The sequence below is a fragment of the Bifidobacterium goeldii genome (assembly GCF_003951095.1).
Taxonomy (GTDB): domain Bacteria; phylum Actinomycetota; class Actinomycetes; order Actinomycetales; family Bifidobacteriaceae; genus Bifidobacterium; species Bifidobacterium goeldii.
This window is the reverse complement of the sequence record NZ_QXGL01000002.1, coordinates 1-57,671: the sequence shown is the minus strand read 5'-3', so window position 1 is coordinate 57,671 and position 57,671 is coordinate 1. Positions and strand designations below refer to the sequence as shown.

Sequence of the window (57,671 nt, the reverse complement as noted above, 5' to 3'; positions counted from 1 at the left end):
GCGCGGCGAGGATTATGTAACGCCAAACGTGCCGTGGGTAACCTACTACAACCAGGGCGAAGGCTTCCATGGCGCTCCCTGGAACTCAGAAGGCATTGCAAGCGGCACGCCAAAATCGCACGGCTGCACCAACATGTACGTAGCCGACGCGAAATGGGTGTATGACTTCATGCCCGTCGGCGCAATGGTGCAAGTAGTTGGCAGCACGCCTGACGCCGCAGTACGCCAGTAAATGCCAGTAAGTGTGCGCCAGTGCGCCAGTAAGTTACGGTGCGTTACGTTGCGCGTAAGCCGCTCTTAGGTCTCGTGCGCTACACTGGGGTGCATGAGTGACGAGAACGACAACGCGCTGAACCTTGACATTCCCGACCACCTCGAATACTCCGAGGAACACGTGTGGGTGGATACCTCCGTTTCGCCTGCGCTCGTAGGCATTACCGAGTTCGCTGAGAAAAAACTCGGCGAACTCGTGTTCGTTGACCTGCCTGAAGAAGGCACTCGCGTCGAGGCTGGCGATGAGGTTCTAGAATTGGAATCTGCCAAAGCTGTCGAACCGTTGGTGTGCCCGGTGGCTGGAACGATCCGCTACGTGAACCATGATGTTGCTGACGATCCCACCATTGTGAACAATGACCCATACGGTGAGGGCTGGCTGTTCAAAATCGAACTCGATGACGACGAGCCTGAACTGCTCGACGCGGAAGGCTACGCGAAAATCGCGCAGTAACAACTGACTATGAGGATGATAGACAACGACGGCAAGCGCAGCGAACACGAGCGCGAGGATGGTTCGCGCCACGGTCGTGGACTGTGGCATAGGCGTGATCATGAGCCTCGCCACGAGCGAGATCGCGCGCTTGAAGCTGATGACATGCCGACCGTGCCTATTCCTGCACGATCGGCCGTCACCACGTTCGATGCGGCGTCTAAACACGAGCGTATCGAAGTACAGCCGCCGCTCATCCGCCATATGCGCCGCACTATTACCGGCGTATTCGGCTTGTGGGTGCACGCGTCTACCGCAATCGCCAAACGGCTTGAATGGTTCCCGCGCGTAGAACCGTACGTTGGCTATGGCACGGAAGTCTATTCGCGCCTCATTTGCCGCACCGTGTATGCGCCCAAGCACAGCAAAGCTGGCGCGTTAACCCGTGGCATTGTTGGCATGCTGGCGATTCCCGCCGCCCACGTGCAAGTACGCATTGCCATTGATGGCACGCCGCTTGAAACCGTGCAAATTGGCGAATCTGAACAGTATGACCGGTTCGATCGCATGCGCGGTACCGGCAGTGAATATGCGATGTCTGATGAAAGCGGCTATCTTGATTTGGTGGCCGAACATCAGCTTGAACCGGGCATTCACCATGTCACGTATCAGGCACATGATCGCAAAGCGGTTTCCGCAGACTTGTTTACGATTCCTGCGAGCGCGAAAGTCGGCGTGATTTCTGACGTTGACGATACGGTGATGATCACGCAAGCGCCGGTGTTGTGGAAGGCTGCGTACAATCTGCTGCTGCTCAATCCGAAGAAGCGTAACGCGGTGCCGGGTATGAGCGTGCTGTTTACCAAACTGCAGGATATGTTCCCGGATGCGCCGTTCTTCTACCTGTCAACCTCGCCGTGGAATGTAGAAAGTTCGATCCGGCATTTCATTTCATATCATGGTTTTCCGGAAGGTCCGCTGCTGTTGCGCGATCTTGATCCGCGCCCGAAGACGTTTGTGCCTTCCGGCCCGCAGCACAAGCTTGAGTTTGCTGAACAGTTGATGGCTGATTTTCCCGATATGCGCTTTATTTTGATCGGTGATGATGGGCAGAAGGATCCGACCACGTATGCGACAATCGCCAGGCGTTACCCGGGGCGCGTGTTGGCGATTGGTATTCGCCAGTTGTCGCCGCGTGAGTCGACTGGTTTGCCATCGATGATGGGCGTTACCGCTACGCAGCCGACGCCAGTAACTGATGTGCCGGTGTTTACTGGTACGACGGGCGCAAATCTTGTTAAAACAATGCTGCCGTATTTGAAGCAAAAGCTCGCTCAATAGCGGTGCGGCTGGGGTATTGCGCGGCTGTTGACGTCGTGCTGGCGTTGCGTGTTGCCTTGTTGGCGTAAGCCTGTCGCAAGCCCGGCCGTATAATCGCCAGCATGACAGACGTACAGCACCTTGCCGAAACGGCGATGAAGCCGCCGATCGCTCAACGAATCATTACTCACCGCACCTTCCATGGCGACACGTTCGCCGACCCCTATGAGTGGATGCGTGATAAGGATTCTGATGCTGTGCGCGACTATGTTGCTGCACAAAACGCGTACTGCGAGCATCGTATGGCCGGGTTGAAAACCTTGCGTGACACGTTGTTTGACGAGTTGAAGTCGCACGTGCAGGAAACGGACATGTCGGTGCCGACACGCATGGACGGCTACTGGTATTTCACCCGTACGCAGGAAGGCCGGCAGTATGGTGTGCAATGCCGTATGCCGATTCGTAACGATGATGATTGGACTCCGCCGGCAGTAGATGCTGCTGACGCGCCGGGGACGATGCCGGGCGAGCAGATTGTGTTCGATGCGAATCATGAAGCTGAAGGACACGATTTCTTTGTGCTGGGCGGCATGGATATTAGCAAAGACGGCCGTTGGATGCTGTACGGCGTCGACGTGCACGGCAGTGAGCGCTACGATTTTCGCATTCGCGATCTGGAAACTGGCCGCGAACTCGATGAAACGCTGACGGGCATTGGCTCCGCGTGCTTTACTCCCGACGCGCAATGGGTGTTTTACGTGATTTTGGATGACGCGTGGCGCCCGTGTGAGATTCGCCGTCACCGCGTTGGTACACCGGTAGATAGTGATGTCACCGTGTTCCACGAGGATGATGAGCGTTTCTGGGTGAGCGTGGGCTTGAGCTTTGACGAGCGCAATATTGTGATCGGTACCGGTTCGAAAACATCTACTGAAGTGTGGATGTTGCCAGTCGACAATCCGGAAGGCGAGTTCTCCGTGTTCATTCCGCGCGAGCCGGATGTGGAATATGATGTGAGCTTCGCCTGTTTTGAAGGCGCTGGCGAGCAGGGCGAAGATATTCCGCTCGCAGTCGTATATCACAACGCGCATAATCCAAACTTCGAAATCGACGTGATCGATATGCGCGCGCACAAGCCGCCATTCCGCTTGGGAGAAGGCGTGTGCGTGGCTGCCGGCTCCCCTTACGGTTGCGAGCATGGCGATGAGGTTGAACCCGGTGCGAGCAAGCACGCGGTTGGTGCCGCATGGGTAAACCCTGATAATCCCATGATTCTGCGCGGCACTCATGGTTTAGCAATCGAAGGCATTGCTATTCACCGCTACTTTGTGGTGCTCTCATATCGTACGGACGGTTTGCCACATATCGCGGTAATGACGAAGGATCAGGCTGCCGCTGATTTTCTTGCCGGCCGGCCGTGGGCATTCCGCACGCTTACGCCACCAGCGCTTGACAATGATTGGGACACTGATCTTACTGAAGATGATGCGGAATCATTGCATGGCGATGATTTTGCTGGCCCGCACGGCCCTCATGGGCATGCTGCTGAGCCTGCGGCGCTATCAATGGTGTCTACGACCGACGGTGCTGCTGACGATCTGCTGCCGGGCGAAACTCGCCGCCTGTACTCTATCGGTTCTGGCGGTAATCCCTCGTACTTGGCGCCGCGTATGCGCTACTCGTTCTCCAGTTACACGCGCCCCGGCGAATTGCATGAATACGATCCCGCTACCGGCAACGACGTGCTGTTGAAGCGTGCGAACGTGCTGGGCGACTTCGACCCGCGCAATTACATGGAGCGTCGCGTGTGGATTACTGCGCGTGATGGCGAGCAGATTCCAGTTTCGCTGGCATGGCGGCGCGATTACCCGATGTCTGATTCTGCAATGTTCATCACCGGCTATGGCGCGTATGAGATCAGCTCAGATCCGTCGTTTTCTGTAGCACGGTTGAGCATGCTTGACCGTGGCGTACTGTACGCGGTGCCGCATATCCGCGGCGGTGGCGAAATGGGCCGCGCATGGTATGAGCAAGGGCGGAGGCTCCATAAGCGGCATTCGTTCGAAGATTTTGTTGATGCGACTATCGCATTGCAGGATGCAGGTCTTGCTGACGCTCGCCGCACGGTAGCGGACGGAGGTTCTGCTGGCGGCTTGCTGATGGGTGCCGTAGCCAACATGGCACCTGAGCGTTTCGCCGGTATTGAAGCTGACGTGCCGTTTGTGGATGCGCTGACGTCGATTCTTGACCCGTCACTGCCATTGACAGTGACCGAGTGGGATGAGTGGGGAGACCCGCTGCATGACGCTGACGTGTACCGCTATATGAAGTCGTATACGCCGTATGAGAATGCGCCGGACGTAGCGGATACGGCGGATGCTGGTACTGCTGGTAAGTCTGATGTAGTGCGGCACTTCCCGAAGATGTTTATCACCACGTCGATGAACGATACGCGCGTCCTGTATGTTGAACCGCTCAAATGGGTGGCTCGCTTGCAGGCTGCCGGTGTGGATGCAGTGATCAAAATCGAGGTGGAAGCCGGTCACGGCGGTACATCCGGCCGCTACAAGCAGTGGCGTGAAGTCTCCTATGAGAACGCATGGTGCTTAAGCCAAATGGCCATCACCCACTAAGCAGTATTCGGCACTATGGCACTATGTCTGCGGCGATGTGGTAAGCGCGCAGACATAGTGCCGTTGTAATCATGAATGTCCACAGGCTGAGAGGTTCGCGGCCGGTCTGTGGGCGCGCGTGTAGTCTCGCGTGCTATGAGCAAGACATATAAGATCGCCGTGATCGCTGGCGATGGTATTGGCAAAGAAGTCACCCCGTGGGCTCAGAAAGCGCTCGAAAAAGCTGCTCAAGGCGTAGCTGATTTCGAGTATGAGCCCTTCGATCTTGGTGCTGAGCGCTACCTGCGCGACGGTGCCATTCTGCCGGACGATGAGCTCGAGCGCATCAAGAAGACCGACGCAATCCTCCTGGGTGCTGTTGGCGACCCGCGCATTAAAGCTGGCATTTTGGAGCGTGGCCTGCTCTTGAAGCTGCGCTTCGCACTCGACCAGTACGTGAACCTGCGCCCCTCCAAGCTGTACAAGGGCGTTACTTCGCCGCTCGCCAACCCGGGCGACATCGACTTTGTTGTTGTGCGTGAGGGTACTGAAGGCCTCTACTGCGGTGCAGGCGGCGCTGTTCGCCGCGGCACCCCGCAGGAAGTCGCCACCGAGGTGTCCATCAACACTGCATACGGTGTCGAGCGCGTTGTGCGCTACGCGTTCGAACTGGCCATGAAGCGCCGCAAGCACATCACGCTCGTGCACAAGAAGAACGTGCTCGTCAACGCTGGTGACATGTGGCAGCGCATCGTCGACAAGGTCGGCGAAGAATACCCGGAGGTCACGCACGACTACTCGCACATCGACGCGGCCACCATCTTCCTCGTCTCCAACCCGAGCAAGTTCGACGTGATCTTGACCGACAACCTCTTCGGCGATATCCTCACCGACGAGGCGGGCGCGGTCGTCGGCGGCGTTGGCTATTCAGCATCCGGTTGCATTAACGCAAGCAACGAGTACCCGTCCATGTTCGAGCCGATCCACGGTTCCGCTCCGGACATCGCCGGCAAGGGTATCGCCAACCCGACCGCCGCGATCCTGTCCGCCGCGATGCTGCTCGAGCACCTCGGCTTCGACGATGCAGCCAAGAAGATCCACAAGGCTGTCGAAGCAGACATCGAAGAGCTCGGCTCCACCGAGCGCACTACCGCGCAGGTCGGCGAGGATATTCTCGCTCGCATCTGACGAATCGGCAGTTGACCGTACGAGCGGCCGTAACTCAAAACGCAATCGTGTTGTTGAGTTACGGCCGTTTTTGTAGCTCCAAGCGCCTTGTCTCAACGCTACGATGGAGTTCTTACTGCAGTAGTGCGCTGATAGGAGGGATGGCATGTGTAGTCGAGTGATGCGCGGCGAATACAAGACGCCAGGCGGCAAGCTTGTTGGCGTAAACGTAACAGTAGACGCTCAATCCGGTCGGGCAACAGCATGCCATGTAGACGGCGACTTCTTTGTTGAAGGCGATGATACTGCGGCGAATACACTCATTGCTGATATTGAACACGCGCTGATCGCCGGCAAGCCGATCGCGCCGGTAATCAATCAGCATCGCAGTGTACGCATAGTCGGTACTGATGCTACGGCGATCGAAACAGCATTCGCGCGCGCTGTTGGCAACAGTACTGCCAGCAAGTCCGCCGCGAATCGTCCACACTCCAGTACGCAACACTCCAGTACGCAACACTCCAATACGCAACACTCGATCGCGGATATTGCCTCCCCAACACAGCTCGCCGATTGGCGGAACCGCTGGAGGCAGCTCAGCCCAGTAATTGTGCGCGATACGCCGCGCTCGCCAGCTGATCAAATGATGATCGACGAACAATGGGCGCGCGAAGTCGCCGCCGGCAGGCGCCCCGCTACAATCCGCTTCTGGCAGTGGGCTGCACCAGCTGTAGTCGTCGGCCGATTCCAATCCATTCCAGACGAAGTACACGAGGATATCGCTGCGCGCGAAGGATTTGCCATCGTACGCCGTTGCACTGGCGGCGGCGCAATGTTCATCGAACCAGGCAACACCATCACCTACTCCCTGTACGCGCCGCGCGATTTTGCCACCGGAATCAGCATTGAGGAGTCATATCGTCTGTGCGACATGTGGCTTGTTGCAGCCTTACGCAATCTTGGGCTTACCGTGCATTTTGGCGGTTTGAACGACATTGCCTCACAGCACGGCAAAATTGGGGGAGCGGCGCAACGCCGATTTGCTCCCACCGGTGGCGGGCCGGGCGCAATCCTCCACCACGTCACACTCGCCTACGATATTGACGCGTCAACAATGGCTCGCGTACTTAACACATCGCCGGAAAAACTCTCTGATAAAGCCGTCAAATCAGCCGTTAAACGCGTCGACCCACTGCGCTCGCAAACCGGGCTGAGTCGCGAGGCAGTCATTGACCAGTTAGTCAACAGTCTTGAACGCGGTGACGTATTGGATGCGGGGGAATTGTGACATTTAGCTCAGCGCTCAACTCCGGTGTGATGGCTGCTGCCCGCTATATGGCGCTTTGCAATGGCTTGCAGAATCTAAGTTCTGCCCACGTTGTACTGCATATTAATGTCAATGCGTGGCGATGGTGATATCACTAGATGACTCGCCGGCTACCGGCTACAATATGACGAAGTCGGGCGATACCGCCGGGGTAGGAGTGCTACCCATGTGTATCATCCGAGAGTATTCATGCATCGCGGGTAGGGTGCAAACGGTTGCGGAGCAGAGCCGTGCAGACAGCGGCAGGAGGCGTTATGAGGTCGATGGTGCCGAATTCGATTCCCGAGGATGAGAACGAGCTACTGCACACGGCGTTATTTAAGCGGGTCTCGCCACAGCAAGCCAGCGAGTTGCTCCCATACCTTCAGCGAGCCACCTTCGACAAGGGCGATTATATTTTCCGCGAAGGTGACACTGATCACCGCATGTACTTGCTGGAACGCGGTCGAGTCAAGCTCATGCGCGAATCCAACGACCGCCGCGTGCAGCTGCTTTCTATCCACGCGCACGGCGAAGTCCTTGGTGAAATCCCTGTCTTTGACCCCAATGGTGGCCCGCGCACGGCGAGCGCCGTATCGATGACGCACGGCACGCATGTAGCGTGGCTTGAACATGACGCACTGTTTTCGTGGTTGAGCGAATACCCGAATGTGGCCATTGACATGCTGCAAGTGTTGGCTCGCCGTATGCGCGAAAACAATGAACGTATTTCTGACCTTGTGTTCATGGATGTGCCTGCGCGTTTGGCGAAAACGCTGTTGAACCTCGGTGCGCGCTTTGGCGAGCCGGTGGAAGCAGGGTTGAAAGTGCCGCATGATCTGACGCAGGAGGAGTTGGCGCAGTTGGTTGGCTCATCGCGCGAGACGGTCAATAAGGCGCTGATGGATTTTGCAAACCGGCATTGGATTGCGCGCGAAGGCCGTTCGATCATCATCTATCAGCCAGGTATGCTCATCCGCCGCTCGCGCCGCTAGTCACACCGAAAGTCACATCGATAGCCACACCGTGAATCGCCCCGCGTAACGCATACGAATCGCCGTCGCACACCGCACAAGGGGGTATTGCGTTCAGCTGGCGTACAGTGCAAATTCGGCAGGTTTGCGGCCAGTATTCGGCATAATACGCGCGTTTGTGAGACTTCTGCGAGAGGAATGGCGCTCGCCATCGCGTTTGATAGCTCCAGTAGAGGCGCCCCTTTAGAATGGCAACCATGCCCAAGAAGAAATCGTTGACCGTCAAACGTGTGTTTTCGCTGTTCCTCGCATACATGACGCTATGCCTCGCCGGCGGCGTCGTCACGAGCTTGTTCTTCCTGCCCGCTGTGCTCGGTGCGAATACGGTGGTAAAAGCCGTCGTACCGTCGCTGCAGGTGGAGGGTATTAACTTCAGTGTGACCGATCTGCCACAGCAGTCGCGACTCTATGCAGCTGATGGCACCACGCAGCTGACAACGTTCTATTCGCAGAACCGTATTGTTGTGCCGCTGAAGAAGATTTCTGAGCCGATGCGCAACGCGATGGTGGCTCGTGAAGATCGTCGTTTCTTCGAGCATTCTGGCGTTGACGTGCAGGGTGTGCTGCGCGCGTTTGTGCAAACGTATGTGAAGAAGGGCTCCCAGCAGGGTGGATCTTCGCTCACGCAGCAGTATGTCAAGAACGTACTGATTTTGCAGGCGGAAGAGAGCGACGATCCGATCGCTGAATACCATGCTTCCGAAGATACAATCGCACGTAAAATGCGCGAGATGCTGATCGCTGTGGAGATGGAAAAGCAGTATTCCAAGCTGGAAATCCTGCAAGGCTACCTCAATATCGCACAGTATGGTCGCGGTATTTACGGTGTGGAAATGGCTGCGCGCCGCTATTTCAACACGACTGCTGACAAGCTCACGATTGTGCAGGCGGCAACGATTGCAGCTATTACGAAGAACCCGAATAATTACGATCCGTCGGTGGAATCAAACCAGCCGGAATCGCAAAAGCAGCGCAATATTGTGCTCGACCTGATGTTGCAGGAAGGCTACATTACTCAGAAGGAACACGATGAGGCGAAGGCTACGCCGATCGCAGATACGCTGAATGTGCAAACGGTTTCTGCTGGATGTAGTGCTGCTGGTGACGCTGCATACTTCTGCGATTACGTGACGAAGAAGATCCTGAACTCGTCTGAATTTGGTAAGGATGCGGCCACGCGCCGCAAGCTGCTCTATGAGGGCGGCCTTGATATTTACACGACGATGGATGTTGCTGCGAACACGGCGGCAATGAACGCTGCGCGCAATGCGATTCCTGCGGATGATGCCAGCCAGTTTGAAGTGATGCTCGCGGCGATTCGCCCTGGCACTGGTGAAGTGCTCGGCTTTGGTATCAATAAGATTTACGATACGAGCCCGGAGGCTACAGGCGACCCTTCCAAGTCGGCAATGAACTATGCCGTTGATGAGATCGATGGCGGTGGTACTGGTTTCCCTGTGGGTTCTACGTGGAAGCCAATCAATCTCGTGGCGTGGATGCGCGCCGGCAAGTCAATTAACGAAGTGCTTCCGGCAACTACGAGCGTCAACTTGGCGAGGGATATTCCTGGCTTTAAGGGCGTCAACACGTGGCAGGTGCAGAACGCTGGTGGTGACCGCGCAACCGCTGAGTCCCCGCTTGATGGTCTGGTGCACTCGCACAACACCACGCAGGCTGCCATGTTGAAGGTAATCGGCTTGTCTCCGATCGCGCAGGCGGCTGAAGACATGGGCTTCCACCAGGCGTCAATTCAGAAGATGAATATGAAGCTGCAGGATGATACTTCCACCGGTGGCGCCTACCAGGCTCCGTTGGTGATCGGTGGTACGGTAACCACCTCGCCGCTGACGATGGCAAACGTGTACGCGACGATCGCAGCTAACGGCGTTGAATGCACGCCGATCGCAATTAAAAAGATCACTGACGCAACTGGCAAGGAACTCACGGTGCCGAAGGCGAAGTGCCATCAGGCTGTTGACCCGGAGATTGCGCAAACGGTTGCATATGCGTTGAACCAGTTCGTTGTGCGTTCTGATGGTGGCGGTCACGCTGCTCAGCTGGCCAATAACCGCAAGACGTTCGCGAAGACTGGTACGAACGAAAACACATACATGCTCACCGGCGGTTTTGTGCCAACGGTTGCAGCGTTCGTGGCCGTGGGTAACGCTGACGGTAACAGCGACTTTGACAACAAGACCATCAACGGCGTCTACCACAACACGTGGTACGGCTCCTATATCGCTACCCCAACGTGGAAGAACTTCATGGACGATTATCTGACGGCGACGAATACGCCGAATGATGATTCGTATGGCACGCCGTCTGACAAGTACATGACGGTAAGTTACAGCTATTCGAAGTCAAATACTGGCTCCACGTCGGGCACTTCTGGCTCTGGGTCGAGTACGTCTACGCAAACTGGTGGCACGGCAACAGACCAGTCCGGTACCGCTGGCACAACCGGCACTACTGGTGCAACCGGTGGCGAAACTGTGACTACGCCGAGCCAAGGTGGCGAAAGCCAGACGCAGACTGAAGGCCAAACTACTGGCGGCCAGTGATCTGGTGATGGTTGGCATGATGGAGCGGCTGTAAGCGGCTGCTCTTGCCATGACTGAGTGATGGTGCCCTTTGCGCGATGCGCGGAGGGCACCATTGTTTTGTGCGCGGTTGTGTGACTGCGTGACTGCTCCTCGGCGATGGTTCATACATCGTTCAACCTGCCGCGATAGAATGACCGCAACTGCGCAGTCGCAGACGGCGATGAGAAAGGGGATTTATGAACGCCGATACCAAGAAACGTAAGAAGGACACAGTACGCCTATTTGAGCCAATTACTTTGCGCGGGGTGACCGCGCGCAATCGTATTTGGCTGCCTCCAATGGATACGTATTCAGCGGTGAATCGTGATGGTAAGCCCACGCCATTCCACTACCAGCATTATGTGTCCCGCGCGATGGGCGGCTTTGGCTTGATTATCGCCGAGACGACGGCTGTGACCCCTGAAGGGCGTATTTCACCGTGCGATGTTGGCTTGTGGGATGACGAACAGGTTGCCGCATGGCATTGGATTGTTGATGGTATTAAAGCTGCTGGAGCGGTTGCCGCCGTGCAGCTGAACCACGCTGGTCGTAAAGGTTCTACTGGATGCTTCAGCGTCGGTTATGAAGGCAAAAGCGTGCCAGTTGAAGACGGCGGTTGGCAGACCGTTGCTCCCAGCCCGATCGCGTACCGCGGTCTTGCTGACCCGCGCGAGCTGAGCGTTGACGATATTCATGGACTGGTGGGCGCGTTCCGTGCTGCCGCTCAGCGTGCAGTATGGGCTGGTTTTGAAGCGATTGAAATCCATGCAGCACACGGTTATTTGATTTCTCAATTCTTGGACCCGCTGTGCAATGAGCGCACCGATGAATACGGTGGCAATCTTGAAGGCCGTATGCGCTTCCTGATTGAGGTTGCTGATGCGATTCGCGAAGTGATTCCGGATTCTATGCCGCTGTTTGTGCGCATTTCTGCAACTGATTGGGCTGCTGGCGGCTGGGATCTCGATCAGACTGTTGATACCGCTTGCGTATTGAAGCGCCATGGTGTTGATCTGATTGACGTATCCACCGGTGGCATTATCGCTGATGTTACTGTTCCGGTGAAGGCTAACTATCAGGTGCCGTTCTCCGATCAGGTGCGCGAGCGCGCTGACGTGCCGACTACAGCAGTGGGATTGATTACGAAGCCGAAGCAGGCGGAGAAGATCCTGCGCTCTGGTCAGGCCGACGCGATCGAGATTGGTCGTGCTGCATTGCGCGACCCATACTGGCCGCTGCGCGCTGCCGCCAAGCTTGGCGTGCCAGTCGCAAAGGCGCCCTACCAGCCCGCCTACCTCCGCGGCGCCTTCCCGCAAGACTGAATTCGCATACGGCTCTTCGGATTTTGGAGTGTATGACGAAACGTGTTGCCATGTGCCGATACTGGTTGCGTTGACTGTGGTGACGCTCCCTCAGTCAGCCTACGGCTGACAGCGTCCTGCAACTGCGGACTCGCGCTACGCGCAATGCTGTTTTGTTGCCGGTACTTCGTGCCGTGACGCTCCCTCAGTCAGCTTGCGGTTGACAGCGTCCTGCAACTACGGACTCGCTATGCGAGCGATATTGCTGGCTCGCCTGTCGGCGAGCACAACGCCTAAAAACAGCCCACTGGGCTGTTTTCTATACGGCGTTGTCCTCGCTGAGGGAACCGAGGCTCCGCCAGAGATATAGGGCTACAGTCATGTAATTGCTGGCGGCACATTCATTGGGTGCGGCTAGCCTCGGCCCCCTCGGCTGAGGGGGCTGTCTGAGCGTAGCGAAGACTGGGGGAGCGTCAGGCGGCGCTGAGCGCCGCCAACCCCGCAAATACGTCACGCGTCAACGCCAACAGCGTCCGCTACATGCTCAAAACCGTCACGCTTGAGCAGCTGAGCCAGTCCGCGCTTGAGCACAGTAATCTGCTGCGGGCCGCGGTACATGAGCGAGCTAATAAACATCACTAAACTCGAGCCATTGCGAATCTTCTGATACGCCTGCTGCGGGGTGAACACGCCGCCAATACCAGCGATCGCAAACCGGTCACCATACTCGCGGTACACCTGTGCGATACGTTCGTTGCTCGCCGCGTAGCATGGGCCGCCAGACAGGCCGCCCTCCCAGTCGCGCGGAATCTCAAGCCCAGTGCGGTCCTTCTGCAAGTTCGCAATGCTCACACCCTGCACGTTATGCTCAGCCAGCACATCCAACAGTTCCTTGAACTGCGGCCAAGGCGTATTCAGCGGCATCTTCACCAACGTTGGCTGCGGGCGTTCAATCTGATCAAGCGCGTCAAACAGGCGGTCGAGCGCGTTCGGGTCAGCGGTGAACGGTTCGCCCACATGCGTATTCGGACAAGAAACGTTGACTTCCACCATGGCAGAGCGTCCGGCTGCGCGGCGCATTGACGTGCAATAATCTTCGATACCTTCGTCCAAGTCGCCGCAGAACGCATCATTCGTGCGGGCAATCGAGACGGAAATCTGCATCGACTTCGCGCGAGTCCACGCTTGTTCTGCGCGAGCGATCACCTTTTCGGAACCATCGTTTGCAAGGCCGACGTGCACCATCATCGAATCGTATTCAGGCAAGCGGTGGAACCATGGCTTCGGATTGCCGGGGCAGGGGCGCGCAGTCGTAGAGCCGACGGTTTCGAAGCCGAAACCAGCGTTATCAAGCAGTACTGGCATATCGCAGTTCTTGTCAAGGCCGGCCGACAGGCCAAATGGGTTAGCAAAATCAACGCCCATCACGTTGGTTTCCAATACCGGATCGGTGTAATCGATCATTTCGCGCAGCAGCCACATGAGTGGTGGAATGCGCTTAGTAATACGGCAGAATTCGATCATTTGATCATGTGCCGTGTCAGGATTGTGGTTGAAAACGAAATTGGGTTTGATAACGTGCTTGTACCCAAAAGCGAACAGATCGGTGGTCGCCTTGTTCACAGCGTCGTGCCAGAAGTTTTCCGATACATAGGTCATAGGCTCCATTGTGGCACCGACGGGCGAGAAGCAACAAGAGGCGCGTGACGTGCGCGTGACGCGGAGCGTGACATGGAGCGTGACTGGGAGCATGACTGGGAGCGTGACACGGAGCTGATGTTCGATTTCGTCTTGTCACCACAACGCAAAACGTGAGATTTTGTGCGTTTTTTCGTGAATTGTGTTCGTAACCCTCGGCGTGTCGTCAACGAAACGCACATATTAGTTTTGTTTATGCGCGAACATGTGCGATAATGTTCGCATGATATCCTCACAACGTCAGCATCTGATACTCAGCCGCCTGCGTACACGCGGCGCGGTGCGCATCACGGCGTTGTCCAAGGAGCTTGGCGTATCGGCGATGACGATACGCCGTGACATCGCTGAGCTTTCCGACAAAGGCTTGCTCAAGCGCGTGCACGGCGGCGCAGTCACCACCAGCGCACTGCTCAGCGAGCCATTGTTCTCTGTGAAGTCGCAGATGGACATCGGACTCAAGGACGCCATCGCACAGGAGGCCATTCAATACGTGGCTCCCGGTGACGTGATCGCTATTGGCGGCGGCACTACCGCCTACGTATTCGCACAACACCTGCTGGAAAGCCAGCAGGCCTCCGGTATTACGATTCTCACGAACTCGATTCCTGTGGCGGAACTCGTACAAGCCCTCGAATCAAAAGACGTGGAAGTCATTGTTACCGGTGGCGTTATCACACGCTCCAACTCGCTCGTCGGGCCCATCGCCGACAAAGTCGTCGCCTCCCTGCGCGTCAACACCGTGTTCCTCGGCACACACTCCGTGTCTGTGCCGCGCGGCTTCTTGATGCCTAATTCGCTGGAGGCAGCCACCGACATGGCCATGATGGACATCGCTGATCGCACGATCATCCTAACCGACCACACCAAGTGGAGTTGCACATCACTGTCGTTGTTCGCCCGGTTTGACCAGGTGGACACGGTTATTACTGACGATGGTCTCGACCCCGACTCCGTCGCCAAAACAAGAGATTTGGTAAAGGAGCTTGTTCTGGCCCACCAGAGCGAGCACGCAGAGGAAAGTGAGTAATAATGGCAGAATTCGCCAATTACACGCCGGGTGAATACGCGAAGGAGCACATCCGCATCACGCCGACCACGCTGGCCGACGGCCGTGACTTCTTCTATCTCGATGACGATCCGGAGTACGTTTCCGGCAAGAAGACGCGTGAACTCAAGGATCCGCGCCACCTGCCGTACCGCTTCGCTAACCAGCTGAACGCTGCCGGCGAAGAAGTACCGTACGCAGCTCCGGAAATGCGCCGCGATCCGCTCACCGGCGACTGGATTCCGATGGCAACCGCGCGTATGAACCGCCCGATCACCGCTGGCCCTGGCGCCACCGCTAAGGGCAACCCGCTGGCCGCTCGCAAGCCCGGCGACCCGTACCAGGATGGCGAAGTGCCGGACACCGACTACAACGTTGTCGTGTTCGAGAACCGCTTCCCGTCGATGGTGCGCGTGCCCGGTCGCTCCGAGGACGTGACCTACGTGGACGGCAACCCGCTGTGGGAGAAGAAGATGGCTGCAGGCCGCTGCGAAGTCATCTGCTTCGACCCGGATGAAAACGGTCTGCCGGCTGACCTGCCGGTATCCCGTCTGCGCACGGTCGTGGAGGCTTGGGCCTTCCGTACTGCCGAAATCTCCAAGATGGATGGCATCGAGCAGATCTTCCCGTTCGAAAACCACGGCGCTGAGATCGGCGTTTCGCTGGCTCACCCGCACGGCCAGGTGTACTGCTACCCGTTCATCGCTCCGAAGATGGAGAAGGAACTCCAGCACACTGAGGCTTACCACGAGAAGACCGGCGGCAACCTGCTCAAGGACATTATGAACGCTGAGCTGGAAGCTGGCGAGCGCATCGTGATGCGTAACCACAGCTGGGTTGCTTACGTGCCGGCTGCGGCTCGTTGGCCTCTCGAGGTGCATGTTGCTCCAGTGCGCGACGTGCTCACCATTGATGAGCTCAACGATCAGGAGCGTTGGGATCTCGCTTCCATGTACTCGCACCTGCTCAAGCGCGGCAACGCGTTCTTCGACAAGGGTGACGGTAAGGGCATGGATCTGCCGTACATCGCCGCATGGCACCAGGCTCCGATTCACGATGCTCGCCGCGAGAACTACCGTCTGAACCTGCAGTTCTTCTCGTTCCGTCGCGCTGCGAACAAGATCAAGTACTTGGCCGGCTCTGAGTCGGGTATGGCTGCTTGGATCTCCGATACGACGCCGGAGATCATCGCTAAGCGCTTCCACGAGCTGGGCGATATCGACATTTCTGACTGATTGTTGATGTCAGTATGATCGGCTCTGTTTTTGCGCAACGTTTGCAGCATGTGCAACGTTTGCAACACTGCTAACGTTGCGCAAAACAGCGCCGAACTGCGTCTTATAGATCTTTGATTGTATTAAGAAAGAAAACACCAATGACTGCTGTTGAATTCATCGAACCGATTTCCCATGCGGCCGGCGTTGAGCAGGCCACTAAGTTGTTCGCCGACACGTACGGCACTCAGCCCACTGGCGTGTGGGCTGCTCCGGGCCGTGTGAACCTGATCGGCGAGCACACTGATTACAACGCAGGCCTGTGCCTGCCGATCGCACTGCCACACCGCACGTTCATCGCACTGTCTCCGCGCGATGACACCCGTGTGCGCCTGGTGTCTGACGTGGCGCCCGACAAGGTTGCTGAAGCTGAACTGCACGATCTCAAGGCGCGCGGCGTGGACGGTTGGGCCGCCTACCCGACTGGCGTAGCGTGGGCACTGCGCGAAGCTGGCTTCGACAAGGTCAAGGGCTTCGATGCCGCATTCGTCTCCTGCGTGCCGCTGGGCTCTGGCCTGAGCTCCTCCGCCGCCATGACCTGCTCGACCGCTCTGGCCCTCGACGACGTGTACGGCTTGGGCTACGGCGATTCCGACGCTGGCCGCGTAACGTTGATTAACGCTGCTATCAAGTCTGAAAACGAGATGGCCGGCGCTTCCACCGGTGGCCTTGACCAGAACGCTTCCATGCGTTGCACTGCCGGCCACGCGCTGCTGCTCGACTGCCGCCCGGAACTCACCCCGCTTGAGAACGTTTCCCAGCAGGAGTTCGATCTCGACAAGTACGGCCTCGAACTGCTCGTGGTCGATACGCAGGCTCCGCACCAGCTCAACGATGGCCAGTACGCTCAGCGCCGCGCCACCTGCGAGCAGGCTGCCGAAATCCTTGGCGTTGCTAACCTGCGCGTTGCTGCCGACGGTATTGCTAAGGCTGATGATCCGTTCCAGGCGCTGAAGGAAACGCTGGACGCGCTGCCTGACGAGACGATGAAGAAGCGCGTGCGCCACGTGGTCACCGAGATCGAACGCGTGCGCTCCTTCGTGCGCGCCTTCGCCCAGGGTGACATCGAGGCTGCTGGCCGCCTGTTCAACGCGTCGCATGATTCGCTGGCCGCTGATTACGAGGTGACTGTGCCTGAGCTCGACGTGGCTGTGGCAGTCGCCCGCAAGAACGGCGCCTACGGTGCACGTATGACCGGCGGCGGCTTCGGCGGCTCCATTATCGCTCTGGTTGACAAGGGCCGCAGCCACGAAGTCGCCCAGGCCATCGCCGACGAATTCGCCAAGCAAGGCTTCCACGCGCCACGCGCTTTGGCTGCCGTGGCGGCGCCGAGCGCGTCGCGTGAGGCGTAAGAAACGGAATTGCGCTATGCGTAATGCTGTTTTGTTGCCGGCACATTTATTGGGTGCGGCTAGCCTCGGCCCCCTCGGCTGAGGGGGCTGTCTGAGCGTAGCGAAGACTGGGGGAGCGTCAAGCGGCTGAAAGCCGCCAAAACATGGCATCGTCCTTCACACGCCAGCGTCCTGCAACTATGGACTCGCTTCGCGAGCGTTATTGCTGGCTCGCCTGTCGGCTCTCACAACGCCTAAAAACAGCCCACTGGGCTGTTTTTCTATACGGCGTTGTCCTTGCTGAGGGGGCTGTCTGAGCGTAGCGAAGACTGGGGGAGCGTTTGCGGCTGCAAGCCGCTAAAGTATGGCATCACGCGTCGTGCGATTCCTCTACGACACGCCCGGCCTTACTTACGAAGAATTAAAAAAAGTATTACGATCACTTCTCGTCTTGAATAATCGCATGCCATACGGTGTCTTGTTTGCCGCATGGCATGCGATTTTTTGTTGCCGATCGTGACCCGGACGTTAGGGGTTGTCGGCGCTCGCCAATGAAGTCGCACACCGCATCGCGCGGGTTGAATCTGCGCGAAATCGGCATGCGAGCATATGCGTGGCGGGCGGCGCGCGGCGGTAACAACATCGATATGAAGAAGAGGATTCCGTTGTCCGCTAACCAGACAACCATTCGTAAGAGCCAACTGGCCGATTCCGCATTCGTACCGGACGCGCCCAAACATTTCGATCACCCGCATAAGGTCATGCTCGGCCTATATATCAGCGTGTTTTTGGGCATGCTGTCTGAAACGTCTATGAACATCACTCTGCCTGACTTGATGGCCGATTTTGGTATCTCGTCCGGCACTGCACAGTGGATGGTCGTCGGCTACATGCTCGCTATCGGCGTGGTACTGCCGTGCGTGGGCTTTATGCTCAAGTGGATTAAAGCGAAAACCCTAGTGCTGTTTGCGCTGGTCTGCTTCCTTGCTGGTGCGATTATTTGTACTATTGCACCCACTTTTCCGATTCTGCTTGCCGGCCGTATCATGCAGGGCGTGAGCACTGGCATCGCACTGCCTACCATGTACGCGGCGATTATGCGCGTGTTCCCGCCGCACAAGATCGGCGCAGCAAACGGTGTTGCTGGCCTAGTGATTATGTTTGCTCCGGTTATTGGCCCGACCATTGCTGGCGCACTGATTGGCGCGTTCTCATGGCGTGCAATCTTCGCATTGTTTGCCATCGTTGCCATTGCTGCAATCGTATGCACGGCGCTGTTTTTCGTCACTCCAATCGAGCGTACGCGCCCGAACGTAGACGTTATCTCCATTCTTGCTTCAGCAATCGGCTTCGGCTGCCTTGTTGCTGGTGTGAGCTTAATCAGCGACATGGGCTTCTCTGCCGCCGTTATTGCACTGCTGGTTATCGGCGTTGTTGTGCTCGCCTTCTACGCTCGCCGTCAGCTCACGATTGCGGATCCGCTGCTTGACCTGCGCGCACTGGGCATCGCCGCATTCCGCACGCCGGCCATCATGATCAGCTGCTCGTTCTCCTGCACGCTGGCATTCATGTACTTAGTGCCGCAGGAACTGCAACGCGGTCTGGGTTTGAGCTCCACCGTTGCTGGCCTGCTCATGTTGCCTGGCGGTGTGATTAATGCACTGTGCACGCTGGCTGCTGGTCGTATGTTCGACCGGTACGGTGCAAAGCGACTCGTTTGGACTGGCTCTGTACTGACTATCGTCGGTGGCGCGCTGTTCTTCGCAATTGGCGTGTCCACGCCGATTATCCTGTTCCTCGCCGCGCATATTCTCGTGATGATCGGTATCCCGTTCATTCAGCAGTCCGCACAGTCTGCAGCATTGAAGTCACTGCCCGGTCACATGGCTGCCGACGGCAGCACGATTATGAACACCATGCAGCAGGTGTGCGGTGCTATCGCCACCGCCGTAGCCACTTGTCTGCTCGGCGTTGGCCAGGCGGGCTACACGGCCGCTGGCGGTTCGAACCCGGCGCAAGGTTTTGTGGATGGTTCTCGTTACGGCTACATGTTTGGCATGGTGCTCGTGGTGCTGGTATTCGCGCTGTCCTTCCTGCTGAAGGAGCATAAGGAAACGCCAAAGCTGGCGCCAGTGCATGTGGACTCTAAAGAACTGGCTTCGTAACGCTAGTGTTCCCTGTGGCTTGGTGAGACGAATCACATGATCGTAACGGGTGCTCCTTATACTAGGGAGCACCCGTTTTTCATATGTTCGAAAGTCTATTTCCGATCATCCGTCATTCAGGGAGCTTCATGAACAAGGCAATTATTACCGTCGTCGGTCAAGACACCGTTGGCATTATCGCTCGCGTGTGCACGTATCTTTCTCAGCACAATGTCAACGTTCTCGATATTTCGCAGACCATTATCGACGGTTTCTTCAACATGATGATGATCGTCGACTATGCGAACGCAGACAAAGATTTCAGCGCAATGGTCGGCAATCTTGAGGATCTCGGCGACGATATCGGCGTGCGCATCCGCTGCCAGCGCGAGGAGATCTTCACCAAGATGCACCGCATCTGATCTCGCCGGACCAAGCCGAAAGGAACTCAACCATGCTGAATATCATGGAGGTCCACGAGACCAATCAGATGATCGAGCAAGAGAAGCTCGATGTGCGCACGATCACGATGGGCATCTCGCTGCTCGACTGCGCATCCGCCAACGTTGACGAAACCTGCGAGAACATCTACCGCAAAATCACCACGTATGCTAGAGATCTTGTAGCAACCGGTAAGGCTATTGAGCAGGATTACGGCATTCCGATTGTCAACAAGCGCATTACCGTTACGCCAATCTCACTCGTCGGCGCTAGCTCATGCAAGTCTTCTGAGGATTTCGTCAAAATCGCGCACGCGCTCGACCGCGCCGCTAAAGAGGTCGGTGTTGATCTCATCGGCGGTTACTCCGCGCTTGTTTCGAAAGCGATGACCCCGGCTGAAGAGATGCTGATTCGCTCGCTGCCGCAAGCATTGAGCGAAACTGACATCGTTTGCTCTTCTGTAAACGTTGGCTCTACTAAAACCGGTATTGATATGAACGCGGTCGCGCTGCTCGGTCATATCATCAAAGACATTGCTGCACGCACTGCTGACAACGATTCCTACGGTTGCGTCAAATTCGTCGCGTTCTGCAACGTGCCTGACGATAACCCGTTCATGGCCGGTGGTTTCCACGGTGTGACTGAAGGCGATGCCGTCATTAACGTCGGCGTATCTGGCCCAGGCGTGGTTTCGCGCGCACTCGATGCGGCTAAAGGCAAGGATTTCGAGTTTCTGTGTGAAACAATTAAGCGCACTGCGTTTAAGATCACGCGCGTAGGCCAGTTGGTTGCGCAGGAAGCATCACGTCGACTCGGAGTACCGTTCGGTATTATCGACCTGTCACTCGCACCAACCCCAGCCGTAGGCGATTCAGTTGGCGAAGTGCTCGAGAAGATCGGTCTCGAACAGGTTGGCGCGCCTGGCACTACGGCAGCGCTCGCCATGCTCAACGATCAAGTCAAGAAGGGCGGCATCATGGCGAGCTCGTATGTCGGCGGTCTTTCTGGCGCGTTCATTCCAGTCTCCGAAGATAAGAACATGATCGACGCGGCTGCATCCGGTTGCCTCACCATGGAAAAGCTCGAAGCAATGACCTGCGTATGCTCAGTCGGCCTCGACATGATTGCCATCCCCGGCGACACCTCCGCTGCGACGATTTCCGGCCTGATCGCCGACGAGGCAGCTATCGGCATGGTCAACCAGAAGACCACTGCCGTGCGCGTGATTCCTGTTGTGGGCAAGGGCGTTGGCGAAATGGCTAACTTTGGCGGCCTTATGGGTTATGCGCCGATCATGCCAGTGAACAACACGAGCTGTGAGGCGTTCGTGAACCGCGGCGGTCGCATCCCCGCCCCGATCCACAGCTTCAAGAACTGATTCGGTGTTGGTAGGTTGACACGGTGTCAATTGTCACGTTGAATTGACGCCGAGCTGGTGCTGAATCGACGCACGCGATGGCATTTCGTGTTCTCTTTCCATCGCGTGCGTGATGTATTAAGCATGGGATGGAATTACGCTACGGGTTTTCCATCTCATGCCCTCATATTGTGCCGAAATCCGGTCACGGGATGGTTATTACGACGATGCAATCCATCCTGTGCAAATCAGCTGACGCATGCGATGGAATTACTGATCGATTTTCCATCTCATGCCCAGATTATTGGGCACGCGATGGCATCCGAGTCTGCATTTTCCATCTCGTGCGGGTGCTGTGCGGGCTCATTGCCGCACGAGATGGTATTTCGTACTGATTTTCCATCGCATGTCTGGGTACTGTGCACGCGATGGCATAGGAAGACGCATTTCCATCGTATGCCCGTGTGGGCAGGGGCTGTTTTATGCTCGAAGGTCGGATTATGTACGGATTACGTACGGCGCGCACGAGTAGAGGTGATGACAATGACGGAGCAGGAGCAAGAGCCGCAGAACCCCGAGGCCAAGGTCGAGAAGATGTTCGAATACGGCTATCGCAAGTCGAATTACGGCCCGGACGAGCTGGTAACCGACGCGCACGGCAACCCGATCAGCGTTGTCGACGCAATGCTCTCCGCCGAAGATGCTGCCAAGGCTGAAACCGCAACCCCGCACTTGTGCTACTACAGTCCGCGCATCCCCGGCAACACCGGTTCTGCCATCCGCCTGTGCGCGGTAACCGGTACGATTTTGCACTTGGTTGAGCCGCTCGGCTTCAATCTGCGCGATACCAAGCTGCGCCGCGCCGGTCTCGACTATCACGACATGGCGCACGTCGTGCTCCACCCAAACTTCGACAATCTCGTCGAATCCATGCCGAACTCGCGCATTATCGCGTTCACCGCGCATGCTACGAAGCTGTACACCGAAGTCGAATACAAGCCGACCGACATTCTCCTCTTCGGCCCTGAACCGGGCGATATTCCCGATCCGATGGACATTATGGCCGGCCCGCACGTCGCCGAACAAGTGCGCCTACCCATGCGCCCAAGCCTGCGCTCGCTCAACCTCACCAACTGCGCCTCCATCGCCATCTACGAGGCCTGGCGTCAGCTGGGTTTCGCCGGCGGAGCGTGATGAGGAAGCCCAGTGCTGAGCCGTTAAGCGGAAAGCCCGGTGGACTTTCCGTAGGCGAAGTGAGGCCTTTGGCCGAAGAAGTATTCCGTAGGAATACTTATCCGAGTAGCGACGTCGAGAACCCGATAGGGTGAGGCAAGGGAATGTAGCTGTCTCGCGTAGCGAGCCCGTAATTCCAGCTGATGGTAGTAGAAAGACTCATATGAGCGACATCGAACGCAGCGAACCCATCCGCCGCAAGCTTGCCGCATGGTGGGAGGCGAATGCGCGCGATCTGCCGTGGCGGTTCGGGCGCGCAACCCCGTGGGGCGTGCTCGTTTCCGAAGTTATGAGTCAACAGACGCAGATGAGCCGCGTCGTGCCATATTGGCAAACGTGGATGCACGCGTGGCCTGATGCGGCGGCGCTCGCGGATGCGACAACTGCCGAAGTAATTACTGCGTGGGGGAGGCTCGGCTATCCACGCCGCGCGTTGCGATTGCAGGAATGCGCGCGCGTGGTGCGCGACCAGTACGCCGATGAGTTGCCGCGCACTTACGATGAACTGACCGGACTGCCCGGCATTGGTGATTACACGGCGTCGGCAGTGATGAGCTTCGCATTCGGCGCTCGCATTGCGGTAATCGATACGAATATTCGACGCGTATTGTCACGCGTGTTCCGCGGCGAAGAGTCGCTTGGCGGCGCGGCAAAACCTGCCGAGCGTCAGCTTGCCAATCGTGTGCTACCGGATGATGCCGCACAATCGGTGACGTGGAACCAGTCTGTCATGGAACTTGGCGCCACCGTGTGCACTGCGAAAAACCCGTTGTGCGACTCTTGCCCAGTGCGTGACGACTGTGCTTTTCTAGCCGCCGGCCGACCAGGCTTAGGCGAGCGGCACACGAGACCGCGGCAACGGTTTGCAGGCACTGACCGGCAGGTGCGAGGATTGGTGCTCAACGCGTTGCGCACGCTGCCAGCGAATGCGCCGGTATTGCCGCGCGAACAGGTTGAAGCATTATGGAGCGACCATGTGCAACTTGATCAATGTGTGGCGTCGCTTGATAATGATGGCTTGATTGAAATGCTGCCAGACGGTGGCGTGCGACTGCCACGCTGACAGGTCAGCAACTATATGACAACGTTCGCGAGAATCGTACAAGGCGAGCATCGCCGCGCGAAAAGCGTGGTATAGACTGGGGAGTTATGGTACAGCGGAAGTCGGCGAAGGCGGGCGCGCCGAGGTCGTCGGCCTCACGCACGAGCGCCATAAAGGGGCGCAAACGTAAGCTCAGCAAGCAGCAGCGGGCGATGTATCGCCGCCGTCGCATCGTGGTTGGTGTAGCACTGCTGGTAGTAATCGCGCTGATTATTTTCTGCATATACAGTTTGGGGCGCGGTCTTGCAGCGATCGGTGACGCGATGACACCGGATGAGGTGACGCGTTCCGCGGTCCCTGAGCCGAAGAAAACCAGCGGTGTGAAAGATTGCGGCAAGAACGATATCAAACTTGAGTTGACCGCTGCCTCGCAATCGGTGCCATTGGCTGGCTCCCTCGATTTTTCGGCGACGATTCGCTACACGGGCTCGGCAAGCTGTTTGATTAACGCGTCGAATGAGTCGCGTGTGTTGACGATTTCCTCCGGCAATGATGTGATTTGGCGCTCCGACTCATGCCCAGCCGATTCGCGCATGCTGCTCATGGCCAAGGGCGATAAGAAAACCGACACGATTACGTGGAACACCTCGCGCACGGGAGATACCTGCGTGGAGAACCAGGACGATCTGCCGAAGGTAGATCGCGGCACCTACATCGCACGGCTCAGCCTTAAAGATCACCCCGCAGTCACAAGCGACCCCGTCACCATCACTGTGCAGTAAGCGTTGCGATCACTGCACGGTACTCACCGTGTGCAGTACCCAGGACGGACCTTTCTCCGTTGTGTGCATATCCGGTCCATTTGAATACCCCCTTAGCCTTTTGAATAGACTGGATATGCACACAAACGAGGTAATGAACCGGATATGCACACAATGATGGTCCGGATATGCACACAAACGGGTCCGGATATGCACACAAACGGGTCCGGATATGCACACAAACGGAAGAATGGTCCGGATATGCACACAAATGGGGAAAAGTCCGGATATGCACGCAATACATAAGGCTGGCGTGAGTTACGAATAGGCGGGCGTGAGTTGCGAACAGGTCGGCCCAGACTTACCCCAACTCGCAACATCCCAAACACGCTTGCGACACGCCCGAAAATGTGCTAGATTATTGATTTTGCGTAAGTGCATGTCATATAGCGGGCATGTCCACAATGATGAAGCGCCCGCGAACAGGCATATGGTGGCCGTGCGGGGCGTTTCCGGGAACATATTCGAACGACATTAGCGAGCGATAAGGAACGTCCATTGGCTGACACTCAAGCTACGACGAACACCCACACCATCATCGCACGCGCCGACCAGCATGACATCGATCTGCACAAGGCGTCGGACCGCGTGAACTTCGGCTCCATCCGTGAGCCTATCGAAGTGCCCTACCTGCTTGGGGTACAGACCGACAGCTTCGACTGGCTGATCGGCAACGAGCGCTGGAAGAAGCGCGTCGAAGAGGACGAGGCGAACGGCACTATCACCGTCCCGCACACCTCCGGTCTCGACGAAGTCTTCCAGGAGATCTCCCCGATCGAGAACTTCGCACAAACCATGTCTCTGACCTTCTCGGAGCCGTACTTCGAGGAGCCGCGTCACACGGTCCAGGAGTGCAAGGAGAAGGATTACACCTACTCTGCACCGCTGTACGTGAACGCTGAGTTCGAGAACGGCGACACCGGCGAAATCAAGTCCCAGACCGTGTTCATGGGCGACTTCCCGCTGCAGACCCCGCACGGTACCTTCATCATCGGCGGCACCGAGCGAGTCATCGTCTCCCAGCTGGTGCGTTCCCCGGGCGTCTACTTCGATTGCACGCACGACCGCGCTTCCGGCAAGGACGTATTCGGCGCGAAGATCATCCCGAGCCGCGGCGCATGGCTCGAGTTCGAAATCGACAAGCGCGACGTGCTCGGCGTGCGCGTCGACCGTAAGCGTAAGCAGTCCGCGATCGTCTTCCTGATGGCTATCGGCATGACCAAGCCGGAAATCCGCGACGCGTTCGACGGCTACCCGCTGATCACCGATGCCCTCGACAAGGAGACTATCGAAACGCAGGACGAGGCTCTCACCGACCTCTACCGCAAGATCCGCCCCTCCGACACTGCTACTCCGGAGGCTGGCCGCAACCTGCTCGATTCCTTCTACTTCAACACCAAGCGTTACGATCTGGCTCGCGTGGGCCGTTACAAGATCGACCGCAAGCTGGGTCTCGAAGCGGACATCAACGACCGCTCCCTGTCTCGCGAGGACATCATCGCTACCCTCAAGTACCTGATGACCCTGCACCAGGGCGAGAAGACCTTCGCTGGCAAGCGCAACGGCGAGGACGTGGACCTGAAGGTCGAAGTTGATGATATCGATCACTTCGGCAACCGTCGTATCCGCCAGGTCGGCGAGCTGATTCAGAACCAGCTGCGTACCGGTCTTGCCCGCATGGAGCGCGTGGTGCGCGAGCGTATGACCACGCAGGACGCCGAGGCAATCACCCCGCAGTCTCTGATCAACATCCGCCCGGTGAACGCGACTATCAAGGAGTTCTTCGGTACTTCTCAGCTCTCGCAGTTCATGGATCAGAACAACCCGCTGGCTGGCGTGACCAACAAGCGTCGTCTGTCCGCTCTGGGCCCTGGCGGTCTGTCCCGCGATCGCGCCTCCATGGAAGTGCGAGACGTGCACGCATCCCACTTCGGCCGTATGTGCCCGATCGAGTCTCCTGAAGGCCCGAACATCGGTCTGATCGGCTCGCTGGCAACCTTCGGCCGTGTCAACCCGTTCGGCTTCATCGAAACCCCGTACCGTCGCGTCAAGGACGGCCAGGTCACTGATGAAGTGGATCGTATGACCGCTGACCAGGAAGTCGGCCACGTTATCGCGCAGGCTAACCAGGAGCTTGACGAGAACGGTCGTTTCGTGAACAACATGGCTCTTGCTCGTATGGACGAGGAAGAGGCAGTCGATGTGCCGGTGAGCGAAGTCGACTACATGGATGTTTCCCCGCGCCAGATGGTGTCGATCGGTTCTTCCCTGATCCCGTTCCTCGAGCACGATGAGGGCCACCGAGCGCTGATGGGTACCAACATGCAGCGTCAGGCCGTGCCGCTGGTCGAGTCCGAGCGCCCGCTGGTGGGTACCGGCTCCGAATGGCGCGTGGCTTACGATTCCGGCGATGTGATCATCGCTGAGAAGCCGGGCGTGGTGACCTACGTGTCCGCTGACATCATCCGCGTGATGAACGACGATGGCACCCAGTCCACCTACAAGCTGGCTAAGTTCCAGCGCTCCAACCAGACGACCTGCTACAACCAGCGTCCGATCATCAAGGATGGCGAGCGCGTGGAAGCTGGCACCGTGCTGGCTGACGGCCCTGCTATCGAGAAGGGTGATCTGGCCCTCGGTAAGAACCTGCTCATCGCGTTCATGCCGTGGAACGGTTACAACTACGAGGATGCTGTGATTATTTCGCAGCGCCTCGTGCAGGACGACACTCTGTCTTCGATTCACATCGAAGAGTATGAGATCGATTCTCGTGAAACCAAGCTGGGTGCTGAAGAGATCACCCGCGACCTGCCGAACGTTGGCGAGGACGCGGTGGCTAACCTTGACGAGCGCGGTATCATCCGCATCGGCGCTGAGGTTGAGGCCGGCGACATCCTCGTCGGTAAGGTCACCCCGAAGGGCGAGACCGAACTGACTCCGGAAGAGCGCCTGCTGCGCGCTATCTTCGGCGAGAAGAGCCGCGAAGTGCGCGACACCTCGCTGCGCGTGCCTCACGGTGAGACCGGTACCGTTATCGCGGTGAAGGAGATCACTCGCGAGGATGCTGAGGAGGACGGCGACGAGCTGCCCAACGGCGTCAACCAGATGATCCGCGTCTACATTGCTCAGCACCGTAAGATCACGGTGGGCGATAAGCTCTCCGGCCGCCACGGTAACAAGGGTTGTATCTCCCGCATTCTGCCGGAAGAGGATATGCCGTTCCTCGCGGATGGTACCCCGGTTGACATCATGTTGAACCCGCTGGGTGTGCCTTCTCGAATGAACCTCGGCCAGGTGCTGGAACTGCACCTCGGCTGGATCGCGCACTCCGGTTGGGATATTTCGCTTGACCCGGATCTTGAGGCTGAGTGGAAGAAGTACATTCCGAAGGGTGCTGAGAAGGGTGCTCCGGGTACTCCGGTGGCTACCCCGGTGTTCGACGGTGTGCGCCCGGAGGTTATTAAGGGCCTGCTCAAGTCGACGCTGCCGAACCGTGATGGCGACCAGATGGTCGGCGAAGACGGTAAGGCAATGCTGTTCGACGGCCGTACTGGCGAGCCGTTCCCGAAGCCGATCTCCGTGGGCTACATGTACATGCTGAAGCTGCACCACCTGGTCGACGATAAGATCCACGCACGTTCCACTGGCCCGTACTCGATGATCACGCAGCAGCCGCTGGGTGGTAAGGCTCAGTTCGGTGGCCAGCGCTTCGGTGAGATGGAGGTGTGGGCCCTCGAGGCCTACGGTGCTGCTTACACCCTGCACGAAATGATGACCACCAAGTCCGATGATGTTGACGGCCGCGTGCGCGTGTACGGCGCGATCGTCAAGGGCGAGAACTTGCCGCCGGCAGGTATCCCTGAGTCGTTCAAGGTGCTCTTGAAGGAAATGCAGTCCCTGTCGCTGAATGTCGAAGTGCTCAACGCTGAAGGCCAGGCTATCGACATGAAGGATGAGGACGACGATCCCGCTTCCGCAGGTGCTGATCTCGGCTTCAACATTGGCGCTCGCCCTGACGCGGCCGCTAAGGAAGACCAGAAGGCTGCGGAGCCCGAGTACCAGTGATCCCACGGGATTGATTCGGTAACACAGGCGGGCGAAGCGCGTGAGGCTTATGCTTCGCTGCCGCCCGCCTGAACCGAACAACCCTGACGAGCAGTGATTGAAAACTTTTCAAAAGACAGGACAATACAGAGTGCTGGACGTCAACGCATTTGACAAACTGAGGATCGGCCTGGCCACCGCTGACGATATTCGCGGCTGGAGCTACGGCGAGGTCAAGAAGCCTGAAACCATTAACTACCGTACCCTGAAGCCTGAGAAGGACGGTCTGTTCGGTGAGCAGATTTTCGGCCCGACTCGCGACTGGGAGTGCGCTTGCGGTAAGTACAAGCGCGTGCGCTTCAAGGGCATCGTGTGCGAGCGATGCGGCGTGGAAGTGACCAAGTCTCGCGTGCGTCGTGAGCGCATGGGTCACATTGAGCTGGCTGCTCCGGTGACGCACATCTGGTTCTTCAAGGGTGTGCCGTCCCGTTTGGGCTACCTGCTGGACATTGCGCCGAAGGACCTGGAGAAGGTTATCTACTTCGCGGCTTACATGGTCACGAGCGTGGATGAAGAGCAGCGTCATCAGGATCTGCCTGACCTGCAGGACGAGTTCGATACTGAGATCGGCAACCTGCAGAAGCGCCGCGACAACGAGATCGAAACTCGTGCCCGCAAGGTCGAGGAAGATCTCGCTCAGCTCGAAGCTGAAGGCGAAGCGAAGGGCCCGGCTCGCGCTAAGCTGCGCAACGGTGCTGAGCGCGATATGGCTGCTATTCGCCAGCGTTACGACGATCAGATTCAGCGTCTGAACGCCGTGTTCGACCGCTTCAAGAACTTGAAGCCGGGCGACATGGAAGGCGATGTTGATCTGTGGCGTGAAATGGAAGATCGCTACGGCGACTACTTCCAGGGCTGCATGGGTGCTGAAGCAATCCAGAAGCGCCTGCAGGACTTCGACTTGGAGGCTGCTTCCAAGCAGCTGCGCGAAGAGATCGAAACTGGCTCCGGCCAGCGCAAGGCTCGCGCACTCAAGCGTCTCAAGGTCGTTAACGCGTTCCTGACCACCGGCAACAAGCCGGATGCCATGGTACTGACCGTCATCCCGGTGATCCCGCCGGATCTGCGCCCGATGGTGCAGCTGGATGGTGGCCGTTTCGCTACCTCCGATCTGAACGACCTGTACCGTCGTGTGATCAACCGTAACAACCGTTTGAAGCGACTCATCGAGCTTGGCGCTCCTGAGATCATGCTCAACAACGAGAAGCGCATGCTTCAGGAAGCTGTTGACTCCCTGTTTGACAACGGTCGTCGTGGCCGCCCGGTTACCGGCGCCTCGAACCGCCCGCTCAAGTCGCTCTCTGACATGCTCAAGGGTAAGCAGGGTCGTTTCCGTCAGAACCTGCTTGGTAAGCGAGTCGACTACTCTGGCCGTTCTGTGATCGTCGTCGGCCCGTCGCTGCGTATGCACCAGTGCGGTCTGCCGAAGCCGATGGCACTCGAGCTGTTCAAGCCGTTCGTCATCAAGCGTCTCGTGGACCTGAACTACGCGCAGAACATGAAGTCCGCTAAGCGACTCGTGGACCGTGGCGACTCCGAAGTGTGGGGCGTGCTCGAAGAGGTTATCGCCGAGCACCCGGTGCTGCTCAACCGTGCACCTACCCTGCACCGTCTGGGTATTCAGGCCTTCGAGCCGATCCTGGTCGAAGGTAAGGCTATCCACCTGCCGCCGCTCGCCTGCGCCGCTTTCAACGCTGACTTCGATGGTGACCAGATGGCAGTGCACCTTCCGTTGAGCGCTGAAGCGCAGGCGGAAGCTCGCTCCCTGATGCTCGCTTCCGACAACATTCTGAAGCCGGCTGATGGCCACACTGTGACCATGCCGTCTCAGGATATGATCTTGGGTCTGTACTACCTGTCCACGGTGATGGACGGCGCTAAGGGCCAGGGCCGCATCTTCTCCTCCTACGCGGAGGCGCAGATGGCACTCGACCTGCATGAGATTGACATGCAGGCTATGGTGCTGATCCGTATGCCGAAGGACTTCGTGCTGCCGGCCGGCTGGGAGCCGGGCGAAGTGAAGGTTGTGGACCCGGAGCCGGGCAGCCCGGATGTCGTGCACGAAGAGCGTTTCCACGACGGTACTGTGCTGTTCGCCACCTCGATGGGCCGCATCCTGTTCAACGAGACCCTGCCGGTTGACTACCCGTTCGTCAACGAGCCGGCGCCGAAGAAGCGCCTGTCGAAGATCGTTGACGATATCGCAACCCGCTACTCCACCGCTCAGGTGGCCGCTTCCCTTGACGCGCTCAAGGATCTCGGCTTCACCCGCGCACCGTGGTCTGGCGTGACCTTCGCGTTCTCTGACGTTGTTGAGCCGCCGGAACGTGACCAGCTGGTCGCTGAGTCTGAGGCTGAGGTTTCGAAGATCAACGAACAGTTCGACATGGGCTTCTATACGGAAGAGGATCGTCGTCAGGCGGTTATCGACGTGTGGACCAAGTGCGGTGAAGAAGTTTCTAAGGCTATCGAGAAGAACTTCGACCCGCGCAACAACCTGTCGATCATCGTTGAATCTGGTGCACGAGGCAACATGACCCAGATCAACCAGATTTCTGGCGTTCGTGGTCTGGTGAACAACCCGAAGGGTGAAATCATTCCTCGACCGGTCGAATCCAACTACCGTCGTGGTCTGTCCGTGCTGGAGTACTTCATCTCCGAGCACGGTGCTCGTAAGGGTCTGGCTGATACCGCACTGAAGACCGCAGAGTCTGGTTACCTGACTCGTCGTCTGGTCGACGTGTCTCAGGACGTGATCGTGCGTGAAGAAGACTGCGGTACCAAGCGCGGCCTGACCATGAAGGTCGGCGAGCATGATGAGAACGGTAACCTCGTGCTCGTCAAGGCTGCTGACGGTGGTCCGTACTCGCGTCTGCTCGCAGCCGACGTGGTCGATCCGAAGGACGGCACCGTGCTGTACAAGCGCGATGATGCTCTGTCGATGGACGTGCTCAAGGATCTCGTCGCTCACGGCATCGAAGAAGTGCAGGCTCGTTCTGTGCTTACCTGCGAGTCCAAGCGCGGCGTGTGCGCCAAGTGCTACGGCTGGTCGCTGGCCACCAACACGCTGGTGGACGTCGGCGAGGCTGTGGGTATCGTCGCTGCCCAGTCCATTGGTGAGCCTGGTACGCAGCTGACGCTGCGTTCCTTCCACTCCGGTGGTGTTGCTGCGGCTTCCGATATCACCCAGGGTCTTCCTCGTGTTACCGAGCTTTTCGAAGCTCGTACGCCTAAGGGTGAGGCGCCGATCGCCGAGTTCTCTGGCGTGGTGAAGGTGGAGAACACTGATCACGGCCGCCAGGTGACCCTGACCCCGGATGATACGAGCGTTGAGCCGCGCGTGTACACCGATACTCGTCGCGCACCGATGCTGGTCAAGGACGGCGATCACGTCAAGGCTGGTCAGCAGCTGGTTGAGGGTTCTGTCGATCCGAAGAAGATCCTGCGCATCCTCGGCCCGCGTGCCGCCCAGGTCAACATCGTGAACGAAGTGCACACCGTGTACCGTTCGCAGGGTGTGGATATCCACGATAAGCACATCGAGGTCATCGTGCACCAGATGCTGCGTCGCGCCACCGTCATTGACTCCGGTGACACCGCGCTGCTGCCGGGCGAGCTCGTTGACATGGCTCGTCTGAAGGAAGCGAACAAGGCTGCTGTGGCTAAGGGCGTTAAGCCGGCTGTGGCACGTCCGGAGCTCATGGGTATTACCAAGGCTTCGCTCGCCACCGATTCGTGGCTGTCCGCTGCTTCCTTCCAGGAGACCACGCGTGTGCTTACCGAAGCCGCCCTGAGCCAGAAGGTTGATGACTTGAAGGGCCTCAAGGAGAACGTCATCATCGGTAAGCTCATCCCGGCTGGTACGGGCCTGGCTCGTTACCGTAACGCTGTGGTGGAGCCGGACAAGGCGATCCGTGACACGATCTACCCGAACTTCGGCTTGGGTGCTGACGTGGCCGGTGGCCAGACCGACTTCTCTGACGCTGATCTGAGCGATGTGGACTTCTCCAACATCGACTTCGGCGACCTGAAGCTCGGCGACGACTTCAACCCGGATGACTTCCTGGACGACCAGGGCGGTCAGAACGATCTGGGTGACTTCGGTTCCGCTGACCTTGGCGATCTGGGTGATCTGGGTTCCGCTGACCTCGGCGGCGACTCGGATGACAACGATTCCGCGAAGTGAGCTGAATCGCTAGGTCACTAACAGCAAGCTACTCATCCCGGTGGGTGCATACACTGCGTATGCACCCACCGGGCTTTTTTATACGTGCCAATCGCATCTCGCACCTAGTCGTCAGCCGCCTAGCTGCCCGGAGGCGGTTGCAGAATCTTGGCTCTTACATGACTGTAGCCCTATATCGCTGGCGGAGCCTTGGCCCCCTCGGCTGAGGGGGCTGTCAGCGCAGCTGACTGGGGGAGCGTCACCACCTAAACACGTTTGTAGCACCACGAGTACGCCAGCAGTCAGCGCAGCTGACCTATGGAGGTGGTTGCAGAATCTTGGCTCTTACATGACTGTAGCCCTATATCGCTGGCGGAGCCTTGGCCCCCTCGGCTGAGGGGGCTGTCAGCGCAGCTGACTGGGGGAGCGTCACCACCTAGACACGTTTGTAGCACCACGAGTACGCCAGCAGTCAGCGCATAGTAGGCCCGATATGCTAAGACAGTGCCCTATGAGTAGAGGGATGAACGAACCGCCGCAGCCGCCAATCGTGCCCGCTGAACGCCACCGGTTGCATGATTACGGTGACGATCACAGTGACTGTTCTGCTGAGATCGCACAGGCGGTACATGATGCAGTACGCGCGGGAATTCAACCTCGCGATACGGCGATCACTGATGCTGATAATGCTGCACCTGCATCACCCTCGGCGCTTGCATACGAGTTGCATAATCCGTCTACTGGTCAGTCAGTAACCGTTGATAGCAGTGTGCTGCTGGGCCGTCACCCCGCGCACCGACTTCCAGAAGGGCTGATTGCGGTTCGGCTTGAAGACCCGACGCGCACGGTATCGCGCAATCATGCGGTTATTGTGCTGGATGATGACGGTAGGGTGTGGATTGAGGATTGCGGCTCGCTCAACGGCACGCATATCATCCACCATGATCAGCAGATTACCGTCGATCAAGGCAGGCCCGTGCAAGTCGAAGTTCCCGCTACTATTCGCATCGGTAACCAATTCTTCGACTTCGATCAGTGCCGCTAATCATTGGTGTGCATATCCGGACCATTACCTTATTTGTGTGCATATCCGGCTTACTGAAAAGGCTAAGGGGGTATGCCAGTGAACCGGATATGCACACTATGGGTGTGGAGCCAGCAGGTGGGGTCAGCAGTGGGTAAGGGGCGCTCTAGGCTGCTGGTTGTTGTGCGCGCATGGCGTCAAGCGTGTTTTCGCTGATTGAATCCAACTCTTCGCCATCGCCGAGTTTGCTGGTCTCCCAACGATAGTGTGCCGGCTGATCATCATCATGAATATCAACGACGATCACCGTAACGTTGTCACTGCCACCGGCGTCTAACGCCACGTTGATCAACGCGTCAACGGCTTCCTGCGGGTTCGGGTTTGCTGCAGCCACGCTAGCGATCACGTCGTCACTGACCTCGCCATGCAAACCATCAGAACAAATAATGAATCGTCCGCGCGATTCCACTGCATAATAATCAGGTCGAATGCCTTCCGGTGCGCCCAAACACTGGGTAATAATATTGCGCGGAATAATCGCGTTCGCCATATCCGGCAGCATCATGCCGGAGTCGATGACTTCTTGCCGTTTGGAATGATCGCGCGTGACATGCGTAATCGATGAAGCATCCCACGAGCCGTCCGATGATTGCGACAGATGATACGTGCGCGAATCGCCAATATTGACGACATACCAGTACGGGTCTTCCCAGTAGGAGCCGTCATCACCATCGGCGCCAATATCGCGCGGGGCGATCAGTCCGGTAATCGTCGTGCCGGCTACGCCGCCAAGTTCGCGTCCGATTGCAGAAACATCATGCTGCGCGGCTTGCAACACGTCATCAATGAACGCGCGCGAACGTTTCGGCGATGTGCTCACACTATGAAAACGTTCGATTGCAGCGGCGCTTGCACGCTGACCGCCGACTCCGCCGCCCATGCCGTCGCATACCAAGTACATGCCGTGATCAGCGTAGCCGCGATCCTGGTTTTCTGCACGACGGTAACCGGTATTGCTACCGATTGCAGCCTCAATATGCCGTGTACTCATGAATCATTCCTTCTGTTCGCTTCCGTCTTTCCGGCGCCGAGTCGCAACCGGTGGACAGCGTCGTCCGTTTGAAGGTGTCCGGCCCGGCGGCGCCGACTAGTTGCAAGTATAGGAGGTTCCGTGGCGGGGTGCGCGTACATAGCGTGTGGGTGGGATACTCTGAAAGGCATGGTAGGGATTGCACAGAGTCCATCGATGATGGTGAACGCGGATGAGTGGCTGGATAGTTGCGGCGGTTTGCCAGCTGATGCTGCAACACCATTGCTGGTGACGGGCGCGCCACGAAGCGGCAAAAGCAGGTTTGCGTTTGCCGCATTGATGCGCGCATTGGCCCAATATGGGCCTTCCGGGGCAGTGATGGCAGTATCTGACCGTCGTATTGCTGACGGGCTTGCTGATGAGGCGATTCGCCAGCTTGGTGCAACAACACAAGCGCGACCGGTAACAACGCTGTCTGCGATTGCATTCCGTATCATTGCTGATGCTCGTGCGCGTGACGGTGAGCCGCTGCCGAAATTGTTGAATGGTGCTGAGCAGGATGCTGTGTTGCGGCAGGTGATTGCTGCTCATATTGCACATGTGCGTGCAGGAGACCCGTGCGATACGTGCGCGTTGCTGCGTGAATATTTCGCGCTCGACGATTGGACGGGTGTGATGACCGGCGGCGTAGATGATGATGCGGCGGACGGCGCTGAGCGCAGCAATGATGCGAGTAATAGCACGCGTACAGCAGCACGAGGTGGGGTTGCTACCGGTGGTATTACGGGTGGCATTAATGACGCATTTATTGCTCAGTTGCGTGACATGCTAGCGCGCATGGATGAGCTGGGCGCGTCTCAACAGATTGAACCCCAGTTGTTGACGATTCTCGGCGCGGGGGAGTGGAGTGCGCATGTTGAACGTTTGCATGCGCAGTGGCGGCTTGCATTCACGCTTCGCCGCGAATATCAGCATGCGGTGAGCGTTGCGTATCCGGGTGAATACCGGCTTGACTCTTCGCGCTTGCTTGTTGAAGGTGCTGAAGTACTGCGTGATGCGGGCGATACTGCGAGCTTGCCGCAGATGATTGTTATTGATGATTGCCAAGATTTGACGCTTGCTGGCTTATCGTTTGTGCAAGCGTTGCAGCATGCCAACGTTCGCTTGATATTGGTAGGCAATCCCGATGAGGCTGTGCAAACGTTTCGCGGCTCATACCCCGAGTATTTGTTTGCACAATTGCGCAACCGATTGGGCGTATCAGAGCACGAACTGCCCGCGCCATACTCAGCGGTTTCTGACGCAATCACGTATCGTGATCTTATTGCGTCGCGCGTGTCGCTGTCTATTCATTCGCCGATTGATGATGATCGACCGGTAGCGCAGCGCCCTGGCAAACTCCCGCAAGTAGCAGGTAGTTTACCGGTGACGGCATTAGACGCGGCTCACCCGTTGCTCAGCGACAATAGTGTGCGCACGGCGCTTTATCGCAGCCCCAAAGACGAGTTAGAGGACGTGGTGTGGCGTATCAAACGCGCGCATCTGGTTGATGGGCGCGCATGGAACGACATGGCGGTCATTGCGCATGACAACACTACGGTGCGCACATTCGGCGAACGATTGCGCCGCGATGGTGTGCCTGTGCGCTACTCGTCGGTAACGCGCCCGCTCAAAGACGAACCATTCGTACAAGGATTGTTTGCGCTACTGGAATTAGCGGAACTGCGCGAGCGCGATCTTTCAACGATTGATTTGAGCGTGAATGAGCTGGCTGCGCTAGTGCGCTCGCGTGTGACAACGCTGATGGAGAGCCCGCTGATTGCTATTGGTGCAGATCGCAATCATGAAGGGCGCCCAGCACGATTGGCGCCTGTTGAGACTGCGATGAACGCGTTGGCGTCTCTCGCGGCTGTAGTAAGGCCAGCGCAGGCGAATGCGGCTGATGATGCTGTTGGTGATACTGCTGCCAGTAGCGTGTGCGCGCAAACGTCGCTCGCGCAATTGGTAGAGCACTGGCAATCGTGGAACACGGCATTTCGCGACGCGCATGCGGGGAATATTGAAGTTGACAATACGCTGATGGCATCTGACTTCGCACAAGCTGATAGTGCAAAGTCGACGGCTAGCGGGGTGTTGCCTGATATATCAACGCATGAATCACAGGCATTTACGCTCAATGCCATGTATCTGCTGTTGGAGTTCGGCACCACTCTTGACAGCGTTACCAGCACTGACAGCGTTGACAATATTGCCAATGCTGACAACGCTAGCAAGGCAGCTAATACTGAAGCAGTCATATTGTCAAGTAACGCTGCTGCACTCGGTGGCACTGATGCTGTACTTGCATCAATCCAGTCAGTATGCGGCCGCAATCCACACGCTACAGCATTCGCACACCTGTGGAATCTAGTTGCTCGAGTAGCCAAAGGGCTTAAAGAGCTACCATCGCGTGAACCCCAGTATGCGCTTGGACTCGCATGGGATACATGCCATGTAGCAGGGCGCTGGCAGCGTGAAGCATTAAACAATTCAGACGCTGGGCGTGCAGCCAATGATCGACTTGACGCAGCAATGCGCTTATTCGACTATGCCGCCGGCTCTGCCGCCAAACGCGACCTTACTGGTTTTATGCGCCAAGTACGCGCAATGCGTATTGAGGCAGACTCATTGGCTAAGGTAGCGCCTATCGATCAAGCGGTAACACTCACCACTCCCGCGGGTGCATCCGGTCGCAGTTGGCCGCTCGTATGGATGCCGGCCGTGCAACAAGACGTATGGCCAAATCTTGCCGCACGCAACACCCTCTTCGGTGGCGAAGAGCTCGCTGACGTCATGCTATTCGGCAAACTCGCTGGCGAATCCACTACTGGCCGTGATATGCGATTCGAATCAGTGCTGTTCTCCGAGCAGAAAAGCCTGCTCGTCGCACTCACGCGTGCATCTGAACAAGTAACGATCAGCGCAGTACACAACGATGACACCACTCCCTCGGACTTCCTCTACGGGTATATGCCAGAACGCTTTACCCGCGATGGTGCTCGTACGTATGTGGAAGTGGGCGCAGACGACCAGTTCAGTGGACTTGATAGTGACCCGCGCGGACTCGTAGCTGCTGCGCGTGTAGCGCTCGCCTCCAATCCACCGGATTCACCAGCTGCTCACGATGCCGTAGCAGCGTTGCGGTTGCTTGCAGCCCATGGTGTTGAGGTAGCAGATCCTGCTAACTGGCCGTTCCTGATGAGTAAACACCATGAGAACGTTGGCGATGACAGTACTCATACTGCGAAGGTTGTCAAGCCGGTAACGTTATCGCCATCAGCAGTAGACGGCATTTGGGCGTGCCCAGTGTGCTGGCTGATGGAGAATCGTTTTGCAGGCCCGCGCGCGGGCAGTGTAGCAACCTCGTTTGGCTCACTGATTCATGAGGTTGCTCAGCTTGCCAGCGAAGAAGGCCTAGACTTGCCAACCTGGCGGCCGGAGCTCACCGATACAGCAGCGCGTATTGACGCGGTTCGCGATCGCATGATGGTGATATATCGTGAACGCCGAGGAGATGGCGTTGTCATTGACGATCCAGCCGATCGCTATGCTGCAGCACAACGCGATGCAACAGCTGAGAACGTTCTCGGCATGATTGCCAATTATTTCATCATGTCCAACATGGCAACGTATCCAGCAGGCAATGCGAAGAATTTCTCAATCGGCGTGCTGGAATCAGCACAATGCGAACGGTCATTTAGCGCGTTATTCAACCTTGATGATGTGCTCGCAGCATATAACGCAATCGGTGGCATAGAGCCAATTAGTCGAGCGGAATTGTCAGCGATTATGGGCACGCTTGTCGGCGCGTGGCCGCAAGGCATGAGCGATGATCTGACAATACGACTAGCCGGTCGTATTGATCGTATGGAAACGCGCCGCATGGCGGACGGCTCGCAGAGCATTCGTTTGATCGACTACAAAACCGGTAAAACGCCTTCGCCTATCGCAGTGTTCAACGACTTGCAGCTCGTGTGCTACCAGCTAGGACTTGCCTTCCCCGAAGGCGGGCCGCGCGGGGTTGCCGCATTGACCACGCTGCCACAGATTGCACAAAGCGCACTGTTCCATGTGGCGAATAATGATGCTCCAGCAAAAAGCTATGGTCAAGAAAGCGTGTATCAGCCGGCATTGTTCGCAAATGGGAGCCTTAATGCAGCCGGATTCACGCCGCGCTACTACTACAAGGAGCTTGGCAAACTCACGGACATTCCGCAGCTGGATAGCAATCCGCCACAAGGTGTGAGCAGTCAAGCGTGGCAACAGTTCTTGGGATTGCGCGGCACACAGGCGGTGTGGGCGTTGACCATGATTGCGCGCGTGTTTTATGCGGCGGCAGCAAGCCGCTCAGCCATGTTGGAAACACACCCGCAACCGGCACACCGCCGATTCTGCCGTATGAAAGCATCATGCCCGGCTTGCGCCGGCCAGATTGACACCGTGTTCGAAGTGAGGCAAGCATGAGTGAACAGCAGCGCATTACCGATAGTCCCGAGCAGGCAAAGGTTGTCAACGCGCCGGTGAGCGATGATCTGCTCGTAGTTGCCGGCGCAGGCAGTGGCAAAACGTATACGATGACTCGCCGCATTATTGAGCTCATCGGCCGCGGAGTGCCGCCAGAGCGCATTCTTGGTTTGACATTCACACGCAAAGCCGCTGCAGAACTGCTGTCTCGCGTATCGGACGCCGTTGTGAAACGCGAGGATACTGCAACGGGTGTCACAACGGGTGTCACAACTGGAGCTGCTGCAGTGCGTGCGGCGAATCGTGCGTTCTTAAAGCCAACTGTGGCTACGTATGACGCGTTTTTCCAAGGTATTGTACGCCAATACGGTTTGTTGGTTGGTTTTGATCAAAATACGCAACCGTTGAGTGAAGCGGGTGCGCGCCAGCTGGTCTCCGTTGTAATTGATCAGCATATGGACTTGCTGATGAACGAAGACTATACCTCGTTCAGCGATGTCATCAACAACGTACTCGAACTCTCGCAGGCAATCGGCAGTGCAATGATCGGCGGCCCGGTTGCGACGGTGAGCGAAGCAATCGCGCGCATTCGCGCATGGGATGCTGACTTTATCGCCCAGCTTGATATTGCAATCGGTGAAACGCCAGTGCCAGCAGAGCAGCCGAAGCCGCGTGCTCCGAAACGGCTGAAAAAAGACACCGATCGCAGTTTTGAAGAAAAACGTCAGATCTACCGTGACGAGCTGCACCAAGTGTGCGTGTGGCGTTGCGATCAGTTGCGCCAAGTGACCCGACGCCGTGAGACATTACTGACACTGGTTGAAGCGTACGAGCGTGAAAAGCGCCGTCAAAACATGGCGGAATTTAGCGATTTTACGGTGGCTGCCTACCAGCTAGTTTCGCGGTTCCCCTCAATCGCACAACGGTATCGCCGTCGCTACACGCATGTGTTGTTGGACGAATATCAAGACACCTCTACCACGCAGGCCATGCTGCTCGCAGCCCTCTTCCACCCCGAACAGGTCGCTGAACAGGTTGACAACGATCGCACTACTGGCAACGATCGCAGTGCAGTGAACGCAGTAGGCGACCCATTCCAATCAATTTACGCGTGGCGAGGTGCAAGCCCGGGCGCATTCCGCATGTTCCAACGCGACTTCGATATGCCGGTTGACGTGCGCCCTTACCCGTTAAGCGTCACCCGCCGCAATAGTCGCATCGTGCTCGAAGCAGCAAACAACCTCACACAACCATTGCGAGTAGGCCCACGCCGTGCAAGCAGTTCGCTCATGCGTGAAGTTGAGGTCACGCCACTCTCCCCGAAGGATAACGCTGACGAGGGCACGCTTGGCGTATTGGGATTCGCAACGTTCGGGCAAGAAATCGACGCGGTAGCGCGATTCGCCAAACAAGCAATCGCCATGTATGGCAGCAACAACAGCCAGGCTGATAACGCTAGCAGCGGCCCGCACGTTGCCGTACTACTGCGCAGTAAAACCCGCATGGCTGATTTCGCGCAAGGGCTTGAAGCATGTGGGCTCACCACGTGCGTGGTCGGCTATTCCGCGCTTCTTGACCGGCCTGACGTCAAAGACGTGTTCGCACTCCTACATGCTGCATCTGATCGTGCAGATAGTGCTGCGCTTATGCGATTGCTCGCCACTCCACGATTTGACCTGCATGCCGATGAGTTAACTGCGCTAGCTCGCATGGCTGACGATTTGGATACGCAATACCGGTATCGAGCACTCATTGAAGCAGGATTAGTACCCGCAGAAAGCGAAGAAACAAGTGGCTTGCCAGCAGCGGGGGAGGGCAGTGCATCAGCTGCAACCGTTAGCACGTCTGCAGCTGATACTGCTCACCGTTCGCCGCTCGCTGACGAACGTATTCGCGCAATCGTCAAAGAATATCGCGACAAAGTCCCGCACGCCGTATTCCTCGCCGATCTGCTCGCGCGCAAAGATTTACGCGAACTCATTACGCGCGACGGCAGTTTTTCATCTACAGCAGCGCATGCAATCGTTCGCGCTGGCGAAGCCATACGCCGTGTGCAACGCGTAGCAAACCATCCACTCACTGAAACCGTTACCGAAGCGGTTACAGCACTCGGTCTTGATATCGACGCGATCGTGGCGCAAGCCATCGCACACCCAAATCAGCCAATACATTCCACGCAAGCACGCTCGGCAACAGACGCCATCATCGCGCTAGTAGACACGTACACGCAGGAAATTCTCGAAGGGTCAAATCCAACCCTGCGCGGATTTGTTGCGTGGGTGGACTCACTCAAACAAGTCGAGGAAGAAACTGCCGCCGTACCAGATACGCCAGCCGATGTAGTGCTCATGACCATTCACCAATCCAAAGGCCTTGAATGGGATGCAGTTGCTGTAGTCGGCATGGCTGCAGGCACATTCCCCACTAATCAGGGCGGCTTGCATATTGAAAGCGACGAGCGTCACCTTGGCGGTATGGAACAAGGACGGTGGACTGCGCCCGAATATCATGCGACCGTTTCCACATGGTTAGACGATGCGGCCGCCGTGCCAGCGCCAGTGCGCGTAGATGCTGGTATTCTGCCGCGCTTCCCGCATGACGCGCAGCCAGGTGCAAGCCCCGAGCAAGCATTAGCCATGCTTGATGATGTTGAAGTGATTGACGATGAGATTTACGCCGACATGCGCGGCAAAGACATCGGCGATGACATGGATGCGGTCGACCCAGACAGCTGGTACCTCACGCAAGAAGAAGAGTATGGTACGCGGCTGCTTGCTGATGAACGTCGACTCGCCTATGTGGCGCTTACACGCGCCAAGCATGATGCGCTACTCACCTACAGTAGCTATTCGACTACAGACCGCGATCCGAGTGAGCTACTATCACGCGCTGGCCGCCAACCGCGCGCAGCCAGCCCCTCCGTGTTCTGGAATGAAGTTAACGATTCCCTGTGCCATCACGATGACAAAGTCACTGCAGCCCTCACACAGCACACCGAGTCAGAGACGGCTTCGGTGGAAACGATTGCGGCAGCGGCAACGATTGCACAGACACCAGCTGCACCCACATCGCTCGATGCCGTTGGCGCTGCTCGCCCAAGCGGATTCTTTGTTGGCGAGCATGCCGCCCAATATGAACAGGCGGTGGTTGAAGCAGCATGGCGCTCGCCAATCGAGGTACGCGATGAACACGTTGACCTTACGTGGCCAGCAGAACTCTCTGATACGGTACGCGCTCAACTCATGCCAGCAGCACTAGCCAATGCTGTTGCATCCGGCGAGTTTGCTGCGGCGGATGGTGACAGCGTGGATAACGGCAGCGTGGATGGCAGCCTAACGAAGAGTGACAGTGCGAACGATAGCAGCGCAGACTCCGCACATCATTCACTCCTCGCGCGGGCGGCTATGCTCGTCGCCGACCCAGATCTTATGCCGTGGTCGTTCGACGATGACGCTTCGCTCGATGAGATCGTCCACAACAAAGCAGGCATACTACTCGCACGCGGTCGGCAAAACGTGACCGCCATGCAAGCGCGCGCCGGTCACATGACCACCAGCGAAGCGCGCGAATACTGGCGGGGTATCATCCGCCCAATTCCACGCGTTGCCTCTCCTGCAGCCGAGGCAGGCACGATATTCCATGCTTGGGCAGAACAGTTCATTAATGCCTACGGCGATCCAATTCCGGCAAGTGACGGAACAGCTACCGATAGTGAAACCGGCACAACTGCAATCGCCACAGACGCTAGCCAGTCACGCGCTGCCATGCTCGCAGATCTCACCACTCGCGAAAAGCGTATCGTCAACCAGCTAGAACAACAGCTGGGGGAGAGCCCCTCAAGCGAAGATTCATCGGCCAAGAACAGTCAGCCGGCCAAAGAACGCCAACTCATCACATGGCAGCGCCGACTCGCGCAATCCACATGGGCCAATCGTCGCCCAGCATGGGCCGAACGGCAAATCGTTGCCGTCATACCCGGCCTCAATAACACCATCGTCAACGGCAAACTTGACGCAGTCTTCCACGGTGGCATCAACCCCGCCGATACCACGAAGCGTTACACCATCGTCGATTGGAAAACCGGCCGCCGGCCACACAAGCCACAAGATATTGAACGCAAACTCGTGCAACTCGACTGGTACCGGTTGCTGTTAGCCACGATCGAACACGTGCCGCTGGACAGTATCGACGCCACCCTCTACTATCTGAGTGAGCCCGAAGAGGGCGCGCGCGAGCTTCACGCCAGCGCAAAAACCGAACAAGAGATCCTTGCCGAGTTGAGCTCCGGTATCCCGGAACAATCCGACAACGACTGACATCATGGCATAGGGACCATGACGCTGCCTGCGGGAGGAAAACGCGCCGCAGGAGTCGTGCCGGATGGGAGCCGCGACCCTTGGAAGCATGTGTGGGCGGGCACACGTGCAGGACGCAACACCAGTTAAGGAGAACACATCATGGCTGCGATGAACGCAACCAATTGCAATGCCGCCACACCCGGCACCACCAATGACAACGATCGTCACCACAACACGGCCGCAAGCCAGCCTGTTATCTACCGACCAATGACATGGCAAGACTTGGATGCCATCGTCGAAGAATTCGACCGCACCTGGGGCTATTGCAGCTCCGCCGCCGGCACACCAATGTCTATGCCGCTTTCACGGCATTTTGTATTGCACTACCTTGCGCCAACTACGCGCGGTGATATTGCGGAACGAGACGGCCAATTTATGGGCGTTACCCTCTCGCGCGCTGCTGGCCAACCGGTACTATTCCCGCAGGCTGCGCAAGCGCTCGCCGATGTTGATAGCGAACTGCGCCAAGACCCAGTAGGTGCGCAGGCTCTTGAAGAGACGCTCCGTTGGCATGAGATTGAACGAGAGTTGGAACGTGACATCGATATCAATACTTCCGCTCCCGCAGAAATTGAGTTATTTCTGGTTGCAGCCGCTGCACGTGGGCATGGCGTTGGCGGCACATTGTGGCGCCGTCAAATGCGCTATTTTGTTGACTGCGGCGTGCCGAGGTACTTCCTGCACACGGATTCAAGCTGTGATGTGAGCTTCTATGATCACAAAGGGCTGGACTGCGAAGCTACGCGCCTTGCAGCTGACCACCCGGAAGACAACGGCACGATGGATGACGTTTTCATCTACGCCGGCAACCCGCGCGGTAACCAGCCCAACCAGCTCAAACAGCCCAGTGAGAACGTAACTAGTAATGAATCTATGAGCGCAACCAGTGCAACTGCTAGCACAGATGCCACTGGCGTGATGGGCGGTGATCAATCGCCTGCCGACACTGCTGATGCTCAGGAGGATGTGCGATGAGCAACATCGAATCCTCTGTGCTTGAATCCGCTGCGCCTGACAACGCTGTGGCTGACAACGTTGGAGCTACTGCGAACGTTATCGCAGCTCCTGCGGCAACTGGCTCACCCTACGCGCGTCTATTCCGCATTCCCGGTGCCAAAGCATTCTGCGTATCCGGAGCGGTAGCACGTCTGCCAATATCTATGATGAGCCTTGGCATTGTGCTTGCGCTCAATCACTTGTATGACAATTGGACCGTCGCCGGTTCCATGAGCGCCGCGTACATTCTCGCAGTCGCCGCTGTCACACCGTTCTACGCGCGCCTGTTCGACCGGTTTGGCCAACGCCGCGTTGGCACGATTGCACTGAGCGTGCAAGTGATTGCCATGCTTGCCTTCGCGTTCGCCGCATTGAATCGCGTACCGATTCCCATGCTGTTCGCGCTGGCAATCATCATGGGCTTTACGCAGTTTTCTTTCGGTGCGCTCGTGCGAACCCGTTGGGCGTACGCGTTGCGCGGCTGCGACAATCCTGCATTGCTCAATACTGCGTACGCGCTTGAATCCGCAATCGACGAAATCGTATTCATCGTCGGCCCGATTCTCGCCGCCTTCCTCGCCACCTCGGTGCATCCGGTGTCACAGCTGTTTGTACCAACACTCGCGTGCGGCATTGGCGGCGCAGTGTTCTTCTCGTTGAAAAGTAGCCAGCCAGCCGTTGTCAGCGAAATGGTGACGGTTGAAGCAGCGGCTCGTGATGATGAGGATGTACGCGAAGCAATGCGCAACGGCGAGGTTGAAGGTGCGCTTGAAAGCGTTGCTGCCACGTCGGGCATGCCGGTGATGCATGCGGACAGTGCAGACAGCGCGGATGCTACTGCGCGCGCTGCTGCAAACGTTGCGAATGCTGCAAACGTTGCGAATGCTGTGTCGAGTGCTCCATCTCCCCGCCGGAATATTGACCGTCTGACTATCCACCGGTTGCGCCGCTCTGGAGATAAGCCGAAAAGCGCGTTGCGGTACCCGGGCATTATTCCGATTCTGGTCGTGTTCCTCGTGTTTAACATGAGCTTCACCGCTTTTGACGTGTCAACCACAGCCACAATGAAAGCAGCCGGAGTTGAACAATGGCTCGGCTTGCAGCTCGCCATGTTCGCGGTCGGCTCGTGCGTGGGCGCGGTGATTTTCGGTTCGCGAGCAATGAAAGGGTCGCATTGGCGGCACATGGTCGTGTTCCTCGTGCTGCTCACGATCGGATTCGTGGGTTTCCGCCTCGTAATGGACAATTTCATTGTCCTCGGCATTCTTGAAGTGTTGACGGGCCTATGCGTTTCGCCCCTGTTTGCTACCGGCAACCTGATTGTGAAAGGCATCGTGCCCGAACGCTCACTGACTGAAGGCCTGTCGTGGCTGACGACTGCTGGCTCGGTCGGTACATCGTTCGGCTCCACGTTTGCTGGCGCAGTGCTCGACGCGGCCGGCCCGCACGTGAGCATGATGATCCCATGGATCGCCGTCGGCTGCTCCGTCCCCCTAGCCCTCCTAGGCTGGGCCCTAGCTCGCCGCCGCTAGTGTTCGGAATCGCGCTATCGCGCGATGCTGTGTTGTTTGGCGGCGCTTGATTGCGCCGCGACGCTCCCCCACCCGGCTGCGCCGGGAGCCCCCTCAGCCGAGGGGGCCGAGGCTAGCCGCACCCTTGATAAGGGGCACAGTAATTCACAGCAAAGCCAATAATGCTGGCGGAGCCTTGGCCCCCTCGGCTGAGGGGGCTGGCCGCCGAAGGCGGACTGGGGGAGCGTCAGGCGGCACGCAAGTGCCGCCAACAGTACAGCATCGCGAAGCGATTCCGCTTTCGATTCCGCACGCTCATGGACTCGACTGCGAACGATTCGCCACCCTGCCTTTATAGTGGTAAACGGTCAATATGTCACGGCATCGCGCAATCGCGTACGCGGGAGGAGAATACTATGGCGGTGAAGGTTTCGGTAGTTGGCGCTAAGGGGCGCATGGGCTCTCATGTTGTTGAGGCGGTGCAGGGCGCGCAAGACATGCAGCTGGCGCTTACGCTCGACGCTGGCGACGATCTGACGACGATCACCCCGAGCAACACTGACGTAGTCGTTGAGTTCACTGTGCCAAGCGTGTCGCTCAACAACGTGCTCGCCTTGATCGCGCAAGGCGTTGACGTAGTCGTTGGCACTACCGGCTGGACTGCCGACAAGCTCGCGCAGGTCACCGCCGCGCTCGAGAACGCCCCGCGCGAAAACCAGCAGGTATTTATCGCCCCGAACTTTGCGATTTCCGCAGTGCTCGCCGATCATTTCGCCAAGGTCGCAGCTCCGTATTTCGAATCCGCCGAGGTTATCGAACTGCATCACCCCACCAAGGTCGATGCTCCCTCCGGCACCGCGATTCACACCGCGCAGGGCATTGCGGACGCTCGCCGCGCGGCAGGGCTCGGTGCCATGCCTGACGCTACCGAAACCGATGGAGGCTCGCGCGGTCAGGTAATCGACGGCGTGCACGTGCACGCGATTCGTCTGCGCGGCCTCAACGCTCACGAAGAAGTGCTGTTCGGTAACGCTGGCGAACAGCTGACCATTCGCGCTGATAGCTTCGACCGTATCAGCTTCATGCCGGGCGTTCTGCTCGCCGTACGCAAGCTCGCCGCCGGCGGTCACAGTGGCCTCACTGTCGGCCTCGACAAGTTCCTCGACCTATAAACTTAAGCAAACGCGAATAATTGCAGTGAGGGCTTTCTGACTGATCTTGACAAAGATTATTGATCAGCAGAAAGCCCTCACTGTTATGCCATCTGCAATTATGACCATTGTCTCGAGGGGTGGAAATCGTGTGGTGGAACTGGCTGTGAGTCCCGACCGAGAAGTACGGTAGGGCGTATGAGTGACGGTTCGATGCATCTTCTCAATCCGGCCCCGTTTGGGCGTATTCTTCCCGCTATGGTCACCCCGATGAAGGCCGATGGTTCGGTCGATTTCGAGGCGGCACAGTCCCTGGCCAAGCAGTTGGTTGCTGACGGCGCCGATGGTCTGGTGGTCAACGGTACTACCGGCGAATCTCCAGTTACTCACATGGAGGAGAAGGTCGAGCTCGTCCGCGCAGTCAAAGAAGTCGTCAGCGTTCCGGTCATTTCCGGCGCGGGCTCCAACGACACTGCACACACCGTGCGCATGGTCGAGCAGACGCAAGAAGCCGGCGCAGACGCAGTACTGGTCGTCATGCCGTATTACTCCCGCCCGAGCCAGGATGGCGTCGTCGGCCACTACGCAGCCGTTGACTCCGTGGCTGAAAAGCCGATTATCGTCTACGATGTGCCGGGCCGCACGGGACTCAAAGTAAAAGTGGAGACGTACGATCGTCTCGCTGAACTCGAGCACGTCAAGGCCGTCAAGGACGCTACCGGCGATCTGGCTGCCGCTGTTGAAAAGCAGCAGCGCACTGGTCTCGCCTGGTATTCCGGCGATGATGGCCTGTTCCTGCCGTTCCTGTCGATTGGCGCGGTGGGTATTATTTCCGTGATCGCACACGTGGCATCCAATCCGATGCGTCAGCTGGTCGAAGCGTTCGACCGCGGCGATATTCACGAAGCGCAGAAGCTCGCGAACCAGCTGGCTCCGCTGGTGCACGCACTGAACGGTGATGGCTATCAGGCTGTGATGGCCAAGGCCGCGCTCAAGATGAAGGGTTACTTGAGCTCTACGACGATGCGTCTGCCGAACATCGGTCCGGATGCTGAACAGCTTGACAAGGCGGAAGAGGGTATGAAGGCCGCGGGCCTGCTGTAATAGGCCTGCTGCAATACCGCCTAGGCGGGCTGCTGTGTGCCAGCCCGCCTCAAGACGTCGCCTTCGCGCCCCTATGCGAAGGCAAAGAACAGAAAACACAACAGAGAATGGCACAAGAAAACACCAGAAAGAACAATTCCCGCCGCTCGCGTTCGGGCGGCTCAACGCGCCGCCGCGGTTCTGCAAATCGCGGCAACGGTGGCAACAACCGTAACAATAACGGTGGCAGCTTCAAAGGCCAGGCCACCGCTCCCCAGCAGGACGATGTCCTGATCGCCCCGCCGAAGTACCGCAAGGGTTCGATGCGCATCACGCCGCTTGGCGGTCTTGGTGAAATCGGCCGCAACATGAACGTGATCGAATACAACGGTCACCTGCTGCTCATCGACTGCGGCGTACTCTTCCCGGAGGAGGAGCAGCCGGGCGTTGACCTGATCCTGCCTGATTTCAGCTATATCAAGGATCGTCTCGACAAGGTCGATGCGCTCATCCTCACCCACGGTCACGAAGATCACATCGGCGGCGTCCCGTACCTGCTGAAATTGCGCCCGGACATTCCACTGATCGGCTCCAAGCTCACGCTCGCTTTCGTGGACGCGAAGTGCAAGGAGCATCGCCTGAACCCCACCAAGGTGGAAGTGCAGGGCCGTGACAAGCTCAAGGTTGGCCCGTTCAACCTTGAGTTCATTACCGTTACGCATTCGATTCCGGACGCGCTGGCTGTGTATGTGAAGACGCCGGCGGGCTCGCTGATTGATACGGGTGATATTAAGCTCGATCAGCTGCCGCTCGACCATAAGATTACTGATCTGGTGGAGTTCGGTAAGATCGGCGAGCAGGGCGTGGACCTGCTGATGATGGATTCCACGAACGCTGAAGTTCCGGGCTTTGTGAAGCCGGAAACGTCGATTGGTCCAGCGCTTGATCAGGCGTTTGCGCAGGCGAGCCGCAAGATTATCGTCGCGAGCTTCTCCTCGCACGTGCACCGCGTGCAGCAGGTGGTGGATACCGCGCACAAGTACGGTCGCAAGGTTGTGTTCGTTGGCCGCTCGATGGTGCGCAACATGTCGATTGCTGCTGACTTGGGCTACCTGCACCTGCCGGAAGACACGGTTATCGACTTGAAGCAGGCGCACGACGTGCAGGACGACAAGATCGTCTACATGTGCACTGGTTCTCAAGGCGAGCCGATGGCCGCTTTGGGTCGTATTGCGGACGGCAACCACCGTGATATCACCGTGAACGAATTCGATACGGTGATTCTCGCGAGCTCCTTGATTCCGGGCAACGAGCACGAAGTGTACAAGGTTATCAACAAGCTCGTGCAGTTGGGCGCGCGCGTGGTGAACCGTGATAACGCGGCTGTGCACGTCTCCGGCCACTGCAACGAGGGCGAACTGTTGTACATGTACAACATCGTCAAGCCGAAGTGCGCGATGCCAATCCACGGTGAGAACCGTCACTTGGTGGCGAACGGTTTGATCGCGGTGAAGACTGGCGTGGACCCGCAGAACGTGGTGCTCGCAGAAGACGGCGACGTGGTGGATCTCTACCACGGCCAGGCTGCGGTGGTCGGCTCGGTGCCGTGCGGTTACGTGTACGTTGACGGCGATTCGGTTGGTGAGATTACTGACGAAGAGCTGGAGAAGCGTCGTATTCTCGGCACGGAAGGCTTTGTGTCTAGCTTCGTAGTGGTTGATACGGAAGCTGCTGAAGTGGTGACCGGCCCGAAGATCTTCCTGAATGCGGTTGCAGAAAATGAGAGCGAATTTAACAAGGTTCGCCATCAGATTGTCGAGCAGTTGCAGGATGCGATGATGAGCGGCACGAAGGACACGTACAAGTTGCAGCAGATCATGCGCCGTACGCTCGGTGGCTGGATTGCACGCCAGTTGCATCGCAAGCCAATGATCGTGCCCGTCGTAGCCGATATCGCCCAAGACATCATCGAACAGTAGGCGCTGTAATCGCGGTTCCACTGACGCAGGGGAAGCTGGTTCGCAGGTGTTTATTAACAGCCACCTTAACCCAGCTCCCCTTGTCAGGGGAGCTGTCAGCCGCAGGCTGACTGAGGGGTAGTCAGAGCCTTAGTCCCTGACTACCCCTCAGTCGTGTTTCGCGCAGCGACTTTCTAAACCCAAGAGAGCCCCAAAGAATCCAAAAAAATCCCACAAGGAGAGAACACATGCCAGGATCCAACCTCACTCGTGTTGAAGCCGAGGAGCGTAAAGCCATTGTCCTCGCGCCGATTCACTACGCGGTCGCACTTGACTTGACTGTCAGCGCGCGCACGTTTACGTCCACGACGACGATTACGTTCGGCGCTCAGGCTGGTGCGAGCACGTTCCTTGACTTGATCGCGGACAACGTTTCCGAGATCACATTGAACGGCGAATCCCTCGACCCGTCTTCCGTGTTTGTTGACAATCGTATTCAGCTGACCGGTTTGAAGGAGCATAACGAGGTTACCGTGAAGGCTGACTGCGTGTACTCCAACACGGGTGAGGGCCTGCACCGTTCTGTTGACCCGTCTGACGGCAACATCTACCTGTACTCTCAGTTCGAAGTGCCGGATGCGCGCCGCGTGTACGCCGTGTTCGATCAGCCTGATCTCAAGGCTACGTTCGACTTCTCCGTGCTCGCTGCACAGTCGTGGATTGTGACTTCGAACATGCCGGTTGCAAACGTTACCGAAGTTGAGAACGTTACTACCGCTGAGGGTGTGCTGGGCGATCATGCTCCGGAAACTGCCAAGCGCTGGGTGTTCGAAACCACGCCGGTCATGAGCTCCTACCTGACTGCGATCTGCGCCGGCCCGTACGCCGAATGGCACACCGAGTACCTGAACGAGGATGGTCGCACTATTCAAATGGCTCAGTACTGCCGTCAGGCGCTGGCTGAAGCATTCGCGAAGGACGTGGACTACCTGTTCGACATTACGAAGAAGGGCTTCGCGTTCTACGCTAAGACGTGGGGCGTGCCCTACCCGTACGCTAAGTACGATCAGATTTACGTGCCGGAATACAACGCGGGCGCCATGGAAAACATTGGCATGGTCACCATCCGCGACCAGTACGTGTTCGAATCGAAGGTCACCGACGCACTGGCCGAGCGCCGCGTGGTCACCGTCTTGCACGAGCTCGCTCACATGTGGTTCGGTGACTACGTGACCATGAAGTGGTGGAACGACCTGTGGCTCAACGAGTCCTTCGCCGAGTTCACGTCCACGCTCGCTACCGCTGAGGCTACCGAATGGCATGACGCGTGGGCCACGTTCTGCTCCGGCGAGAAGAGCTGGGCACTGCGCCAGGATCAGCTGTCGACCACGCACCCGATTGTCGCTCCGATCAACGATCTCAACGACACGTACGTGAACTTCGACGGCATCACCTATGCGAAGGGCGCCTCCGTGTTGAAGCAGCTCGCGTTCTACGTGGGCCGTGAGAAGTTCTTCAAGGGCATCAACGCGTACCTCAACAAGCACGCGTACTCCAACGCGACCCTTGCTGACCTGCTGCACGAGCTGGAAATCACTTCCGGCCGCGACTTGAAGGCTTGGAGCGCCCAGTGGCTCGAACAGTCCGGTATCAACACTATTACCACCGAGGTTTCCACCGCCGCTGACGGCACGATCGAAAAGCTGACTCTGCGCCAGTCCGCCCCGGCCGAGCACCCGGTGCTGCGCGCGCATCGTCTGGCTGTTGGCTTCTACAATGAGGACCCGGCTACCGGCAAGATCGTGCGTACTGATCGTTTCGAACTCGACGTGGACGGCGCTGAGACTGTCGTTGCCGAAGCTGCTGGCAAGGCTCGCCCCGCGCTGATTCTGGTCAACGATGACGATCTGACCTACACGAAGCTGCGTTTCGACGCGGCATCGCTCGAGTTTGCGCTCGCCAACCTGCAGCGTTTCGATGATGCGCTTGCTCGCGCCATCATCTGGCTGGCCCTGTGGGATATGACTCGCGATGGCGAACTGGCTGCCGAGAAGTTCGTTGACGTGACCCTGCGTCTGCTCGCCACGGAAACCGAATCCACCACGTTCCGTTATGCGCTCGCTTGCATGAGCACCGCAGCTTGGCATTACACGGCTCCGGCTGCTCGCGCATCCGTGATCGAGCATGTGGCTGCCGAACTGTGGAAGCTCGCGTCTGCCGCTCCGGCTGGCTCTGACCAGCAGTTCCAGCTCATTACCGCCTACCTTGGTTATGGCGAGGAGGGCGACGAAGCGTTCGCTGCCAACGCTCGCGGCCTGCTCGACGGTTCTGTGACGCTGGAAGGCTTGGAGATCGACAACAACTTCACGTGGACGCTGATGAACGCGCTCGCTTCCGTGAACGTGTACGGTGATGCTGAGATCGACGCGCAGCTGGCTAAGCGCGACACCACTGAGAACCGTGAGTTTGCGCTCGGCGCTCGTGCTGTGCGCGGCAATGCTGAGGCTAAGGCGTGGGCGTGGGATCAGGCTCTGCACAATGATGAGCTGACCAACATGCAGCTCGAGGCTGTGGCTCGCGGTTTCGCCGCGACGCCGCGCGCTGACCTGGCTGCCCCGTACGCTGCCAAGTACTTCGACGTGGTTGACTGGGTGTGGAAGAACAAGACGTTCCACATGGCCGAAGCACTGCTCGAGGGCCTGTACCCGGCGTACGCTGACCCGGCTGAACTGGTTCGCCTCGGCGAAGCTTGGCTGGCTGAGCACAAGGATGCGGATAACGCGCTGCTGCGCATTATCTGCAGCGAGATCGAATCCTCCCAGCGCACGCTCAAGGTCCGCGATTTCAACGCTGCGCTGTGAGGTTGCGCTGTAAGGGTGCGCGCCCGGCGGGATTGTACTGGTCCTGCGCGCGCTTGACCTTGTTAGCATGATGGCTCCGCTCCAACGCGGAGCCATCATGCTATGTAGGGGGTGGAACATTGGCTGAATGGGCCATAGTGGCTTGATTGGGTCTTCGACTGATTAGCTGGCTAATGAGACTAGATACACCAGTCCGATTGTGTGCATATTCGGACCGTTTAGTTTTGGTGTGTACATATCCGGTCCATTTAGACACCCCCTTAGGGTTGGTGGTGAACCGGATATGCACACTACGGAGATGATGAACCGGATATGCACACGATTGGCTGTTGTTGGTGAACCGGAAATGCACACTATGAGAGTGATGGTCCAGATATGCACACAATTGAGATAATGACCCATACGATCAGGCGGCTTGGATGCTGATGCGCGCACCGAGGGCTTTGAGAACTTTGAGAATAGTGGCATAACTCGGATTGCCATCACGGCTAAGGCTCTTATATAGGCTTTCTCGCCCCAAACCTGTTTCCTTAGCAATCTGGCTCATTCCCCTCGCCTTGGCGACATTGCCTAAGGCGACTTGCAGAAGAACGGGGTCGTTATATTCCGCCGCAGCATCGAGATAGGCGATCATATCCTGCTCGGTTTCCAGATATTCGCTGGTGTCATAGGTGGTGAATTCTTGACTCATTGCTGCTCCTTGTATTCGTTGAAAATTTTTCGGGCCTGTTCGATATCAGCTTGTTGGGTGCTTTTGTCACCGCCAATGAGCAGGAGTATGAGTACGTTGCCTTGTATGGTGTAATAGACCCGGTACCCTGCTCCGGTGTGAAATCGCATTTCACTAATGGAGCCACCTACTGATTTGATATCTCCAATCGGTCGGCCGTGGATTGCGCAGGCGTCCAGGCGTGCTTCGATAGCAGCTTTAGCTCGCGTGTCTTTGAGATGATGGAGCCATCGTCGGAATTCAGTGGATTGCCTGATTTCCATACGCTTTAGTGTATCTTGTGGGATACGATTAGTCAACCGATGATTGATTCCAAATTTGTTGAGTTTCATCGCGTTTCCCCTTCCTGTTCCTAGTTGTTTTCGATTGTGTGCATATCTGGACCATTCATTTATGGTGTGTGCATATCCGGCCTATTTGGATACCCCCTTAGGGTTGGTGGTGAACCGGATATGCACACTACGGAGATAATGGTCCAGATATGCACGCGATTGGCTGTTCTGAATAGTCCGGATATGCACACAACTGTTCTGAATAGTCCAGATATGCACGCGAGTGGCTGTTCTGAATAGTCCGGATATGCACACAACTGGGCTGATGGTCCGGATATGCACACAAACAATCGAAGCGAGCTAAATCCCGTTTGCTCTCATAGTCTTGTTGACCTCCATAGTTCCGTTGCTCCCTATGGTCCCCGTTTTGTTTCCCATAGTCTCGTTGGTCTTTCTAGCCTTCGTTTGTTCCCCCATAGTCCCCCCACTTGTCCCATGGTTCCTTGTATTCCCCTGGTGTCAGTCCCCAATTAGCCATCTCTTGGCACACCGTACCGATTCATTTTGCGGATTAGTGGTTCGCGCTGCAGTGCTTCAACGAACGAGAATCGAAATAGGGTATCCGCAGTAAGCTGAATGCGCTCCTCCCGCTCCTTCTCGGCAATCACCGTATCGGGGAGATTACCGTTAACGTACATTGCGGAATCCTTGTATTTCACTCGTCCATCGAGCTCGGCCACGATCAGCCGACCGTCATTGGTCCGCCATGCAAAGTCAACTCGGTCCACGCGCATGGGATTATCCGGGTGAGGTATTTCTACCTGCAGGTCTGGTGGTGTGTAACCTGCTTCAACCATCACCCCATATGCGAATGCTTCGCCACCGTTTTCGGTTCGCCCTGTCGCGTGGGTGAGTGCACGCAATGCGGCTGTGCGCTTTTTTCCAGGCAAAGTAGTGAACGATTCCATGAGGTCGGTTTTGGTGCAAAGTTGTTCTCGTAGTGTGGCTTCGAGTACGGCTAGTCCATCAGGTAAGGATAAATGGCGGACGCAATCGAATATGGTTCGGTCGAGCGGGGTGACGCGCACGCCGTCCACTATGACGTAGGTATGGTCACGCAAGTAGAGATGACGTATGTTGCTGTAATCGCGTACGTGTGAGCTGCGCGAGGTGGCGATAAGCGCTGTGTCCATGTAGCGTTGCGACGTGTTAACACCGTAGAGTGCGGCGGCGGTCATGCCGCAGAAGATCCAGTTCGGATGTTGTGCGGCGAGTGAGCGGATGATGCGCCGATATTGCTCGTGACGGGGGAGTGTATTCCAGTGGGTGGGCCGCGCGTGGAGGTTGCTGAAGACGCGGATGAGTTCTTGGGCAGCGCGTCGACGCTGAATCATGTGCCGTTGTGGATCGGTACGTGCCCATACGCAGATTCGATGTTGTTCGGCGGTCTCGCAGAGGGTTCTGAATGTGTTATTAGTTTTCATGCGATGACCATAGCGGATTTTTTCGATTTGCCCCATGATTTTTGGCCAATGTGGTCGAAGGCTATTTTTCGTTGGAATTCCGCCATTTGAACAATCTTTTATAAATGTGGATAACTCACTATGTGGGAAACCTCCATATATATGGACAAAATCGAGACCGGATTGGTTTGGAGACTGGATTTTGGTTGGTGTGATTGGTGTGATCGGTTGGGCTGATTGGACCGATTGAGCTGATTGGGTAGTGATGGGTCGATTAGGTGGGTAGTCGGATCGTGTGCATATTCGGACTATTCATTTCTGGTGTGTGCATATCCGGCCTATTTGGACACCCCCTTAGGGTTGGTGGTGAACCGGATATGCACACTACGGAGGTAATGCACCGGATATGCACGCGATTGGTTGTTCTGAGTGGTCTGGGTATGTACACAACTGGGGCGATTGGGTTGGTTGGCTGGTCGAGCTGGGTTGGTTGGCTGGCTGGGTTGGGCTGGTTGGGCTGGTTGGGCTGGTCGGGCTGGCTGGCTGAGTTGGTTGGCCGGGTTGATTGGGTAGTGATGGGCTGATTGGGTAGTGATGGACCGATTGAGTGAGCAGTCCGATTGGGTGAGCAGTCCGATTGGGTGAGCAGTCCGATTGGGTGAGCAGTCCGATTGGGTGAGCAGCTCGATTGTGTGCATATCTGGTCTGTTTATTTTTGGTGTGTGCATATCCGGTTCATTTAGACACCCCCTTAGGGTTGGTGGTGAACCGGATATGCACACTGCAGAGATAATGAACCGGATATGCACGCGATCATCCGTTGACGGTGAACTGGATATGCACACTATGAGAGTGATGGGCCGATTATGCACACGATTTGGATGGTGCTAATGAACCGGATGTGCGCACGGAGTAAATGAAGTCCTGATTTTCGAATGAATTGGGTGACATCTCGCTTATTGAGCAGAGGTACGTTGCGTCGTATAGATTGGGTCACGCCTCAACTATTGGAATGGACTAATCACGAATTCGATCTCTTGATAAGAGTGTCAGAGTTATGAGCTCTTGGTGATTCATGTCCATTGGAGTTCGCCTTTGGGTAGATAGACGTTGTATGCGAGGAAGTCGGGGTCGGGGTCGGTTGTGGAATGGTATATCTTGCGTAGTGGTGTCCACTGGTGGGGGAGTCGTAGATCTTGAGGGCGGATGGTGGTGTCTATTGGCCAGTGTTGGTGTTGGTAGAGGCCGCCCATGAAGGCGCGCCATTGTTCGTTTGGCATGCGTTTGATTACGGTATTGAAATCGGTGGGATGATCGTCTGGGGATTCTAGGAGTTCGCGTAGGCTTGCTGAAATGGCTGACCATGATTGGTCTGTTGTTTCAGCATTGCGATTGATGGTTTCGATGAGATCATCCATGCGAAGCCCCGTGATGCTCAAAGTGGCCTGCTCGAGCGGTGTGAGGGTGAGCGTGTAGCCGAGTCGTTCTGCGGCGGCGGCGATCTTGTTGAAGGATGGGTCGTTTCGACCGTTGATGGCTCGTGAGATAAGCGATTCGCTCAGGCCGGTTGCCTTGGCAAGATCGCTTGCATTGAGTCCGGTTGCGTTTTGTAACTGACGAAGAATCTCCGATGATTGCATATTTGCAAGTATATCGTATTCTTGTAAATATGCAATTTCTGTATTTGAAATGGGCGGAATCGTGCTATCGCGCGATGCTGTGTTGTTTTGGCGGCACTTGCGCCGTCGACACTCCCCCAGTCAGCTGCGCAGCCCCCTCAGCTGAGGGGGCCGAGGCTCCGCCAGCATGTTTAGTTATGCTGTAAATCAATGCACTGCATTATCAAAGGTGCGGTAGCTCTAGCCCCCTCGGCTGAGGGGGCTGGCCGCCGTAGGCGGACTGGGGGAGCGTCAGGCGGCATGCAAGTGCCGCCAACAACACTGCATCGCGCGATAGCGCGATTCTATTGCAAGTGCGTTGAAAAATGACCACGCCTATGTGAAACATGCGCTGGTGGTGCTCAACTTTTGCAGCGTTGGGTTATGGCA

Annotated in this window: 36 protein-coding genes (1 of these 36 running past the window's edge); 30 read left to right on the top strand and 6 right to left on the bottom strand. The window is 57.3% G+C overall.

The genetic code is table 11. From position 1 onward, the window contains the following. The 9 genes from D2E25_RS03890 to D2E25_RS03850 all read left to right on the top strand — a co-directional run. Positions 1-232, top strand: partial view of a L,D-transpeptidase family protein gene (locus D2E25_RS03890; RefSeq protein ID WP_241217001.1) — the end only. 1,865 nt of this gene lie to the left of the window's left edge; 232 of the gene's 2,097 nt are visible here — the last part of the coding sequence; its start codon lies beyond the left edge, outside the window; it ends in the stop codon at positions 230-232. Between the two features lie 93 nt (positions 233-325). Next, positions 326-727: a glycine cleavage system protein GcvH gene (gene gcvH, locus D2E25_RS03885; protein WP_125979993.1), complete on the top strand. Its 402-nt coding sequence runs from the start codon at positions 326-328 to the stop codon at positions 725-727. Between the two features lie 144 nt (positions 728-871). Further along, positions 872-2,047 carry an App1 family protein gene (locus D2E25_RS03880; protein WP_241217028.1) on the top strand — a complete coding sequence of 392 codons (1,176 nt, stop codon included), beginning with the start codon at positions 872-874 and terminating at the stop codon, positions 2,045-2,047. Positions 2,048-2,181: 134 nt separating this feature from the next. Further along, positions 2,182-4,659, top strand: coding sequence for a S9 family peptidase (locus D2E25_RS03875; protein WP_420897325.1), 2,478 nt, complete (start codon positions 2,182-2,184; stop codon positions 4,657-4,659). A 135-nt stretch (positions 4,660-4,794) separates the two neighbouring features. Then, the gene (locus tag D2E25_RS03870) at positions 4,795-5,826 is read left to right on the top strand and encodes a 3-isopropylmalate dehydrogenase (RefSeq protein ID WP_125979987.1); all 1,032 of its coding nucleotides are present in this window, start codon (positions 4,795-4,797) and stop codon (positions 5,824-5,826) included. 145 nt (positions 5,827-5,971) lie between these two features. Then, a complete protein-coding gene (locus D2E25_RS03865; protein ID WP_125979985.1) occupies positions 5,972-7,093 on the top strand; it encodes a lipoate--protein ligase family protein in 1,122 nt (373 codons plus the stop codon). 293 nt (positions 7,094-7,386) lie between these two features. Next, entirely contained in the window at positions 7,387-8,106 is a 720-nt protein-coding gene (locus D2E25_RS03860) for a Crp/Fnr family transcriptional regulator (protein WP_125979983.1), read from the top strand. Positions 8,107-8,342: 236 nt separating this feature from the next. Then, positions 8,343-10,706 (top strand): transglycosylase domain-containing protein, encoded by a 2,364-nt coding sequence (locus D2E25_RS03855; protein ID WP_206430729.1) that lies wholly within the window; start codon positions 8,343-8,345, stop codon positions 10,704-10,706. A 218-nt stretch (positions 10,707-10,924) separates the two neighbouring features. Further along, on the top strand, positions 10,925-12,049 hold the full coding sequence (locus tag D2E25_RS03850; RefSeq protein ID WP_125979979.1) for an NADH:flavin oxidoreductase/NADH oxidase: 1,125 nt from the start codon (positions 10,925-10,927) through the stop codon (positions 12,047-12,049). 489 nt (positions 12,050-12,538) lie between these two features. Here the strand turns inward: D2E25_RS03850 and D2E25_RS03845 are convergent, their stop codons facing one another. Further along, on the bottom strand, positions 12,539-13,687 hold the full coding sequence (locus tag D2E25_RS03845) for a quinone-dependent dihydroorotate dehydrogenase (protein ID WP_125979977.1): 1,149 nt from the start codon (positions 13,685-13,687) through the stop codon (positions 12,539-12,541). Between the two features lie 262 nt (positions 13,688-13,949). Here D2E25_RS03845 and D2E25_RS03840 point away from each other — a divergent pair, with 262 nt between their 5' ends. From D2E25_RS03840 to D2E25_RS03785, 12 genes are all read left to right on the top strand, one after another. Further along, positions 13,950-14,753 (top strand): DeoR/GlpR family DNA-binding transcription regulator, encoded by an 804-nt coding sequence (locus D2E25_RS03840; RefSeq protein WP_125979975.1) that lies wholly within the window; start codon positions 13,950-13,952, stop codon positions 14,751-14,753. A gap of 2 nt (positions 14,754-14,755) precedes the next feature. Then, positions 14,756-16,006: a galactose-1-phosphate uridylyltransferase gene (galT, locus tag D2E25_RS03835; RefSeq protein WP_125979973.1), complete on the top strand. Its 1,251-nt coding sequence runs from the start codon at positions 14,756-14,758 to the stop codon at positions 16,004-16,006. A 140-nt stretch (positions 16,007-16,146) separates the two neighbouring features. After that, positions 16,147-17,397 carry a galactokinase gene (gene galK, locus D2E25_RS03830; protein WP_125979971.1) on the top strand — a complete coding sequence of 417 codons (1,251 nt, stop codon included), beginning with the start codon at positions 16,147-16,149 and terminating at the stop codon, positions 17,395-17,397. A gap of 626 nt (positions 17,398-18,023) precedes the next feature. Then, positions 18,024-19,541, top strand: coding sequence for a DHA2 family efflux MFS transporter permease subunit (locus D2E25_RS03825; RefSeq protein ID WP_125979969.1), 1,518 nt, complete (start codon positions 18,024-18,026; stop codon positions 19,539-19,541). A gap of 128 nt (positions 19,542-19,669) precedes the next feature. Beyond that, positions 19,670-19,942, top strand: coding sequence for an ACT domain-containing protein (locus D2E25_RS03820; RefSeq protein ID WP_125979967.1), 273 nt, complete (start codon positions 19,670-19,672; stop codon positions 19,940-19,942). A 32-nt stretch (positions 19,943-19,974) separates the two neighbouring features. Next, positions 19,975-21,339: a PFL family protein gene (locus D2E25_RS03815; protein WP_125979965.1), complete on the top strand. Its 1,365-nt coding sequence runs from the start codon at positions 19,975-19,977 to the stop codon at positions 21,337-21,339. A 522-nt stretch (positions 21,340-21,861) separates the two neighbouring features. Then, positions 21,862-22,512 (top strand): tRNA (cytidine(34)-2'-O)-methyltransferase, encoded by a 651-nt coding sequence (locus D2E25_RS03810; protein WP_420897321.1) that lies wholly within the window; start codon positions 21,862-21,864, stop codon positions 22,510-22,512. A gap of 202 nt (positions 22,513-22,714) precedes the next feature. Continuing rightward, a complete protein-coding gene (locus D2E25_RS03805; RefSeq protein ID WP_125979961.1) occupies positions 22,715-23,614 on the top strand; it encodes an HhH-GPD family protein in 900 nt (299 codons plus the stop codon). Positions 23,615-23,700: 86 nt separating this feature from the next. After that, positions 23,701-24,375 carry a hypothetical protein gene (locus tag D2E25_RS03800; protein WP_420897320.1) on the top strand — a complete coding sequence of 225 codons (675 nt, stop codon included), beginning with the start codon at positions 23,701-23,703 and terminating at the stop codon, positions 24,373-24,375. 537 nt (positions 24,376-24,912) lie between these two features. Continuing rightward, positions 24,913-28,479, top strand: a complete 3,567-nt coding sequence (gene rpoB / locus D2E25_RS03795) for a DNA-directed RNA polymerase subunit beta (protein WP_125979959.1) — start codon at positions 24,913-24,915, stop codon at positions 28,477-28,479. Positions 28,480-28,609: 130 nt separating this feature from the next. Then, positions 28,610-32,704, top strand: coding sequence for a DNA-directed RNA polymerase subunit beta' (locus D2E25_RS03790; protein WP_241217000.1), 4,095 nt, complete (start codon positions 28,610-28,612; stop codon positions 32,702-32,704). A gap of 502 nt (positions 32,705-33,206) precedes the next feature. After that, positions 33,207-33,728: an FHA domain-containing protein gene (locus D2E25_RS03785; RefSeq protein ID WP_241216999.1), complete on the top strand. Its 522-nt coding sequence runs from the start codon at positions 33,207-33,209 to the stop codon at positions 33,726-33,728. A 145-nt stretch (positions 33,729-33,873) separates the two neighbouring features. Here D2E25_RS03785 and D2E25_RS03780 read toward each other — a convergent pair whose 3' ends face one another. Next, complete coding sequence (locus tag D2E25_RS03780) at positions 33,874-34,758, bottom strand: PP2C family protein-serine/threonine phosphatase (protein ID WP_125979955.1); 885 nt, start codon at positions 34,756-34,758, stop codon at positions 33,874-33,876. A 198-nt stretch (positions 34,759-34,956) separates the two neighbouring features. Here D2E25_RS03780 and D2E25_RS03775 point away from each other — a divergent pair, with 198 nt between their 5' ends. The 8 genes from D2E25_RS03775 to pepN all read left to right on the top strand — a co-directional run bounded on the left by D2E25_RS03775 (position 34,957) and on the right by pepN (position 53,158). Continuing rightward, positions 34,957-39,240 (top strand): PD-(D/E)XK nuclease family protein, encoded by a 4,284-nt coding sequence (locus tag D2E25_RS03775; protein ID WP_125980470.1) that lies wholly within the window; start codon positions 34,957-34,959, stop codon positions 39,238-39,240. Continuing rightward, positions 39,237-43,556 carry an ATP-dependent DNA helicase gene (locus tag D2E25_RS03770; RefSeq protein WP_125979953.1) on the top strand — a complete coding sequence of 1,440 codons (4,320 nt, stop codon included), beginning with the start codon at positions 39,237-39,239 and terminating at the stop codon, positions 43,554-43,556. Before D2E25_RS03775 ends, D2E25_RS03770 begins: the two co-directional genes overlap by 4 nt. 141 nt (positions 43,557-43,697) lie before the next feature. After that, on the top strand, positions 43,698-44,573 hold the full coding sequence (locus D2E25_RS03765; RefSeq protein ID WP_125979951.1) for an N-acetyltransferase: 876 nt from the start codon (positions 43,698-43,700) through the stop codon (positions 44,571-44,573). Next, the gene (locus tag D2E25_RS03760) at positions 44,570-46,126 is read left to right on the top strand and encodes an MFS transporter (protein ID WP_125979949.1); all 1,557 of its coding nucleotides are present in this window, start codon (positions 44,570-44,572) and stop codon (positions 46,124-46,126) included. The genes D2E25_RS03765 and D2E25_RS03760 overlap by 4 nt, the downstream gene beginning before the upstream one ends. 395 nt (positions 46,127-46,521) lie before the next feature. After that, positions 46,522-47,277 carry a 4-hydroxy-tetrahydrodipicolinate reductase gene (gene dapB / locus D2E25_RS03755; RefSeq protein ID WP_125979947.1) on the top strand — a complete coding sequence of 252 codons (756 nt, stop codon included), beginning with the start codon at positions 46,522-46,524 and terminating at the stop codon, positions 47,275-47,277. A gap of 177 nt (positions 47,278-47,454) precedes the next feature. Then, positions 47,455-48,360 carry a 4-hydroxy-tetrahydrodipicolinate synthase gene (gene dapA, locus D2E25_RS03750; protein WP_125979945.1) on the top strand — a complete coding sequence of 302 codons (906 nt, stop codon included), beginning with the start codon at positions 47,455-47,457 and terminating at the stop codon, positions 48,358-48,360. A 107-nt stretch (positions 48,361-48,467) separates the two neighbouring features. Then, positions 48,468-50,318 (top strand): ribonuclease J, encoded by a 1,851-nt coding sequence (locus D2E25_RS03745; protein WP_125979943.1) that lies wholly within the window; start codon positions 48,468-48,470, stop codon positions 50,316-50,318. A gap of 227 nt (positions 50,319-50,545) precedes the next feature. Beyond that, positions 50,546-53,158 carry an aminopeptidase N gene (gene pepN / locus D2E25_RS03740; protein WP_125979941.1) on the top strand — a complete coding sequence of 871 codons (2,613 nt, stop codon included), beginning with the start codon at positions 50,546-50,548 and terminating at the stop codon, positions 53,156-53,158. Positions 53,159-53,564: 406 nt separating this feature from the next. Here the strand turns inward: pepN and D2E25_RS03735 are convergent, their stop codons facing one another. The 3 genes from D2E25_RS03735 to D2E25_RS03725 form a co-directional block, all read right to left on the bottom strand. Then, positions 53,565-53,849: an addiction module antidote protein gene (locus D2E25_RS03735; protein ID WP_125979939.1), complete on the bottom strand. Its 285-nt coding sequence runs from the start codon at positions 53,847-53,849 to the stop codon at positions 53,565-53,567. Further along, a complete protein-coding gene (locus tag D2E25_RS03730) occupies positions 53,846-54,220 on the bottom strand; it encodes a type II toxin-antitoxin system RelE/ParE family toxin (RefSeq protein WP_241216997.1) in 375 nt (124 codons plus the stop codon). The genes D2E25_RS03735 and D2E25_RS03730 overlap by 4 nt, the downstream gene beginning before the upstream one ends. 470 nt (positions 54,221-54,690) lie before the next feature. After that, entirely contained in the window at positions 54,691-55,554 is an 864-nt protein-coding gene (locus D2E25_RS03725) for a hypothetical protein (protein ID WP_125979937.1), read from the bottom strand. A 509-nt stretch (positions 55,555-56,063) separates the two neighbouring features. Between D2E25_RS03725 and D2E25_RS10455 the strand changes: the two genes are divergently transcribed. Beyond that, positions 56,064-56,207 (top strand): hypothetical protein, encoded by a 144-nt coding sequence (locus tag D2E25_RS10455; RefSeq protein ID WP_164514705.1) that lies wholly within the window; start codon positions 56,064-56,066, stop codon positions 56,205-56,207. A gap of 489 nt (positions 56,208-56,696) precedes the next feature. Here D2E25_RS10455 and D2E25_RS03720 read toward each other — a convergent pair whose 3' ends face one another. Further along, positions 56,697-57,263, bottom strand: coding sequence for a helix-turn-helix domain-containing protein (locus tag D2E25_RS03720; RefSeq protein ID WP_125979935.1), 567 nt, complete (start codon positions 57,261-57,263; stop codon positions 56,697-56,699). Positions 57,264-57,671 lie beyond the last annotated feature (408 nt).

What these genes read in the sequence shown, in the direction of transcription:
- gcvH (WP_125979993.1), top strand. Translation starts at nt 326, where the DNA reads ATGAGTGACGAGAACGACAACGCGCTGAACCTTGACATTCCCGACCAC.
- D2E25_RS03880 (WP_241217028.1), top strand. Translation starts at nt 872, where the DNA reads ATGCCGACCGTGCCTATTCCTGCACGATCGGCCGTCACCACGTTCGAT.
- D2E25_RS03875 (WP_420897325.1), top strand. Translation starts at nt 2,182, where the DNA reads ATGAAGCCGCCGATCGCTCAACGAATCATTACTCACCGCACCTTCCAT.
- D2E25_RS03870 (WP_125979987.1), top strand. Translation starts at nt 4,795, where the DNA reads ATGAGCAAGACATATAAGATCGCCGTGATCGCTGGCGATGGTATTGGC.
- D2E25_RS03865 (WP_125979985.1), top strand. Translation starts at nt 5,972, where the DNA reads ATGTGTAGTCGAGTGATGCGCGGCGAATACAAGACGCCAGGCGGCAAG.
- D2E25_RS03860 (WP_125979983.1), top strand. Translation starts at nt 7,387, where the DNA reads ATGAGGTCGATGGTGCCGAATTCGATTCCCGAGGATGAGAACGAGCTA.
- D2E25_RS03855 (WP_206430729.1), top strand. Translation starts at nt 8,343, where the DNA reads ATGCCCAAGAAGAAATCGTTGACCGTCAAACGTGTGTTTTCGCTGTTC.
- D2E25_RS03850 (WP_125979979.1), top strand. Translation starts at nt 10,925, where the DNA reads ATGAACGCCGATACCAAGAAACGTAAGAAGGACACAGTACGCCTATTT.
- D2E25_RS03845 (WP_125979977.1), bottom strand. Translation starts at nt 13,687, where the DNA reads ATGACCTATGTATCGGAAAACTTCTGGCACGACGCTGTGAACAAGGCG.
- D2E25_RS03840 (WP_125979975.1), top strand. Translation starts at nt 13,950, where the DNA reads ATGATATCCTCACAACGTCAGCATCTGATACTCAGCCGCCTGCGTACA.
- galT (WP_125979973.1), top strand. Translation starts at nt 14,756, where the DNA reads ATGGCAGAATTCGCCAATTACACGCCGGGTGAATACGCGAAGGAGCAC.
- galK (WP_125979971.1), top strand. Translation starts at nt 16,147, where the DNA reads ATGACTGCTGTTGAATTCATCGAACCGATTTCCCATGCGGCCGGCGTT.
- D2E25_RS03825 (WP_125979969.1), top strand. Translation starts at nt 18,024, where the DNA reads ATGAAGAAGAGGATTCCGTTGTCCGCTAACCAGACAACCATTCGTAAG.
- D2E25_RS03820 (WP_125979967.1), top strand. Translation starts at nt 19,670, where the DNA reads ATGAACAAGGCAATTATTACCGTCGTCGGTCAAGACACCGTTGGCATT.
- D2E25_RS03815 (WP_125979965.1), top strand. Translation starts at nt 19,975, where the DNA reads ATGCTGAATATCATGGAGGTCCACGAGACCAATCAGATGATCGAGCAA.
- D2E25_RS03810 (WP_420897321.1), top strand. Translation starts at nt 21,862, where the DNA reads ATGACGGAGCAGGAGCAAGAGCCGCAGAACCCCGAGGCCAAGGTCGAG.
- D2E25_RS03805 (WP_125979961.1), top strand. Translation starts at nt 22,715, where the DNA reads ATGAGCGACATCGAACGCAGCGAACCCATCCGCCGCAAGCTTGCCGCA.
- D2E25_RS03800 (WP_420897320.1), top strand. Translation starts at nt 23,701, where the DNA reads ATGGTACAGCGGAAGTCGGCGAAGGCGGGCGCGCCGAGGTCGTCGGCC.
- D2E25_RS03785 (WP_241216999.1), top strand. Translation starts at nt 33,207, where the DNA reads ATGAACGAACCGCCGCAGCCGCCAATCGTGCCCGCTGAACGCCACCGG.
- D2E25_RS03780 (WP_125979955.1), bottom strand. Translation starts at nt 34,758, where the DNA reads ATGAGTACACGGCATATTGAGGCTGCAATCGGTAGCAATACCGGTTAC.
- D2E25_RS03775 (WP_125980470.1), top strand. Translation starts at nt 34,957, where the DNA reads ATGGTGAACGCGGATGAGTGGCTGGATAGTTGCGGCGGTTTGCCAGCT.
- D2E25_RS03770 (WP_125979953.1), top strand. Translation starts at nt 39,237, where the DNA reads ATGAGTGAACAGCAGCGCATTACCGATAGTCCCGAGCAGGCAAAGGTT.
- D2E25_RS03765 (WP_125979951.1), top strand. Translation starts at nt 43,698, where the DNA reads ATGGCTGCGATGAACGCAACCAATTGCAATGCCGCCACACCCGGCACC.
- D2E25_RS03760 (WP_125979949.1), top strand. Translation starts at nt 44,570, where the DNA reads ATGAGCAACATCGAATCCTCTGTGCTTGAATCCGCTGCGCCTGACAAC.
- dapB (WP_125979947.1), top strand. Translation starts at nt 46,522, where the DNA reads ATGGCGGTGAAGGTTTCGGTAGTTGGCGCTAAGGGGCGCATGGGCTCT.
- dapA (WP_125979945.1), top strand. Translation starts at nt 47,455, where the DNA reads ATGAGTGACGGTTCGATGCATCTTCTCAATCCGGCCCCGTTTGGGCGT.
- D2E25_RS03745 (WP_125979943.1), top strand. Translation starts at nt 48,468, where the DNA reads ATGGCACAAGAAAACACCAGAAAGAACAATTCCCGCCGCTCGCGTTCG.
- pepN (WP_125979941.1), top strand. Translation starts at nt 50,546, where the DNA reads ATGCCAGGATCCAACCTCACTCGTGTTGAAGCCGAGGAGCGTAAAGCC.
- D2E25_RS03735 (WP_125979939.1), bottom strand. Translation starts at nt 53,849, where the DNA reads ATGAGTCAAGAATTCACCACCTATGACACCAGCGAATATCTGGAAACC.
- D2E25_RS03730 (WP_241216997.1), bottom strand. Translation starts at nt 54,220, where the DNA reads ATGAAACTCAACAAATTTGGAATCAATCATCGGTTGACTAATCGTATC.
- D2E25_RS03725 (WP_125979937.1), bottom strand. Translation starts at nt 55,554, where the DNA reads ATGATTCAGCGTCGACGCGCTGCCCAAGAACTCATCCGCGTCTTCAGC.
- D2E25_RS10455 (WP_164514705.1), top strand. Translation starts at nt 56,064, where the DNA reads ATGTACACAACTGGGGCGATTGGGTTGGTTGGCTGGTCGAGCTGGGTT.
- D2E25_RS03720 (WP_125979935.1), bottom strand. Translation starts at nt 57,263, where the DNA reads ATGCAATCATCGGAGATTCTTCGTCAGTTACAAAACGCAACCGGACTC.